Annotated in this window: 34 protein-coding genes and 1 pseudogene; 10 read left to right on the top strand and 25 right to left on the bottom strand. The window is 68.5% G+C overall.

Annotation, left to right across the window (positions count from 1 at the left end; genetic code table 11):
• Positions 1 to 333 (bottom strand): DUF4158 domain-containing protein (locus KY462_13780; GenBank protein ID MBW3578782.1); only part of this gene is annotated, 333 nt, incomplete at its 3' end.
• A gap of 434 nt (positions 334 to 767) precedes the next feature.
• Positions 768 to 3,977, bottom strand: a complete 3,210-nt coding sequence (locus KY462_13775) for an OmpA family protein (protein MBW3578781.1) — start codon at positions 3,975 to 3,977, stop codon at positions 768 to 770.
• A gap of 2,333 nt (positions 3,978 to 6,310) precedes the next feature.
• On the opposite strand from KY462_13775, the gene KY462_13770 reads away from it, so the two are divergent.
• The 4 genes from KY462_13770 (at position 6,311) to KY462_13755 (ending at position 12,317) form a co-directional block, all read left to right on the top strand.
• Complete coding sequence (locus KY462_13770; GenBank protein MBW3578780.1) at positions 6,311 to 8,347, top strand: pentapeptide repeat-containing protein; 2,037 nt, start codon at positions 6,311 to 6,313, stop codon at positions 8,345 to 8,347.
• Positions 8,348 to 8,547: 200 nt separating this feature from the next.
• Positions 8,548 to 9,036 (top strand): hypothetical protein, encoded by a 489-nt coding sequence (locus KY462_13765; protein MBW3578779.1) that lies wholly within the window; start codon positions 8,548 to 8,550, stop codon positions 9,034 to 9,036.
• 178 nt (positions 9,037 to 9,214) lie between these two features.
• Positions 9,215 to 11,119 carry a dCTP deaminase gene (gene dcd, locus KY462_13760; protein ID MBW3578778.1) on the top strand — a complete coding sequence of 635 codons (1,905 nt, stop codon included), beginning with the start codon at positions 9,215 to 9,217 and terminating at the stop codon, positions 11,117 to 11,119.
• A gap of 148 nt (positions 11,120 to 11,267) precedes the next feature.
• Positions 11,268 to 12,317, top strand: a complete 1,050-nt coding sequence (locus KY462_13755; GenBank protein MBW3578777.1) for a tyrosine-type recombinase/integrase — start codon at positions 11,268 to 11,270, stop codon at positions 12,315 to 12,317.
• Positions 12,318 to 12,581: 264 nt separating this feature from the next.
• Here KY462_13755 and KY462_13750 read toward each other — a convergent pair whose 3' ends face one another.
• Complete coding sequence (locus tag KY462_13750) at positions 12,582 to 12,839, bottom strand: hypothetical protein (GenBank protein ID MBW3578776.1); 258 nt, start codon at positions 12,837 to 12,839, stop codon at positions 12,582 to 12,584.
• Positions 12,840 to 13,168: 329 nt separating this feature from the next.
• Positions 13,169 to 13,804 (bottom strand): annotated as a pseudogene (locus KY462_13745) (hypothetical protein).
• Positions 13,805 to 14,811: 1,007 nt separating this feature from the next.
• On the opposite strand from KY462_13745, the gene KY462_13740 reads away from it, so the two are divergent.
• Positions 14,812 to 15,468, top strand: a complete 657-nt coding sequence (locus KY462_13740; protein ID MBW3578775.1) for a hypothetical protein — start codon at positions 14,812 to 14,814, stop codon at positions 15,466 to 15,468.
• Between the two features lie 78 nt (positions 15,469 to 15,546).
• Here the strand turns inward: KY462_13740 and brxL are convergent, their stop codons facing one another.
• The 8 genes from brxL to KY462_13700 all read right to left on the bottom strand — a co-directional run bounded on the left by brxL (position 15,547) and on the right by KY462_13700 (position 31,634).
• The gene (gene brxL, locus KY462_13735) at positions 15,547 to 17,997 is read right to left on the bottom strand and encodes a BREX system Lon protease-like protein BrxL (GenBank protein MBW3578774.1); all 2,451 of its coding nucleotides are present in this window, start codon (positions 17,995 to 17,997) and stop codon (positions 15,547 to 15,549) included.
• Positions 17,994 to 20,303, bottom strand: coding sequence for a BREX-1 system phosphatase PglZ type B (pglZ, locus tag KY462_13730; GenBank protein MBW3578773.1), 2,310 nt, complete (start codon positions 20,301 to 20,303; stop codon positions 17,994 to 17,996). Before pglZ ends, brxL begins: the two co-directional genes overlap by 4 nt.
• The gene (locus KY462_13725; GenBank protein ID MBW3578772.1) at positions 20,300 to 23,488 is read right to left on the bottom strand and encodes an SAM-dependent DNA methyltransferase; all 3,189 of its coding nucleotides are present in this window, start codon (positions 23,486 to 23,488) and stop codon (positions 20,300 to 20,302) included. Before KY462_13725 ends, pglZ begins: the two co-directional genes overlap by 4 nt.
• Positions 23,489 to 23,505: 17 nt before the next feature.
• Positions 23,506 to 26,943 carry a BREX system P-loop protein BrxC gene (brxC, locus tag KY462_13720; protein MBW3578771.1) on the bottom strand — a complete coding sequence of 1,146 codons (3,438 nt, stop codon included), beginning with the start codon at positions 26,941 to 26,943 and terminating at the stop codon, positions 23,506 to 23,508.
• 32 nt (positions 26,944 to 26,975) lie between these two features.
• Positions 26,976 to 27,446: a DUF1788 domain-containing protein gene (locus KY462_13715; GenBank protein MBW3578770.1), complete on the bottom strand. Its 471-nt coding sequence runs from the start codon at positions 27,444 to 27,446 to the stop codon at positions 26,976 to 26,978.
• An 86-nt stretch (positions 27,447 to 27,532) separates the two neighbouring features.
• On the bottom strand, positions 27,533 to 28,300 hold the full coding sequence (locus KY462_13710; protein ID MBW3578769.1) for a hypothetical protein: 768 nt from the start codon (positions 28,298 to 28,300) through the stop codon (positions 27,533 to 27,535).
• A 507-nt stretch (positions 28,301 to 28,807) separates the two neighbouring features.
• Positions 28,808 to 31,060, bottom strand: a complete 2,253-nt coding sequence (locus KY462_13705; protein ID MBW3578768.1) for a cell wall-binding repeat-containing protein — start codon at positions 31,058 to 31,060, stop codon at positions 28,808 to 28,810.
• Positions 31,061 to 31,235: 175 nt separating this feature from the next.
• Positions 31,236 to 31,634, bottom strand: a complete 399-nt coding sequence (locus tag KY462_13700; protein ID MBW3578767.1) for a hypothetical protein — start codon at positions 31,632 to 31,634, stop codon at positions 31,236 to 31,238.
• 55 nt (positions 31,635 to 31,689) lie between these two features.
• On the opposite strand from KY462_13700, the gene KY462_13695 reads away from it, so the two are divergent.
• A complete protein-coding gene (locus tag KY462_13695; protein MBW3578766.1) occupies positions 31,690 to 32,133 on the top strand; it encodes an XRE family transcriptional regulator in 444 nt (147 codons plus the stop codon).
• 165 nt (positions 32,134 to 32,298) lie between these two features.
• Positions 32,299 to 33,540 (top strand): hypothetical protein, encoded by a 1,242-nt coding sequence (locus KY462_13690; protein ID MBW3578765.1) that lies wholly within the window; start codon positions 32,299 to 32,301, stop codon positions 33,538 to 33,540.
• A gap of 199 nt (positions 33,541 to 33,739) precedes the next feature.
• Here the strand turns inward: KY462_13690 and KY462_13685 are convergent, their stop codons facing one another.
• The 13 genes from KY462_13685 to KY462_13625 form a co-directional block, all read right to left on the bottom strand.
• Entirely contained in the window at positions 33,740 to 36,853 is a 3,114-nt protein-coding gene (locus tag KY462_13685; GenBank protein ID MBW3578764.1) for a hypothetical protein, read from the bottom strand.
• Positions 36,854 to 36,866: 13 nt separating this feature from the next.
• Positions 36,867 to 37,547: a hypothetical protein gene (locus KY462_13680; GenBank protein ID MBW3578763.1), complete on the bottom strand. Its 681-nt coding sequence runs from the start codon at positions 37,545 to 37,547 to the stop codon at positions 36,867 to 36,869.
• 170 nt (positions 37,548 to 37,717) lie between these two features.
• Positions 37,718 to 38,719, bottom strand: coding sequence for a hypothetical protein (locus KY462_13675; GenBank protein MBW3578762.1), 1,002 nt, complete (start codon positions 38,717 to 38,719; stop codon positions 37,718 to 37,720).
• Complete coding sequence (locus tag KY462_13670) at positions 38,716 to 39,132, bottom strand: hypothetical protein (protein ID MBW3578761.1); 417 nt, start codon at positions 39,130 to 39,132, stop codon at positions 38,716 to 38,718. Before KY462_13670 ends, KY462_13675 begins: the two co-directional genes overlap by 4 nt.
• A 4-nt stretch (positions 39,133 to 39,136) precedes the next feature.
• Positions 39,137 to 39,538 carry a pilus assembly protein gene (locus KY462_13665; protein ID MBW3578760.1) on the bottom strand — a complete coding sequence of 134 codons (402 nt, stop codon included), beginning with the start codon at positions 39,536 to 39,538 and terminating at the stop codon, positions 39,137 to 39,139.
• Positions 39,535 to 39,915 (bottom strand): pilus assembly protein, encoded by a 381-nt coding sequence (locus KY462_13660; GenBank protein ID MBW3578759.1) that lies wholly within the window; start codon positions 39,913 to 39,915, stop codon positions 39,535 to 39,537. The genes KY462_13665 and KY462_13660 overlap by 4 nt, the downstream gene beginning before the upstream one ends.
• A 3-nt stretch (positions 39,916 to 39,918) precedes the next feature.
• Complete coding sequence (locus KY462_13655) at positions 39,919 to 40,188, bottom strand: hypothetical protein (protein MBW3578758.1); 270 nt, start codon at positions 40,186 to 40,188, stop codon at positions 39,919 to 39,921.
• Between the two features lie 11 nt (positions 40,189 to 40,199).
• Positions 40,200 to 41,048 carry a type II secretion system F family protein gene (locus KY462_13650; protein MBW3578757.1) on the bottom strand — a complete coding sequence of 283 codons (849 nt, stop codon included), beginning with the start codon at positions 41,046 to 41,048 and terminating at the stop codon, positions 40,200 to 40,202.
• On the bottom strand, positions 41,045 to 41,896 hold the full coding sequence (locus KY462_13645; GenBank protein MBW3578756.1) for a type II secretion system F family protein: 852 nt from the start codon (positions 41,894 to 41,896) through the stop codon (positions 41,045 to 41,047). The genes KY462_13650 and KY462_13645 overlap by 4 nt, the downstream gene beginning before the upstream one ends.
• 1 nt (position 41,897) lies before the next feature.
• Positions 41,898 to 43,226 (bottom strand): Flp pilus assembly complex ATPase component TadA, encoded by a 1,329-nt coding sequence (gene tadA / locus KY462_13640; GenBank protein MBW3578755.1) that lies wholly within the window; start codon positions 43,224 to 43,226, stop codon positions 41,898 to 41,900.
• Positions 43,223 to 43,888, bottom strand: a complete 666-nt coding sequence (locus KY462_13635) for a hypothetical protein (protein MBW3578754.1) — start codon at positions 43,886 to 43,888, stop codon at positions 43,223 to 43,225. Before KY462_13635 ends, tadA begins: the two co-directional genes overlap by 4 nt.
• 38 nt (positions 43,889 to 43,926) lie before the next feature.
• Positions 43,927 to 44,616, bottom strand: a complete 690-nt coding sequence (locus KY462_13630) for a hypothetical protein (protein ID MBW3578753.1) — start codon at positions 44,614 to 44,616, stop codon at positions 43,927 to 43,929.
• A gap of 132 nt (positions 44,617 to 44,748) precedes the next feature.
• Positions 44,749 to 45,117 carry a hypothetical protein gene (locus KY462_13625; GenBank protein ID MBW3578752.1) on the bottom strand — a complete coding sequence of 123 codons (369 nt, stop codon included), beginning with the start codon at positions 45,115 to 45,117 and terminating at the stop codon, positions 44,749 to 44,751.
• Positions 45,118 to 45,427: 310 nt separating this feature from the next.
• Between KY462_13625 and KY462_13620 the strand changes: the two genes are divergently transcribed.
• The 3 genes from KY462_13620 to KY462_13610 all read left to right on the top strand — a co-directional run bounded on the left by KY462_13620 (position 45,428) and on the right by KY462_13610 (position 48,094).
• A complete protein-coding gene (locus tag KY462_13620; GenBank protein MBW3578751.1) occupies positions 45,428 to 45,565 on the top strand; it encodes a hypothetical protein in 138 nt (45 codons plus the stop codon).
• A 33-nt stretch (positions 45,566 to 45,598) separates the two neighbouring features.
• Positions 45,599 to 47,443, top strand: coding sequence for a hypothetical protein (locus KY462_13615; GenBank protein ID MBW3578750.1), 1,845 nt, complete (start codon positions 45,599 to 45,601; stop codon positions 47,441 to 47,443).
• Between the two features lie 90 nt (positions 47,444 to 47,533).
• Positions 47,534 to 48,094, top strand: a complete 561-nt coding sequence (locus KY462_13610) for a TraM recognition domain-containing protein (GenBank protein MBW3578749.1) — start codon at positions 47,534 to 47,536, stop codon at positions 48,092 to 48,094.
• Positions 48,095 to 48,340: the final 246 nt, after the last annotated feature.

Below are 48,340 nucleotides of genomic sequence, written 5' to 3'. Positions count from 1 at the left end.
GTAGTCGGCAAGCGCCCTAGGATCGACACCAACCTGGGCGGCCACGAACCCCACCACGACCGCCGGCAAGGTGGCGACATCAGAGATCAGCCGACGCTCACCCCGCGCGCAGGTCAGCAACAGGGCCAGCGCCAGCCGATTGTGGTCGCCGCGTGCCTTGCTAATGAGTTCGAGGTCCTCGGGCACCAGCGTCCACAACTCCCGCAGTCGCTGCTCGTCCCAACCGTCGCCGGTGCGGACCGATGACCACTTCCGCCGCCGGAAAGCAGGACTCCCGGCAAGCACGACCTGCCGTCCGGCAACCCCGCCCCGATCTTGGGCCCCTCCGTCCACCCCGCCCCCCTCCTGGCACCCCATGCAGCAACCACGGCCGGGGAAGTCGGGGAAGGGCCTCTACCGTAAAACTCCGTCGGGTTCTTAACAAGACCCCCCTTCTTCACCGCGCCGCAGCCATCCACGCGCGCTGGTATCTGCTCCTACTAGGAGTGCAGCCCGACCAGGAGATTGACCACATCGCGAGAGCAGGCAATTGGAGGGCTGCGGGAACGCACGACCAGCGGCCCGCTCAGTCACGAAGGGTGATGGCGAACGGGCCGGGAGCATGGCGGCCTAACGGCGGTTGAGCCGTGGCGGCGAAACGGTTGGATTCTTGCCGTAGGGCCGCACTTGCGGCGTGCCCAGAGGGTTCAACCCTTTCGGCCAAGGTCCGCACCTGGAAGCACACTTCAGCGACGCGACACTAGCCAGGGAAGCGAGATTGACGGCCCTTACTGATTGTCCACCGAGTACACGCTCCCCGGATTATTGCGCTGCTCGACGATCCAGTCGTTGATCGCCTGCATCGGCTTCACCAGGCGGCCTTCGCGGCTCTCACGCTCTCGCTGGATCTTCTCCGGCACCGCTCGCATCGCATTCAGCACCGCGTGCACGGCGTCCACCTTCCGCTCCATCGCGGCGTCGGGCTGCGCGTGCGCGGCCACCGACTCGCGCATGCGGCTGAAGAACGAGAACCGGCCCCAGCGGCTCGGACGGTAGAACCAGCCCTTGACCGCCTGTTCCTCAGGCGTCATTGGCGACGTCCTGAAGTACCAGCGCATGTCGTGCAACAGGGCCTGGTAGCTGGAGACAAAGCCGTCGTCGACACCCGCGTCGGCCAGCTTGTAGATTAGGCGCTCCAGCGTGTCGCGCCGCGCCTCGTTCGGCTCGTTGTCCGTGATGTGCGCGCGCACCTCTCGCCAGTGCTCCGCCTTCCACGCGCGAGGAACGGCGCGGAACTCCACGCGTCGGTTCCACGCCCGCCACGCGCCCATCGGGTTATCCCGCATCTGCTGCTTGTGGAACACGTCATCGGGCGGCGCCGACCCCCGCTGGCCACCCCCGACGACCTCCACCTTGGCCGGGTGGAACCCGAAACGCTCGACAAGTAGCTTCTTCGAGTTCTCCGCCCGTTGCTGTGAGAGGGCCTGGTTGTAGGAGGGATCCCCGGAGAAGCTCGCCACTCCCACGACCTTCACGTCGTAACCGCGCTCACGCCAACTCGACATCGACGAAGGGAACGCGTAGTTCAGGCCGAGCACGTCGTCGAAGCGGGGGACGATCTCCGTCCCGCCGATCGCGAAGTTCCACAGTGTCCAGTCGAGCCAAGCGGTAGCTCCGTCCGGGGCCGCGTCCGTGTCGATCCGCGGCATCTGCCCCTGCAAACCGTATGGCACGTCACGGCTGAACCGGAGCTCGTCCACGTCCTCCTGTGGAAGCTGTGGCCGCTCGACGGTCGGCGCTCGCTCCGCCGTTCCGGTGCCGGACGAGGGCGGGCGGGCGTCGGTCGTGCTGCCAATGGCGCTCACGAACGCGTCGGACTCGTAGGAGCCGCTGCTCGAGCCGACCGGCCACGGCGCCCAGTCGTCCGGTGACCCGCCTCCACTCCCGCTGCCGCCGGCGCCTCCGACCATCCTGCCTCCTGTCGAGGAGCCCCCATGACCGTTCGCGATCGACACGCCGCCGTCACCGTCGCTCCGCGCCTTCGCGTCGAGCTTGGCGCCCTGGTTCATCAGGGCCCCGACCTTCGACGGGCTGGCGGAGCTCAGGGAGGGCCCGGGGCTGACCGGCACGCCGGTCGCGTAGGTCGCGGCGGCGGCCAGCGCAGCCTTTAGCACGTCCGCCCCGACCTTCAGGTTCTCCGTAGCTTGCTCCGCCGCGTGCCCCGCACCCGCACTCGATGCCTTGAGCGCGGCGTCGGTGAGTTGCGCGACGGCCGCGAGACCGCTCATATCCCTGAACATCGAGCCGTTTGCGACCGCGGCGAGCGTCGCGGCCAAGCCCTGCGGGTCGGGCAGGGACGTCGGGGCGACGATGTTGACGAGGGGGGCGCTGAACGGCGACGCTTGGAGATTCTCCGGCGTGGCGCGTGAGCCGGCCTGGAGCGGTGCGATCTCGGGGGCCTGCACGGGGATGGGTGAGTCCTGCCAGTTCCAGAACCTCGTGATGTCGAGCTTCTCGGCCGAGTTCGCCCGTCCTAACACCGCCTCAGCGAAGACCCCACCCGACGGCAGCGGCACGAGATCCTGATCCACGCGGCCGACGCTAACGCCGTGCTCGTCGAGCCACGACGCCCAGCCGCTGTCCTCACTCGGATCGGTATGCATCCGGAAGATGAGGTAGTTGCCGGCGATGGCCGCGGGCATCGGGTCGATGATCTCGGTCACGGGACGCCCGCCCAGCCGATACGGGGCGAGCACGGACGCCAGCTGTACGGAGTCGAGGCTCCGCCACACCGCCTGACTGTAGTGCAGTCGGTGCGCGTTCAGGTGTGCCGACACCTCGGCGGTCGACGCGGTCCCTCCGCGGAACTGCAAGCGCACGGTGCCGTAGTTCACCGGCACGTCCACGGTGAGCGGCAGCGCGGCAGTGCGTCCCCCGGTCTGGAAGCGGATCTCTACGGTGACGCGCTGCATGTCGCCTGACGAATCGTCCTCGTCCCCCCACAGCATGAACTCCAGCTCGCGCAGGTCGTTCAACAGGAGCGGCTCGGGCCGATTGCCCTTCACCGGCCAGCTCTGCGGCGCCTCGTCCGCGTAGCCCGGTTGCCATGCATAGCGCACGCCGCTCCGCGAGAACGCCCTGCACCACAGGCGCTGGTGCGTCGAATGGGCTGGGACCACGGTGATGTCTTCGGGGCGCAACGTCGCGTCCGCGGGGAGGTGAACCGTGTGCGCGGGGCGGGGGCCTACGGGGTGCGAGAGCGTGCGGGACAGGTCGGCTGCGGCGGCGGGCGACCACGGGGGCGCCTCATCGTTCAATGCCGGCGCCCGCACGGCGACGCTGTCCGGTCGATCCTGCATGACGGTGCGCACCTGTCCGTCGAGCGCGGCGGCGGCGATCACGTGCCGGAAGCGCTGCACCGTGACGGGATCGTGGAAGTCGATCAGACGGACAGGGATGAACAAGCAGCGCTCGGCGGCCTCCAGGCGCACCGCCACCCGGTAAAGCTGGACGACCTCGTAATACTGGATCGTCAAGGCGTGCATGTGGTTGTAGTTGACGAGCACTCGCGTCGACAGCTGCTCGCTCTCGCTCTGTGACACTTCCTTCACCACCGTCGCACGCCGGTTGCGCGCTGCGTTGGCGGCCTGCTGCGTGGAGTCGCGAATGTCCTGAGACATCGACGCGCCGATGCTGCGGAAGCCGCTCGAGCTCGACCATCCCATACCAACGGACGCCGTCGAGGCCATCCCGACGGAGCCGGCGACAAGGCCGGGCCCGGGAAGGAGGCCGACACCTGCGGCGCCCGCCTCTACGCTCGCGCTCGTGGCGGAGGTCGCCGATCGCCCCTGCTGCGATTCGCGGGCCACCGCGCTCGTCACCTCGCCGATCGAGCGGTTGTGCGCCGTCGTGTTCGCGAGCGCCTCTGTCTCCGACACGTCCTCCCGCTGGGCGCCGAAGGTACGGCGGGACCAGTCGATGACGGCGATGCGCGTCATCTCGCCAGGCGCGAGAGCGACGGCGTGGAGCAGCTGCCCCAACGTCAGCCCCTCTCGATACCACGACTGCGAGTAGCGGAGCATCGCGCCCACCGCCGGCCGGGCGAAGCCCACCTCGTCGTCGCCGTTCGCGACGTCCAGCGCCCCGGCGCTCACCAAGCTGTCGTCGTTCCTGCGCGACGGGATCAGCGCGTCCATAGGCAGGGGCGCGGACAGGCCCGGAGCGAGAGACAACCCCTCCCGCTTCTGCTGCGGACCGGCGTCCAGTTCGCGGTCCAGGACCAGCCGCTCGTAGAAGACGCGCTCGGTCGGGTACGTGCCAGAGCCGGGGACGAGATCCGCGGGAGGCGCGTCCGGAGCCATCGCGTCGGGCACCGCGGCCGTGTGCAAAAGCTGTCGAGCCACGGTGTACGGAGGCCAGTTGGCCAGGTCGTGGATCGTCTCCACTCCCAGGCCGTCGCGCAGTCGGGCGCCCGTCGCCGAGCCGATCCCGTCCAGCGCATCGACCTTCAGCGCCCCCACGTCGCCGTCCCCGTGCCGGTGGGCGCTGTCGATCAGCTGCTCTGGCCGCTCACCCAGCCGCGCCAGCGCGAGGGAATCCTCGCCGTCACCCGCGACGCTTCGCGCCGCGGCGAACACGCGGCTGACGGCGAGGTCGAGGACGGTGTGGACGCCGATGTGGGCGAGCACGTCGGACGCCGCCTTCGACACCCCCAGCAGCAGCCCGACATCCGCCTGCAAGGCCTCCTGCAGCGTGTCGATGACCGCTTGCGACCTGAACTTCCCATCCCAAGAACTCATCGACTTCTCCCGCCTACCGAGGGGAGCGCCCGCCGCGTCGTCGTTCGCAGGTCGCCGCCGTCTCCGCTGCCGTATGTTGAACCGCTGACACACTTGCGGATCCGTCGGCGCAGCGCGAGGAGGGAGGCCTGTGAACCCGCGTGGGTGGTAGCGTCCAACTGATGGTGATGACAGCACCACCGAGTACTCCAGGGGTGCGCTGAGCTCCCGGTGCCTGGGCCTCGCCCCCGGCGGTCGCTGCGGCACGCAGGCTGCGCGGCGGCGGGGCGAGCAGGAGGACCCGAAATGTCCCCGGCGAGGGACTAACCCAGCGTGTGCGGGGAACCATAGGCCCCCGCGAGGCGGTGTGGATCTCGCGGATGGTGGCAACCAGCGCCGCGTTGTCACGCGCACGCTGCGAGGGCTGTTGCTGGCGGGCCCGCCACTCGTAGAAGCCGGACGGTGACACGCCCAGCACACGACAGGCGAAGCGGACCGGGAAATCGGCCTTCTCTCGCTCGATGAACGCGTACGTCACGGCCGGGAAAGGACGTTCTCGCTAGCAAAGCAAAGAGCTGCTCTGTGTCAGCCGTTTCATTTCAGGGAGTCGGCCGGGGACCGTCCGCGGGCGGGGGAACACGTTGGACGTCTTCGACCACAGCTTACTCGGCGGCCACATACGCCCCCGGCTACGCTTCGCGATCATGCATCCGTAATAACCGGCATTATTTCGGCTAGGTTGGGGTGTGGACGGCGGCCTGGTCGGGCTGGTGGACGGCTGGGTGGACGAACAGGCGTGCGCGCTCGAGGCGTGGGCTGTCGCCCGCCTCGGAACGTGCGTACCGTTCGGATCTGGCCGGTCTGGCCCGCCGCGCCGCCGACGCCCACGGCCGGGCCAAACGCGGCCACCAACCGTCAGCTGGCGCGCGTCACCGTCGTCGACCTGACCGAGGACAACCTGGCAGCCGTTGCCTCGGCGCTCGCCACCAGGCCCGCGACCGGGCTCACGCCGATCGGGACGAGCCGGTGGCGGCCGCCGAAGAGGCTCGCCACCGTGCCGAACGTGCCGCGGACCGGGCGGCCGCCGCCGACCAGATGCGGCTCAGGCCGAGCAAACCGCGAACGCGCAGCGGGAACGCGCCGACGCGGCTGAGGCCGCCCGCGCAGACGCCGAGCAGGCCCGCCGCGACGCCGATCAGCGCGCCCAACGGCTCGAGACCCGGGTCACCGATCTCGAGCAGCAGCTTCGGGAAACGGGGGAGGGGCAGTGATGCGGACCGTGCCCACCACCGAGCAGCTGCATCGCCAGGCCGCGGCTGTCGCCGTGGCCGTGTTGGACGTCGTCGATCAGCTCACCGCAACCGACGGCGCCTGACTGTCCCAGAGGACCCGCCATCAGGTCGACCTCCACCTCCAGACCATCCAGCACCGGATCTGGACGCCGTGCACCGAGGCCGGATCTCCGAACACCCCTGGCGAACGCCGTCCTAGCGATCCCGTTGAACTGCGGGGTGCGCCGTGGGCATCATCGGGCACCCGACAAGCCGGAACCCATGCACCAGCAGCACGAACCCGACTGGACGACCTGCCAGGCCGAAGACGGTTGCAGCGGCGTTCACCTCGAGAACGCCCACGATCAGGGCTGCGTCTTCCACACGGAAGACGACGACGCGCGCAAACGCTGGTGGCACAAGCTCGGACGGGGTGAGCCGTTGGACGCCCGCGGCCTGACCTTCACCAGTGAGCAGCTCGACCAGCTCCTCAAGCGAGCTCCACAGGACGACCAGGACTCCCCACGGATCACAGAACCTGACTTCAGAGCGGCGACGTTCCAAGGGGAAGCGCGGTTCGTCCGGGCGACGTTCCAAGGCGGCGCGGGGTTCGCTGGAGCGACGTTCACAGGGTTCGCGGGGTTCAACTGGGCGACGTTCCAAGGCGACGCGGAGTTCGACGGGGCGACGTTCGAAGGCGGCGCGGGGTTCGTGGAAGCGACGTTCGAAGGCGGCGCGGAGTTCGCCGCGGCGACGTTCGAAGGCGGCGCGGAGTTCGACGGGGCGACGTTCACAGGCCGCGCGAAGTTCGGCGAGGCGACGTTCCAAGGTCACGCGGGGTTCGCCGGAGCGACGTTCACAGGCGACGCGGAGTTTGACTGGGCGACGTTCGAAGGCGCGGGGTTCGACTGGGCGACGTTCCAAGGCGACGCGGGGTTCGTCCGGGCGACGTTCCAAGGCGGCGCGGGGTTCGCCGGAGCGACGTTCACAGAGTTCGCGAGGTTCGACTGGGCGACGTTCCAGCGCGGCGCGGAGTTCGACGGGGCGACGTTCAAAGGCGACGCGGGGTTCAACTCGGCGACGTTCCAAGGCGACGCGGGGTTCGGCGAGGCGACGTTCCAAGGCGGCGCGGGGTTCGCCGCGGCGACGTTCGGACGGTCTGCTTACTTCGGACCGATGCTCGCGGCGGAAAGCGTCGACCTCACCGGGGCGACGTTCCCTGCGCGACTCGATCTGCAGGCCGCTACGCCTGTGCTCCAGCTACGCCGAGCCCGGATCCTCGGCGGGGGACACTTACGAGTGGGGTGGGCACACATCGACCTCACGGAGGCAGAGATCGTTGAACCGTGCATCCTCGAGGACGCAGCCCACCTACTCCGCGACCAGAACCACCTGTGGGAACGATTCGCGTGGCACCTCGAGCCAGAGCGCGACGACGAAGCAGAATCGCAGACGCCACCGTCGAACAACTCGCAGCCGCTGCCGCAAGCCCTCACCTGGACATCCTCGTTGGAATCGTTACAGCGTGCGACCGTCACGGGGCTCGTCCTCGGCGCCATCGACCTGACCGCCTGCCGGTTCGCCGGCGCCCACGACCTCGACCAGCTGAGAGTCCCGCACGCCGCCGAGCTTGAGCGACCCCCATCGCGGTTGTTCGCATCCCGACGGGTACTGGCCGAAGAGATCGTGTGGCGACAACGGGAGTGGAAGCGTCGTGACTGGCCAGTCAACCGGTCCTGGCAGCGACTGAAACTGGACCCCTTCAAAGTTCAAGGGGCGGCCATCGAGAACGGTGAGAGCCCTTCTCCGTCCGAGATCGCGGAGCTCTACCGGGCGCTGCGCACAGGCCGTGAGGCCCGTGGTGACGAACCTGGCGCAGCTGACTTCTACTACGGCGAGATGGAGATGCGCCGCCACTCGTCGTTGACCCCACGGTGGGAACGGGTCATTCTGTTCTTCTACTGGGCGCTGTCCGGCTACGCGCTACGCGCCAGCCGTGCCCTCTTCGCTCTTGCAATGGTTATCGTTGTCGGCTGGGCAACGCTAGGTCTCTTCGGCTACCAAGACCCGTCTCTCACCTCACGAGAAACCCTGAGCGGGAGAGCCGGCCCGTACGAGGTCGTCCTGGAGGCTGCTGAACCCACCAAGCCGGGATGGAATGACGCGTTCTGGGCCAGCCTCGAATCGGTCGTGTTCCGTGGACCACAACAGGGCGCGTTGACAACACCCGGCCGGATCACCGTGAACCTGCTCAGGTTCTTCGGGCCTGTCCTGCTCGCCTTCGCCGTCTTGTCTGTCCGCGGCCGCGTCAAACGCTAGCAAGGATTAGCAAGATACAAGGCCGAGCAACAACGTGGAATGACGCGCTAGTTTACGTAATGTTCCTTATCGGCGTGTACCAAGGGTCACGGCCGCCGCGCCACGGCGAGTGCCTGTGGTCACAGATCAACTGAGGTGAGACTTTAACCCTTGACGAACCACATGAGTGTGACTACGGTAGGATCGTTCGAGGAGGTCGGATGAGCTTTCACGCATCTGCGAAGACTTCGATTGCTGGACGAACCTGGGAAACACGATCCCATGGTGATGAGGCTGAACGACTTGAGGACGCCAAACAAGCTACTGAACTCGCCGATCTCAGTTCGAGCACCGCATTGCTATTGAGTCTTCTAACCGATGAGAACATAGACATCGTCCCTCCCATACGGAGCCTTCTCTCAAGTGGCCATGAGCTGACGGAGAGACTAAGGAAGATTGCCTCCGGAGTGGGCAAAGACGATCGCGACCTTCCGTACCGACAATTGATTCCCGTGCGTGTCTGGGAAGCATCCACCGCCCCGGAGTCGACGAACGCCTCGGAACTAGCGGAGTCGCTGTCTTCACTGCTTGAGGCCATCGAGCACAACAAGCGCCCAGCTAATCTACAGCAGATGTCCGAGATGTTGGAGTATCTCAGCTCTCGACTGCAGAGCTTCTCCTCGAAAAAGCTGAGGGGACTCCGGGCCTGAGCGCTGTAACAACCTGTTCGACATCCTCAATATGATGGACGGCCTCGCGGACCGGCTCCTCTTATTCGGGGTACGCGATGTACGCGACCGACATTTGCGTTTCCTCGGAGCTCTCGAGGAGCTAAGACGAGCGACGTTACCCGGTGAGGAGTCGTTCCTCGGCATTGCCAGGGCCCGCATGGCCCAGACGCTGCGGAGCTACCAGGCCAAGATTGACCAGCTGGTCGAGCTGCTCCTGGAAACCTCCGATCCATCTGCTCCGGAGTCCTGGCCGCCTGCGATCAGGCGATCGCTGGCGAACCTGACCCGAACAGGATTCGACAAGCTCGCAACAACTCAACTTGAGCTCTTCCCCTACCTCCCTCTCGGGCCGCGACCGTCAGCGGACCTGATGTTCTTCCTCGCCCGTGTAGTTGACATGTCTCCTACACGGCCTGCTCACCAGCGGCGCTTTACGGTCAGCTACAGCCCCTTCTCCGACTGGAACAGCCGGGTCTTCGAATCGTCGGCCCAATCTGTCGTCGCGCTGCCGATTCCCTTCGCGGAAACATTTACACCCCTGCGTTGGCCACTGCTCGTCCACGAGTTCGGTCACTGGCTCGGGCCAGGTGGCGAACCCCTGAAATCAAAGATCGATGATGCACTCCAGGAACGGTATGGGGACGCTGTCTCGGCGGAGAAGGAGCACGCCTTCGATGAGATTCTTGCCGACCTTATCGCCTACCGCGCATGTGGTCTCGCCTACCTCTACGCGCTTGCAGCGGAGGGCCACCTCGCGTTGCGGGGCGGCCACGCCGACAGACCACCGAGGATCCTCATTCGGCTGCAACAGTTGGGGGACGAAGGCAACGCCGTTGCTGCAGGGCTTCCTGACGAGTGGGATTATGAAGTAGAGGTTACTGATGAGCAGAGAGACTTCGCGGTGAGCTTGGCTGAGCTCGCAGCCGGATTGGTCGAGGGCTTCAGTCCTCAGTCACCTCGGAATAACGTCGTCGCGCGAGCGAGGCGGCTTCTCGGCGCCCACGAACCAGCGAGCAGCGTTCAAGTCATCGAGCCGGTTAGGGCGAATCTTGAGATGCTGCGCGCCCACGCCGCGCTTCGAGAACGGTTCTTCCAAGCTGCAATTGACACGCCCTGCACTGATGCGGAAATTCTGCGGGCCGCGTGGGAGGAGGAGCTCGCGGATCCGGCGACACAACTCGGATGGCTCGAACTACCCGGGCTCGGAGACGAGGATGGCGAAGCAGGAATCGAGAACGCGGTGGCGAAGCTGGCCAGCCGGGACATTGCGTTGTCCCGCTCGCTTCAGGCCGCCGCTGTCCATCGATGGCTTCTGCAATGGGATGATGATATCCGCGAGCGAGCACAGATCAGATCCGTCGACGTCGCGATCCCGTCGACGTCAGACGACCCGGAGGAGACCAGTCCCCTCACCGACTATCACCTGGTGAGGCGGTTGACGCATGCCGGCCGGGATCGACGTCTGGTGATCCGGCCCCTGATGGATTACGGTCAGGTCGGCGGGACTACCGTCGATCTGCGGCTAGGCACCGAATGGGAAGTGCTGCGAACCTCGCGGTTCGAGTCGCTAAACCCGGGCGCGGATCCCAACACCATCCGTTCACTCTTGGATGCTTCGGTTGAGGAGTTCCGTTTAACAACTGGCCAGAAGCAGGACGTAATCCTGCATCCAGGGGAACTGCTGCTTGCTCTGACGCTTGAATATCTCCACTTGCCCAACGACCTGTGGGGCAACCTCGAAGGACGGTCCACCTGGGCACGCCTGGGTCTGCAGGTGCATGCAACTGCCGGGATGATCGACGCAGGGTTCAAGGGGTACATCACCCTCGAACTGCAGAACACCGGGCGGCTTCCCCTCGTACTCTCTCCCGGGCTGAGGGTTGCCCAGATTGCATTCTTTCCCGTCAGAGACGTGGTACTGCCGTACGAAGATAAACCGACGGCTGCTTACAGCGCGCAGACGAAGGCGCGAACAGCATTTCCAAGACAGCACGAACATCGGGCGCTACACAAGTTCCTCGAAGCCGAAGAACAGGCGGAGAATGAAGGCTATGTGGAATAAGGGGCTGTTCGCCGGCGATGGTGACAGCACGCGTTCGTCCATCGTGGGAACGCAATCGCATTGGCACGGTTGCGGCGGGGGCGCGACCTGGCGATGCTCTTCCACCACGCTTCCGTAATAACCAGCGTTATTTCGGCTAGGTTGGGGTGTGGACGGCGGCCTGGTCGAGCTGGTGGACGCCTGGGTGGACGACAAGCGCGCCCGCTCTCGGCGTGGGCTGTCGCCCGCCTCGGAACGTGCGTACCGCTCGGATCTGGCCGGTCTGGCCCGCCGCGCCGCCGACGCCCACGGCCGAGCCGATCCCGACCCGCCCGACGGCGACGACGCGGCCGGGGCCAACGCGGCGACCAACCGTCAGCTGGCGCGCGTCACCGTCGCCGACCTGACCGAGGACAACCTGGCAGCCGTTGCCTCGGCGCTCGTGGCCGATTGCTACGCGGCCTCCACCCGGGCGCGCATGCTGTCGGCGTGGCGGGGCCTGTGCCGCTGGCTCGTCCGTCACGGCCACCTGACGTCCGACCCGACATTGGGCTTCGAGACGCCAGCTGCGCCCTCCCAGCTGCCGGTGGCGTTCTCCGACGCCGAGCTGGCCCGCATCCTGAAGGCTGCCGCCACCCCCGACCCCGACTCGACGGCGGCGTGGCCCACCCGTGACATCGCGCTGGTGGCGGTACTGGCCGGCGCGGGGCTGCGCGCCAGCGAGCTGACCGCCATGAAGATCGGCGACGTCGGACGCGACGACGCCTACCGGCTGCGGGTCACCGGCAAGGGCGGCAAGCAGCGGGTCGTGCCGGTTGCCGTCGAGGTCCTCGACGCGATCGACGCCTACCTCACCGACCGCCGTGCCCGCCAGCTTGGCGGGCAGGCCAGCGACCAGCACCTGTTCGTGCGCACCGACGGGCGCCGGTTCAACACCCAAGCGCTAGACCACCTGGTCGACCGGTGGCTGGCCGCCGCCGGGGTGAGTATCCGCCCCGGTGAGAAGGCCCACGCGTTCCGCCACAGCTACGCACTGGGTCAGCTCGACAACGGCACCACCATCGCCGAACTACAAGCCCTGCTGGGCCACGCCGACATCTCAACCACCTCGATCTACCTACGCCTGTCAGGAGCCGGGCTGCACGAAACCGCTCGCGCCGCACCCATCACCCACCTGCTACGCCAACACCAACCCCACCCCTCCCCCGACGGACGATAAGCGATGCTCCACCGACCCGACATGGATTTCGCCCTTACAGCCCCGCGCGGGCGGTCGCCGATGTGATCGTCAACGCAACATCCTCGATGGCGTTGGGGGAACTTCCGGAGGCTTCCCCAGTTGGGCCTGAACGTATGTCCCTATGCTTGTGCGCGACCGGGGCGACTTGACGATCGGAGGGCCGAGGGGGTCCTGTTGGAATTCGGGTCGGCCTCCCCCCAGGCCGGCGACACACCTGCGTGACGGGACGGAGGCCAGAGATGCTTAGCGATTCCAGTACTCCTCGAGCATCGCCAAGGCCTGTCGCGTTGTCGTAATCACGGGCTGACCTGCAAGGCGCGTGTGGTAGGCGGCGTGCTGGGCGAGGACGCTGTCCACGGCACGGCGCGGAGGGCCGAGATCCGTCCACACCCACACCCCGTAGATGTTCGTGTAGACGTCGATGTACACGTCGGCGGTACCGAACTCCCAGGCTTCAGACTCATGCGCCAGGACATTTCGCGGGTACCGGAGCCCTTGCATCAGTAGCCTCCGATCCTCGCTCTCCTCGTTGCGGTAGGCGGCATAGCCGGGGCGAGATCTCAACATGCTGTCGTCAGCCGCTACGACCCAGAAGAGGATTTCGCCGGTGGCGATCAGGGCGGTGTCTGGAGTCGTCGAAGCAGCGAGCCGTAGACCTGCCTGTCGGCAAGCCTCGCGAACTAGCTGATCCCGTCGCTCAACAGCGTCAGGGCCCGGATCCATTGGTAGTCAGCGGCGCGGTGCCCATGAGGGCCCGTTTCCGCTTTCCCCTTTCAATCCGTGCGTGCGGTTCTCCCGCACACGGCTTACCGATGGTCTTCTTGGCATGGTTACGCAGCTCCCGGATAGCGGACGGTGCCTCGGAGGCGGTGCAGCCCGTGTTCCTCGAACCCACTCGCGAGTCCAGGCGTCAGCCCGACCGGCGTGCAGGTTGCGACCGTAACGAGCCACCATGAGCCGTCGCAGCCGCCGCCAGACGTAGCCATCGAGCTGGTTGAACTTCTTCGAGGCGTTTCCGGTGCGGAAGTAGTTGCCCCACCCACGCAGGATCGGGTTGATCAGCGCGATCACGTCCCGGATGTCCTGGTGGGCTCGGTTGCGGCCGGTGAGGGCTCTGATCCTGGCGCGTGCGCGCTTCATCGACCGTTGTGAGGGCCACCGGTGCAGGTAGTAGCGGCGGATGCCGCGCTCCAGCAGCCGACCCGACACACGAGCATGGAAGTGGCAGCCCAGGAAGTTGAACCCGTCGGTGCCTTCCCGTAGGTCAACGACCTTCGTCTTCTCCGGATGAAGCTCCAGACCCTGCCCGGCCAGGATGGCCCGGGCCTTGCCAGCGCGGACTCGGCCTGCGCCTGGTTGCGGCACATCACGACGAAGTCGTCCGCGTAGCGGACCAGCACTCCGTCGCGTGGATGCCAGCGCCGGTCGGGAAACGCCGCTCCGGGGACTGCTTGGCCGCAGCCCATAGCTTGCGTTGCAGGCGTCGCACGTTGTCCACCGGCGCCAACTGATGAAGTTCGACCCGGTTATCCGAGCCGGGGTGGTTGGACCGGGCGGTCCCGGCCATGCCCTTGCGCGTACCCGCGTCGCTCACGTGACCAAAGTCAGGGCCCTTCCCTGACCGGGGGTTGTGTTGTCCCCCGGCTCGTAGCGGTACTACGACCCCGTCGGACTCCCGCTGCCCTCCGCTGCGTTTCACCATCGGCTTATCGCATCGGTCTTCGCCCGACGTAGGCCAGGCAGACGGGCCTCTCCTGTTCCGCGCCGTCCCTTGCACACGTGCCGCTCCCCGTACCCCGGAGGAATCCCACAGGCTGACCGCGGAACCGGGCCTGCGGGACATGGCCTTCGCCGTGACATGAGCGGCTCGGCTTCCCCATTGTTTCTCTGACGAGGCTGCAGGATTCGCTTCACGCTACGGCCCGCGTGCCCGCTCCCTCCAAAGAGGCTTTCGACACCCCGCTCGGCCTGCCGCCTCTCGACGACAAACTGGGGCCTGCTGCCGGGCACTCCGGTGTCTACCCGGTCGGGACTTCCACCCGCGGGTACGACGCAGCTTCCAGGACGCAACATGAGGTGAGTGTAAGAGGAACGAGGACCTCCGGGCTGCAGGCAGCAGCACGCGCACTTCCGCCTTGCTACTTCCGATTCCGTATCCTTGTCGGATCGGATGGCGCCGCCAGAGACAGCATGACGTCACGCAACCTTGTCTTTAACACCGCGGGCTCGGCCTCGGGCCACCAGCCAACCATGAGAGGTGATGTTTCAAGCCAAAATGGGGCCGGAATCGGTGTCAGCGCACCGCCAGAGCGGAAGTGCGGCTGGGCTCCTGGCCTCTTCATTCATCTAACGGCAAAGGTTCCCGGAAGTACCGCAGCGCGGGAGGCGCTGCGGTCGGCGCCGTCGTGCAGTCAACGACCCTGACGTCGGCCGCTCACCTAGCTACCGCTTCACAGGAGGGAATACTCCGAAAATGACGAAGCCGAGAGTGTTCGGACCCGTTGGGCCGGCTGGCAACTGGCGCCTGAACGCCGTAGTCGAACGGCACGATGACCATGCGATCGCCCTCGGCTTCGCTGACGCCGCTGATCTGATCGTCGAGCACTGGGTCCACCGTGGCCCAAACGACCTGCTATTCGAACCACTGGTGTTCAACCATAGGCACGCCCTTGAACTCGTCCTCAAGGCTGCAATACGAGAGTGCGGAGCCCGACTCCGTGCCGAGGGCCACCGCGATGCGAAGGTTGACCGCGCTGCCATCGACGACTGGTTGGCGCGGGAAGCCAGGCACAATCTTCATCGGCTTACGACCCGCTTGGATGGGCTCCTGACTCGGCTCGGCGAGGAGAAGCTGCCGCCGGAAACTCACAGTGCTCTCATATCGATTCACGAACTCGATCCCACTGGCGAAACATTTAGGTACGCCAAGGTGAGGGCTGCTAATGGGACATTCGTGGACGCACCCCGGCCGCTTCTCTCCAAGCCGGATGATCTCCAGGCTCACGTAGACATCGTCGCGATGCACGAGCACTTCCGGTCAGCGTTCAACCTTCTGTCCGGGGGTGTGATGTCGGCCCTGGAGAACATCGCTGAGTTCCAGGCCGCGATGGCTCGAGAGGCCGATTGGTAAGCACAGTCGACGCCGGGCTGGCGCGTCGCTGCCCTCGCCGCGTTGGAAATCACCGTCGCCGCATGCCCGCCCCTGCCTCTACATCTCGGTCCTGATGACCTCAAGCTCACTCTTCATTTGAGCTGCGGTGGCGAACCGGTCCTCCCGGTAGGGGGCGCAAGCGCGGACGAGGAACTCGGCGAGCTTGGCGTCGAGCTCGGGCCTGGTGCCCCGTGGGTCGCGTACCTGCTCACCTGTCATGGGCTGCCCGCCCGGATACGGGTGCTGGCCGTTGCAGAGCAGCTCGTACAGGGTGACGCCCACAGCGAAGAGGTCCGTGGAGACGTCCCAGCGGGTGTAGTCGACGTCGGGCGGCTGGTACGGGGGCGTGCCTGAGACGGTCCGGACCGGATCACCGACGCGCGACGCGATGTTGAAGTCGAGCAGTTTGGCGCCCGACCGCGTCAGCACGATGTTCTGGGGCTTGATGTCGCGGTGTACCAGTCCTTGGTCGTGCAGTTCCTGCTTCTCGTAGTACTCGTCCGGGGAGAGTTCGCCGTCGCGACGCTTCTCTTCCAGTTCCTCGAGTCTCGAGGAGTCCGGGTGGATCGCCACGAGCGCGTCGAGGATGTCGAGGGCAAGGTCGACGGCCTCACGGTCTCGGAGGTGCTTCTCGCCGGATGCGTACTCGGTGAGCAGGTCCCCCTCGACGAACTCCATGATGAGGTACCACTCGCCCTCCGGGGTCTTGTCGGCCCAGATCACCTCCACGACGTGAGGGTGGTTCACCCTCCTCAACGCGTTGATCTCGCGACGGACGGCGTCGTAACCGGCCGCGCTTTCGAACAGCTTGAGCGCTCGTGGGACGTCTTCCACCCGGTCGCGGACCTTGTAGACGCGCGAGAACCCGCCGCTGCCCAAGACCGCCTCAACTTCGAACCGGGCGGCGACCGCGTCCCCGACGTCGTAGGCACGTGAGACGGTGGCTGCGGATGTGGCAACCTCTTGGGGATCCGGCGCTGGGAGCGAGGGCTCTTCGTCTGCCTGCGACACCGAGTCGCGGGCCGCGCGCCGGTAACGGAGCGACTCGTCGCAGACGACGACGTTCTGTGGCCCGCCGTCGACGGAGTAGGAAAGGTCGACGTTGCCGAACTCGGCCTCTCCGATGAACGCCTGTTGTTCCTTGACGCGCCGGCGAAGCTCGACGGCGAGGCGGGCGGCCCAGTCCAGGAACTCGGCGGGGACCTCGGTCTCCGGATCCGGGTAGAGCAGCTTCAGGAGGCCGTTCATCGTATTCTCCGCAGCCTTGCGGTCGCGGCCCGAGAGGTGACTGCCCCATTCAACACGGCCCCGGATCGCGTCGAGCCGGCTCGTGTTGCGCAGGTGCGTCCAGCACTCAGCGAGGAAGTCACTGACGAAACCGAAGTGGTCGGTGAAGTACGCCGGGCCGAGCTTGGGGACGTCCCAACCGGGCAGGTAGGCGTGCAGGCGATCCATGAACGCGGTGTCGTCACGCATCTCCTTGGGCAACGACTCGAGGAGGTGACCCTTGCGCAGCTGGTCCTCCACGTCGACGTCGAAGTTCCCCACCATGACGATTCCGCCGGTGGCCTTGATCGACTCGCGACCACGGCTGAACTCCCCCGACTCCATGTAGCCCTTGAGGATGTTCACCCCTTCTTTGGAGTCGAACTGGACACCGGACACTTCGTCGAAGCAGACGACGTCGTACTGCGCGACGAGACCGCGCTTGCCGGTGCCGAGGTGGACGAACATGTTGGCGACACTCGCCCGACCCCCCGAGACGAGGTGCGAGTAGGGTGAGATCTGCTGGAAAAGATGGGACTTGCCGGACCCCCGCGGTCCGAGCTCCACCATGTTGTAGTTGTTAACGACGAACGGGACCATCCGGCACAGCAGGATGTCCTGTTGGCGGGCGGTCAGCTTTGCTGGCTCGAACCCCACGCTGCGCAACAGCAGATGGCGCCACTGCTCCAACGTGAACTCTCTGCGCCCCTCGATGAACGTCAGCAGCGCATCGCGAGTGGACATCTGGATCGGCCGGATGGAGTCGATGATGAACGGTGAGTCCCGATCCTCGCGCGCGAAGGCCGCCATGTAGTTGAGGGTGACCTCTGCGTAGAACCCGCCCGTCAGCATGCGATCGTGCTGGTTGACCAGGTCCGCGGAGATGTGGATGTTCTTCAGCTGCAGGCTTGGCAGCTCGGCCTTGTAACTGTCGGACGACGCGTGGAGGCGCGCGCGGAGGAGATCGATGATCTTGATCGCGCCCTTCTCCCGCGCCCGCGACTTGAACAGCTCCTCCTCGCCTGGCCGGACGGTGCGTTCGCTCATCGACCGCCGCACGATCTCCAGCCCCTCGGCGATCTCGTTCGGGTCGGTGGTGGCGCAGTAACGCCCGAGGAGGAACTCGCCGACGTAGGTCGGTACGGGGTACTGACCGCGGAACTGTTGGGCGAGGTCCTTCTTGACGAGGTAGCCCTCGAAGACACGTGCCGCAAGCTGGTCGAGGTCGTCGAGCGCCATCATCGGTTGGCTCCGATCACCACATCACGTTGGGCTAGGATGCTGCCGTCGTCCGCGACGACCACGACGTACGCCGGCTCGCCCTCGAGTTCCTCGTCTGGGATGTGGAGGGACTGGCGTCCGGACCCGATGGTCTCCTTGACGGTCTCGGCGACGCTCGTGCTGGGATCCGCGGGTCGGCCACGGATGTCGACCTTGGCGCCGGGGGCGATGTTCTCGTACTCGACGCGGCACATCAGGCCCAGCCACTTGACCTTCGTGATCGCCGCGCCGCCGGTCGTCGTCTGAACAGCTCCAGGCCGGACGGAGAGCCGCGGGACAACGCACTCCTGCAGGCTCACGCCCCCGTGCTCGTACCCCTTGCTCTCTTGAAAGCAGCTCGTACCCGGGGCAAGGGCGATGCGAACGTTGCTGTCCCAGTGCCATGGGACGGTCGGCACCGAGACATCTGCGCCGTCCTTCAAGCGGGCGCACCTGCCCTTCTTGACCTCCACCGTCGCCGCCGGCAGATCTACCCTCTCCGTCCCCCCAGGCAGGAGCAGCCAGCCGTGGTCGGTGACCACGTCGACCTGTTCCCACCCGGCATCGAGCAGCGTCTTGACGCGCTTGGCGATGTCATCGAGCTCTCGGTCGAGCTCGTCGACGAAGGTCACGCCGAAGTCGTGCCCGCGCTTGTCGATGTCCGCGGTTTCGGTCCAGGCGGTCCCGGATGGGTCGCCGGTCTCGGCACCTCGAAGGACATGGACGCCCGCCTCGGCCATGAAGCCACGAAGGACGTTGATGGTGGCCTTGGCCCCGCTACTCGCCCGAACCGGCCCGAGATCCTTGCCGGGCGCGAGACTTCCCGCCGGTACGGGTGTCAGGACGGGCTTCGCGGTCTCGGTCACGGTGGGAAGCGCCGCCAAGGCGATCTCGATCAGCACGTCCAGGCCGCCCAGACGTTCGCCTAACCGGTGAGCGAGGTCAAGCCGCAGACCGTCGACGAACACCGTCACGGTCCCCGGGTCGGTCGAAGCACTGGGTCCCGGGCTGTAGGTGCCCGAGTTCGCGAGTGGACCGATCGCGCGTTGGAGTGCACGCGCGCTCGCGTCGACCCAGGGCCGGTAGATCGCGTTGGCGGCCGCCACCACCGCCTCGCGGTCCGATGCGCCCGTCGCGGCCTGAAGGGCCGCTATAAGCGCATCGTCAGCCTTCCAGCCGTCGTCAGCGTAGGCGTTGGCGAGGACGTCGACGTCCCCGGTCACAGCGGAACTTGTGGCTTGCCCGAGTCGGTGCAGCTGTTCCAGCGCGAAAGCAAGCGGGGCCTGGTCGAGCTTGGCCCAGACCCAGTTGCGCCGGTCGCGGTGCTCGTTCCAGAGTTTGTCGATTGCTTCTCGCGCATCGCTGGCGGGGACCTCGGCAAGATCCTGGAGTGCAAGGCGGAGCCTGGTCTCCGCTTCCTCGTTGTCCTGTGGCCACGCACCCGGCTGGCCAGCGAACAGCTGGTCCGTGGGCTTTCCTTTGCGTAGACGCGCCTCGATACCGCTGTAGCGCTCAGGGCTCTGCTCGAAGCGGCTCCACACCTCCGACCATCGCCCTCGACGCTCACCAAGGAGGCGGCCGCCGGTAATCTCGCCTTCCGCCCCAGGGTCGAAGTCGAACTCGCTCTGGCCTAGGCCAACGAACGCCTTCCACTCCCTGGTGCCGAGCCGCTGTTGGAAACCTGTGGGGTCATCGAGCCACTCCAGGAGGCGCGCCACCGGGTCGGGGTTGAGCAGCCGGTGGAGGAACTCGGCATCGATGTACTGGGCTGCGAGCCGCCGACTCGGAAGTGCGAGGAGCTGTTCGAATGCATTGAGGAGTGCGTCACCGGTCGCGGCGTCGCCAGCCAGCTGGAGGCCGAGCCCACGTTCACGGTTCGAGAGCAAGCCTCGAACGGTCCAGTCCCTGCCGTTGGGATGCGCGAACCACTGCCCTCGGTACTGGAGCTCCGCAATCGGCGCGAGTTCTCGGGGGCAGTCCTCGATCGCACGCAGATCTTCTCTGCGGACGCCTGGCAAGTAGACGACGGGCACCCCTTCAGGGCGGTCGACCTCCACCGTCCCTGCCACTGCACACCTGAGCCAGTAGGAAGGCCCTCGCCGCATGTCTTCGTCGAGGTCGCCAAGCGTGAGCAACGGCAGACGATCGCGCAGCGCATCGACGGTCTCGACGAACTGCTCGTCCCCGTCGGGCCATAGCAGGGCCACGGGAGCCACCTCCGCGTTCTCGTTGTAGGTCAACGCCTGCTGGAGGTGGGTCTCGATCTGGTCGAGGAGGATTTCGGTCATGCCTTGCCGGCCTTCTGGCGTGCTTGTTGCTTCTCGGCGATGGTGTAGTGCAGGTCGTTGCGCCGGTCGGACCCGTCTGGGTTCTTGCCCCGATCCTTCCTCCAATGCACCCGCGGCACCGACGACGGGCCTGCCAACACATCGGCTTCGACGAACGGGCGGATGTTCAACCGCACCCCGTCATCGAGGTCCGGGTCCCAACCGATCGGCTGCTCGGGCAGCGGCTTCCACCGCACGTAGATGTCGAACGGCGGCTCACCCTCCAGGATCCGCTCGAGCTTGTCCTTCAACTTCCGCGCTGCCCCCAACCGAACGTCCGCTCCAGCCACATCCTCGGCCGCGTCAGCACGCTGGCGCTCCAGCCAATCACCCAGGTATGTGTAGGTAAGCTTCTCCAGACCGGACCGATTCAACCCGTGGTAGTTCACCAGCGCCGAGAACCCATCCTTACGCCCATCCGCGATTTGCCAGACGAACGGCCGGTTGTCGAACACCTTGCAGTGATGCTTGAAGAAGTCGTCCCGGAGCCAACCCGCCAATCTCTTCTTTTTCGAGCCCGCTTGCTCCAACAGCTTCCGTAGTAGCGCCGGTGACCACTGATCGCCGTATGCCCCGGCCAGCAACGCGGTGAGCCGATCCGCGGCCGGGAGCTCCCCACCCACCGGAGGCAGGCACACAATCCCGTCGGCATCCGAGAACTCGTCGAGGTCGTCCTCGCCGGGCTGCTCCGGCCACCGGTACCCCACCAGCCTGCCGACAGCGACCTGCAACGGTTCCGTCGCCACCTCCGGACGCCCTTCGAACAACCACTGGGTCGGGTCATCCGACCACGGTTCGGGCAGACCGTCCGGGAACTCCTCCGTCGCAACCGCACGCCACCGCTCCACGTCGAACGGCACCGCGGTGAGGTAACCAGGTCGAACAACTATCGATTGGTTGATTGACCGGATGGCTTCCGCATATTCATCCGAAGAACAGTACGCCCAGAGCGCTGGCAAGTCGTCATCAGACTTTGGGATGAGAGGACACGAGGCATCATTGAAGGGTTCCCCATCGTAGATTGTGGAAGACAAGCTTCCGCTCTGAGCAATCAACACGCCTCGGCGGTCCAGCACCCGTTCAGGGTTGAAATTGTGAGCCTTCCCTGACTTCACCAGCGCCCCCCTCCCACGTTCCCACCTCAGGAGGGACGTACGGCCCCGGTAAGGAGCGGTGAAGTCGGGGGCGATCACATACTTCTGCCAAACATCTGGATCCGTAGTTACCTCCCAGAAGTTGAGGACGTAGCGGTTTGTATCCCCCGTCACAAGTCCCTGCCAGGCCCTACCAAAGTCTGAGAGCTGGCTGAGACCGGCCCGCTGTATAGGAGAAAATGGCATTTCCTTGTCAGGTTGCTGAAGCTGTACGCGGACGGGGTTCCCAGTGGCGAGCCGCCGCGCCTTGCGTGGCGGTGACGGTTCCTCTCTTGCTTCGATCCAAGCGATTCGGGAGCCACTTTCAGGAATGAGCAGCGAGGCGATTACGAGAGCGACTTGGACGACCTGCCCACTGATCGAGCCAAAGGCGCCCGCGCCGAGCCGCGCAATCATGGAAAGATCGAGATCGCGAAGGCGCGAACGCAAAGATGAGTGGGCCTTGAGATACAAGAGATTCTGGGGGAGGACTGCCGATGCGGAACCGTTTAGCGTCAGAAGGTCGAGCGAACGCAGGAAGAACGCAGCTCCGAGTTCATCGGCACCTGCCGGATAGTTGCGGTCTAGATGCTGCTGAAGCAGCTCGCCATGTGACCCTCGCCCTAGGTATGGGGGGTTGGTGGCAATCAACGTGTATGAGCGTGACAAAAGGCTCGCGGCGCGGGCGATTCCGGCCGCATCCGCTCCGAGGACGGCGGTGGCGGGATCGTCGGTTTCTCGGGCGGCGGCCTTCTCCAGCAGCGGAGCGACCTCGTCGAAGTCCACGTCCTGGAACGATCGCTGCAGGCCGGCGGCATTGGCCATCTCGGCGACGCGCCGGGGGTCGATCAGGCTCCCCAGGGTGTCAGCATCTTTGAACAGAGCGTGAAGCCGCTCCAACGCCCGTTGGAGCCGCTCGTCACCGTCCGCTAGCGCTGTCCACTCCTCTAGGGGCGCCTTGGCAGGGATACCCGAGCAGGCGATGTTCGGGGTCGGCAGCCGCCGCCAGCCGCCACCTTGCTTCCACGCCGCCAACGCGACCGCGAACATCGCGATCTGTACACACCGCGGGTCCAGCTCCAACCCGAACAAGTTGTCAGCCAGCACCGCATCCTGCGCCGCGACCGGACCTAGCTCTTCTTCCTCGGCGCGCATGCGCCGCAGCATCCCGAACGCTTCGACCAAGAAATGTCCCGAGCCGCAACACGGGTCCATCACTGTCACTTCGGCGACCGTGTCCGGCCACCCGTCGAAGCTGCCGGCTGCTGGCTGGCCGTCGTCGTCGAACCGGAGGAACTCGAACTCCTTGACCAGTGGAGAGTCCGGATGCCGGGCCGCCCACCACGCTCCCAGAGAGTTCTCTAATAGGCACCGCACCATGTAGTTCTCGGTGAACAACTGCGTCAGCGGCCCAAGGTCCGCCCCCCCGATCTTCACTTCGGACGTGTTGACCTGGTCCTTCCGCTCCGACTGCCAGTACTGGTAGACCCACCCCAGACTATCGTCCGCCGCGAACACCTCGACCGGCACTCCCTCAACAATCCTCTCCAACCCCACCCGATGCTCCGGTGCTAACCGCAGCTGCACACACGGGTCCTCCAGCCGGAAGATCCCCGGCAGGATCTCCGCCGCGAACCGCGCCGCCACCGACCAGCCGTCCGGCTCGGCCAGCTCCTCGGCCAGCTCCTCACACTCCGCCAGCGTCACCGGCGCGTCGAACTCCGGGTGCCGCAACAACCCATTCTCGGCCAAGAACCGTGCGAACAGCAGCCGGTGCCACTGCTCGTAGGCGGCCTCCCACACCAGCACCTCGAAGTCGCCACCCAGCTGACGGCGCTTCGCAAGTAGCGCCTTACGCAGACGCGCCTCGCGCTCATCCAGGTACGACGGCTTGGGCTGGTCAGGCAGTCCGAGCCGCTGCATCGCGGCCCGCACCCCGACCTCAGCAGCACCACGCCCGGCCAACACCGCCGACTCGAGTTGCCGTCGAAGGTCGCTGGAGAGTGCTCGCATCGGACTGTCCCCGGTACTCAGATGATGACGGTGTGGCCGTCGTCGATGTGTTGCATGATCCGCTGACGGACGTCGGCGATGTAGGAGTTGGCGTCGTCCTTGCTCTTCAGCGTTGCGGAGTCCAGTGTGACGCGAACCGCCTCCGGTTCGAGCTTCTTGGCGGCCAGCTCGCGGGCGCGCTTGGCGCGTGCGCGAACGACCTCGGTGCGGTCCTTCCAGCTACTCAATGGTGCGTCGTTGAGAACGGCCAGCAGCTTGTCCTGCGTGGAGACGTCGATGTCGCCGGGCCGCTGGAGTCCCACTTCGGCGATGATTTCCGCCCAGTCGTCGTCTCCCAGGTGCCGCCACTCGTCGGACGCCTCAAGGTCGGCGATCACCTCGTCGTGATGCGAGCGAAGTTGTTCCGCCGCTGCGGTGACGGCCTCGCGAAGTGGATCCGTGATCGCATCTAGGAGGGGTCGGACGGGGTCGGGATCGTCGAGCAGCTGGCGGTCGTCTCTGATCGCGTCCTGCTGGGCGGCGATCTCGGCCGTGACGTCGAGCTCTCTTCCGTGATGGAGGAGGGCTTCGAGCGCGGCCCACTCCTTCTGGCGTTCCTCACGGCGACGGGCCGCGGCGCGCCAGTCGTTGAGGTTCTTCTTCAGCTGTTCGTGGTCGTCGGCCACTTCGCGGAACTGCTGGTTGCCAGCCAACGACTGCAGCGCCTCGATGTGGGAGGTGTCCGGCGGCTCGGGAAGTGGAGGAGCTCCTCCGGCGTCGGACGCCAGGTCGAGCAGCTTCTGCAGAAGGGCTGGGATCTGGGTCTGCTCCTGGCTGTTCTCGTACGGGATATCGGCCGTAGCGAGCAGTCCCCGGACGGCCATCCGCTGGGACGTCGTCGGCGGTTCCTCTTCCTTGTAGAAGGTCGTCTTGCCGATCTGGCGTGGTTCGAGCTGTTTCGGTCCGCTCAGGGCGACGCCGTCCTGCGCGGCGCGGATGTGGCGTGTTGCGAGCAGCACCATGAGCGCGCCGCGGACGGCGTTCTCGTCCCAGCCGTACGGTGGACTTGAGAACCGTGCCCGGATCTCGGTGCCCTTGGTTCCTGCGGCGCTGATGGCTGCCAGGACCTCCTTGCAGACGGGATGGGCCGGGACCTCACCGGCGTAGCCGACGGCCTGGAGTGCGTCGGGCGCGCCGTCGCGCGCCTTGTTAACGACCTTGCCCCAGTTCGCGTCGTCGGCTACGTCGAACTTCGGAAAGAGCCGCACCAGCGATCGCTGCGCGGCGATCTCGACGGCTTCTCGGAGGGTCGGCGCGTTCACCTCGTTGCCGCCCCCCTGGTAGACGCGAGCGTTGGCGACGACCTCCTGGAAGAGGCTGGTCAGCCTGTCCTCTTCGGCGGCGACACGGCCCTTCATCGCCCGTTGCGCCTGCTTGCCCTCATCCGTCTGCGGGGTCGGCTTCGAGTGCAGCGTCTCCTGGGCGGCGGCGTACGACGCCAGTGCGTCCTTGATCGTCTCGGCATCGCGTTTGGGGAGCAGGACGTGGACCACCGGGTCGGCGTCGCCGGCTTGTGCGGCCGCGTTCTTGACGGCCGACTCCGTGACCGTCCATTCGTCGCGGACCCACACGGGGATGTCGCCCTCGTCCGCGGTCGGCTCATCGGTGCCGTAGTGGGGGACCACCTTCCGGTGCGTCTTGCTCTGCCCATGGGTCAGGCGAAGTCCCACAAGTGCCTCGTCGACGGCGCGGAGCAGGCGCTCGTTGCGGAGCGTGGCGAGCTTGCCCGGCTCGTCGCGGGTTGCGGTCAGCCGGGTCCGGTAGTCCTTCTCCCACTCCGCTCCTTCTTCGGTCTGCAGCCGGTACTCGTCGTCGATCCGCATGAGCCGACCCGCTTCGGTCAGCTCATCGAGCAGCTCGGGGACGCGCTTGCGGATCTGCGCCCCCCCGTGCGGCAGGTCCTCCACCAGTAGGTCGGCGATGTACGGCGCGGTAGCTCGCAGCCCGGTGTCACCCGTGCCGATCATCTGGGCCGGGATCTCGGTGATGAGGAACACCAGTGCGCAGATCCGGGACTTCAGCTCGCCGGCGGGCCCACCCTCGTCCTTCAGCGCGAGGATGGATTCGCTGATCTCTTTGAGCAGCTCACCGCTCTGCTGCAACGTGGGTGCCTGCTGGTGGTAGAGGAAGTCGGCGCCCACGACGTAGCCGGCGGGTTCCTCCGCCACCTCCCTCGTAGCTTCGTGGACGATCCGTAGCTGGGTTCGCAGGACCCCGGCCTTGCCGGCCTTGTCGAGCGCACGCAGTGCGAGTTCCCAGAAGCGACGCCTCGTAGGCAGGAGCGGGTAGTCAGCGACGAGGTCCTGCTTGTCGGCGGTGACGGGGGCGATCTTGGTTCCGCCGAGGTGCCGGTCGATCTCCCCGGACACGTCCTCAAGGACGCTCTCGAGCTCGGCGCGACGATCGGGCTTCTTGCGGAGAATGACCTGGCGGACGACGGTTTCGACGTCCTTGTCGGAGAGGTGAACGTGGACGGGGAACCGGTCCGTGAGCTTCTGGAGCGTCGGGGTGCCTCCCATCGCCGACTGACCGGTCCCGACGAAGATCACGGCATTGTCGAACCGTGCCGTGACCCCCTCGACGATGTTCTGCACCGCGAGCGTCTTGGTGTTGTCGTCGCCCAGGTACTGCTGCATCTCGTCCAGGACGATCAACGTCAGCGGGTAGCGACCTTCGGTGTCGGACTGCAGCCGCAGTACGTCCTCGATGGCCTCGAACATCTCCTCGTCGCTGATGTCCTCGATGCGCGCTGGGAACTGTGCCTGGAGGAGCCCGCGGACGTCCTTGACGGACTCCCCCAGTGTGGGGTCCTCCTCCAGGAGCGCCTTGGCGATGATCGGTGAGACGTAGAGGTTGTGGACCTCGTGCTCGAACGACTTGCCCTCGGCCTCGACCGCCGCCACCACCCTGTCGAGGTAGCCGTTGTCCTTGGCCCAGATGGCGAATCGCGCGTGCGGGTACTGCTGGGGAAGGCCGGCACCGTCGAACAGAACGGACAGGAAGGCGAGCCGAACGGCCTGCGACTTCCCGGCCCCGAGCGTTCCCGCCGCGGACCACAGCCCGCCTTGGCGCTTCCCTTCGGTGGACAGCTCCCGGAAGTGCGCGTCGATCTCGTGGGGCAGGTTGACCACACTACGTGCGGACTCCCCTGAAGGGAGTGTCACATCCCGCCACAAGTACTCCAGCACGCGGCAGAGGTGCGACTTGCCGCTGCCATAGAAGCCGCTGACCCAAACGGCGGGCTGCTGCGCCTGCCCGAGGTTCCGCAGGAAGCTGTCCAGGATCCGCTCGAGACCGCGTGCGTACTCGCCCTCACAGACGAAGCTGCGGAGCTCCCATTCGAGGACCTCCCACTGCTGCTGTGTCTCAGGTCGCACCACCTTGGAGACCCCATCGTTGGGGATCTTCGTCTGCATGGGATCCTGAACGAAGAGTTCCTTGTTCTTCGTCACCGCGTCGCCCCCTCGGTGGTGATCGGTACTGCGAGGTAGTTCCAGCCGTCCTTCGCGTCGAGCAACCGGTAGTTGTTGTGCTCGTACTGGCCTGGGAAGAAAACCAGCAGCCGACCGGCGATCGAGGCGTTGATCTCGTTGACGAGCGCCGACACCCGAACGCTGTCCCCGAGCCCGAACATCGTCCCGGCCCCGAGCAGCGCGACGACACCGTTCGGGTCGTCATGCTCCTCGAGCTGTTCTCGGACCTCGTTGACGAGGGCCGAGAAGAACGCCGGCAGAGCGGTCCCGAGCAGGTCGGGCTCTTCGAAGTAGGACTCGGCGTACTCGTGACCGGCCATCCACCGCTCGAACGACGTGGTGATGTCGATGCAGCCCCAGGAGTGGCCCGCCTTGATCGTGGCGTTGGCGAACTCCTGGAGGTTGAGCCGGACCCGACGCTCGTACAGCGGCGGGTAAATGGCCATCCACACCCGTTGAGGAGGCGCGACGCTGTCCGGCCACGGAAGGTCCACGAACTTCCGGTAGGACTCGATGAGATCGTCGACGTAGCTCACAGCAGCTGGCCCTCCATCGGCCGCAGGAGCTGTCGGAACCCAACTTCCACAACGCCACCGGCGTTGCGGAACTCGATCATCCCCCGCTGGGATGCCATGAACGCCAGGTCGAAGAGATGTGATCGTGGGTGATCGAGGATGTCGGTCCACAGCGTCTCGAACAGCGCCTCGCCGCGGGCCCCTTCCAGGTGGCCGATCAGCAGCGCGTAGGCGACGTTCTCGGGGCAGCACGTCGTTCGCTTGCGGATACGCACGCCTGCGCTCGGCTCCCCGAAGTGTCCTGTCTGTGCCCACGAGGCGTAGGCCTTCTTCGCGATGGTCGCGATCGTGGACTCCTGGTACGCCCCTGGGAACTGCTTCTCGATGGGTTCGATGAAGTCGGTGGAGGAGGCCTCCTCTCCGATCGGCATGTCACGCACTAACGCGGCGGTCGCTCGGAAGACCGTGTCCTGAGTCATGGCGCACGAGCACGCCAGCAGGGGGTGAGCTTCTGGGTCCCCGGCCCACAAGTCGCGTAGAGCGCGGAACAAGACGGACTCGGGGGTGAGGAGGTAAAGGCGCCGCAGGGTCTTGAACCGCCACTCGCGCGACGTGGCGGTCTTCAACCCGAGGACGTTGTCGTCGACGATCGCGGACCCGTAGGCGACTTCATCCGCATCCGCGGGAACGACGTCGAGGAGCGTCTCGAGCTCAGGCACGCCGATGGACTGGCTGGTGATCGCGCTGTGCCGCTCGTGCTCCGGCACGATCTCATCGTCTAGCACAGCTTCTCCACGACGGGTGTTGGATGGTGGGCACGGAATATGGATTGCCTGTGACGGCAGAAGCCGCTTCACGGTGCCACCTGCTCCGGCGCCTTGTGGTTCTCGAGATACTCCTCCAAGGCCTGTGTCACCAGGTCCTGGACGGAACGGCCTTCTAGAGCAGCACGCGCCTTGACGGCACGTCGGAGAGGATCGGTGACCCGAGTAGCAAGGGGAACGAGCTCTAAGGCTTCGTGACCTGCCATCCCAGTCTCCTCGCTCGGGTGAACCGTACTGTCTCGCTCGCTTGCCAACCATACGTCTATACGGAATGCGTCATTGCTAGCATGCGAGAAAGCTGTAACGCCAGCTCGTGTCGAACTTCGGCGTAAGCCTGTTGTCGCGCCGGCGCTACCTGGCGGCTGCGACTCGGCTGGGGCGGCAACAACGTCGGGCGGCGGTAAGAGCTGGGCAGGCGTCAGCGTCCAGTGGTCCGGGCACGCGCCGTCGTGCTCTCCCGGCAGGGGTTCAGTAAGAAAAGGTGTCCACGATGGTGCCGTCGGGAGCGATGAGCTGGGCGGTGTCGCCGGTGTTGTTCCATACGGCGGTGCCGCGCCCGGCGTGGCAATGGTCGGCCCCGTCGTTGCCGGGCCCGGTGTACAGCCGCGCGGTCTGGCCGGGGTTGACGGTGATCGGGCACCAGGCCAGGACGTGGCCGGCTTGGTCACGGACGGTCCAACCGTCCATCGAGACAGCAGAAGTGCCGTCGTTTCGCACGGCGATGTACTCGCCGCCGTCGAAGGCGACGTCGTCACCGTCGGGGTCGGCCACGATCTGGGTGATCGCCAGCGGCGCGGCCCGGGCGCCGTTGTCGGCTGCGGGCGGGTCGCAGGTGCCGTCGCGGGATCGGTCGGCCTGAGCCTGCACGTTGTCCGTGAGCGCGGCGGGGCCCCCGACCAGCGACACCGACCGGATCCGGCACCCGAGGGTTTCGAGCAGCCCGGCGGCGTCGCGGGTGGTGCCATCGATGTCCATGCTGTCGGTGGGGCTAAGCGCCAGGATCCCGCCGGTTGCGGCCACGGCCGGCCCGGCAGACAGCGCGTCGGGGAACGCCCCGCCGGTGGCGATCCACACGTGATCGGGTGATCCCCCCGCGGCGATCGACGCTTGACCGACGGCGTGGGACGTTTCGAACCGGTTGGCGCCGGCCAGCCGGCCGGCGACCGCCACGCCGGCGGCGCGCAGCTCATCCAGCGCCGCCTCGCCGATAGCCGCCGGCCCCCCGACGGGGATGACCGTGTTGACCTTCAGGTCGGCAACGGCGCGCATGGTGGCGTCGGGCACGTCGTGGGGGCCGGTGAGCAGAATCGGACGGTGCTGCATGGCTGCCAGACCCGACACCGACACCGCGTCGGGGAAGTTGTCGCCGGCGGCAAGGTAGGCCACGTCGGTCGTACCCCCAGAGGTCTGCTTGGCGATCAGCGCGGCGGTCTCCCACCGGTTGGCCCCCCCGATGCGGGCCACGGTGGGCGCCAGCTGTCGGGCACGGTCTTCGACCGCGGGTGACAGCGCGGCGGTGCCGCCCAGCAGCACGATGGTGTGGGGGTTGAGGCGGCGGATCTCGCCGGCGATCTCGTCGACCAGCGCCGACTGGGCGGTGAGCAGGACCGGTGCGGCCAGCGACGCGGCCAGCGGCGCGCCCGACAGCGCGTCGGGGAAGTCCCCCGCCCGGGCCAACACCACCGTGTCGGCTCTCGGGAACGCAGCCTGGGACACCGCGATTGCGGTGGCGATCCGGTCGGCTCCGGCGTGGCGGGCGACCCCGTCGTGCCCGGCGTGACCGCCGGCCTCGTCCACACGGAACCGCAGATGGTGGGGCCGCCCGGACGTCGAGATCGCCACCAGGTCGCCCTGGACGGTGACGGTCACGTCCCCATCCACCACGGCGCCGTTGGGTGACTGGGTCTGGAACAGGGCCGTGCCGGCCAGGTTGAGTCGGCTGATCGCCTCGCCGGTGGGATGCCCGTGACTGTTGGCGCCCACCGAGATGATGGCGGCCTGGGCCGACAGGGTCGAGGTGTAGGTGGTGTTGGACGAGAAGCGTGACCCGTGGTGGTTGACCTTGGCGACCTCGACGTCGCCGATGTCGTCGGCCACCGCCGACTCCACGTCGGTGCGGGCCCCTTCGTTGCTGCCGTTGATGTCGCCGCAGGTGGCCATGTCGAACTGGCCGTACTCGACGTGCAGGCACAGGCCCCGGTCGTTTTCCTCCGATACCGCCACCCCGTCGGCGGCGGTGCCGTCGGTGCCTGCCGACACCACCGTGAACGTCACCTGCTGGGCGCCCGCACACAGGGCGAACACCGCACCGATGTCCACGGGCCGGCGAATCCCGGCAGCGGTCACCCAGTCGTAGTAGCTGCGGTAGGTGTCCGAGTCCTTGACCGTCCGGTCGCCGCCGCGGTCGTACACCGCCTCCAACCCCACCCCAGCAGCCCCGCCGACATGCTCCATGTCACGGACGTGGTCTTGGTCGTAGTGAGAGACCGCTCCCCATTTCAGCCTGCCGCGCGCGTTGCGGGCGTCCAGCCAGCCCAGCACCTCATCGCGGGCACCGGCACCGGCATCCACCATCCCGACCTCACCGCACGGGCCGACGAACAACGCCGCGTCGTTCTGCCCCACCGCCAACTGAACGATCTGCAACGTGTCCGCCGCCACCGCCGGGACGGCCGGCAGCAACGCAGCCACAGCGACCAACACGAGCACGAGCCGACCCACCAAGCCCTCCACAGTCGCAGATCTCGCTTTGGTCAGCCCGGACCGTAGACGCCGTGGCCCTGCGTGCACGCCAGGTCACGTCCAGCCGTGACGTGGACGCCTACGAACCGTCCTGGAGCTTCCAGGTAGAGCGCGGCGTTCTCAGTCGGCCGGTTCGCCGTAGGATTGTCCCGCTTCACCGAAGGTGGTACTGCACCGCCGCGACGTTACCGACCGCGGCTGCGTGGGCCGCGCCGGTGAACGCCTCGAGGGTGGCCACATGCAGCTGTAGCCATCGGGCGGTGTGATCTTCCCGCCATGGCATCAACCCGTGAGCGATCTCGTGGGTGAGCGTTTCCAGCAGCTGCTCGCGGCTGGGGTGGTCTGCAACCCAGATATGCCGTGTGCCAGCGTCGCTGCCGCGGGCACAGCTCCCACGCGTCTGGCTACTCAACGGGCGCAAGTCTCGGGCGTGAATTTCGAACTGGCTCCAGTGGCGGTGGTAGCGCAGCCGGGTGCGGGGGCGCAGCCCCAACCGGTCCACCCATGCTCGGGCCACCGTCTCGACCTGGTCGGCGTCGACGTCATCGAGCATCCACACGCCAGAGCCCGCTTTCGCCTGGGTCCGACACGTATGCTATCCGGCAATGGTGAGGAAGGGCGTCCGCGGGTTCCACCCGGGCCGGTTGCGCTCCGCACGTGAGGAACGTCGAGCCCGCACAGGTCACGCCACGGGCCGGTGGACCCAGGAACACGTTGCCGAGCTGCTCGGTGTGGAGCGCACCAACTACCTGGCCTGGGAGCACGGCGGTCGGACACCGTCGCCAGCGACGTTGGTTCGACTGGCCGCACTGCTCGGGGTCGCACCGCACGAGCTGACGGATGTCGACCCTGACCAGGCGACCCTCGTCGACCTGCGCCAATGGGCCGGTCTGACCCAAGGTCAGGTTGCCGACAAGCTCGACGTCTCCCGCTCGCTGTATGCGGCGATCGAGCGTGGTGAGCGCGCCCTCGACGAACGTCACCGGGCGGCGTTGTCAGAGATTTTCGGAGTGACTTCCGATCGTGTTCGCGCAGCTGCGGAGCGCGGCTAGCGGGAGTCCCCCACCGCGTCTGTGCTCGGGCTTCTGTTGCGCCGGCCATGGGGTACTTCCCTATCGTTATATCTTTCGTCACTACTTCCATTACTTTCGTCGCATAGTTGACTTCCACGTCTCGCGATGAAACAATCCGGCAGAACTCGTCTAGGAGAGCCGCCTATGAGCGATCAGCCCGGACGCGACCCCGAGGCGCATGCTCAGACGCTGTCTGCCGCGCGGTGTGCTTGGCCGGGCGGCCACTGGAACAGCGAGTGTCCCCACTCCCCCGCTGAGAGCCGTCCCGGGGGCCGCCCGCGGATCTACTGCGAGCGGGACGTCGACGGTGTGCGCCACGATGCCCTGCGCGCCCACCGCGAACGCATCCGGCGTGAGGCCGAGGCTGCGGGCGTCACACTCGACGAGGACGACCCGCGGCTGTCCCAGCCCTTCACGGGCCCGTCGGTGCGGCTGCGCGACGTGGTAGGCGCCACCGTCGACGAGCTACGCCGCAGCCGCGTCAGTGTCGACGCCGCCGTCACCACGATCGCCGAGATCGTCGACGATGAGCTGCTCGACCGCGCCGAGGTGGAACTGGACATCGCCCGCTCAGAGGCCGAGGCCGCCAAGGCCGACCGTGACGCCAAGGTCAACGCCGCCGAAGCCGCCCGCCGCGCCACCGAGGCCGCCGCCGACGCCGAGCGTGAGGCGGCTGCGATCGCCGATCGTCAGCGCCGCGAGGCGGAGGACCAGCTGGAGGTGGCGTTGACCGAGCGTGACGACGCCCGCGAGGAGGCCCGCGCTTCCGAAGAGCATCGCGCGGAGGCGGCCGCGGCCGCCGAAGCCGCACAGGCCGCCCAGCAGTCGGCGGAGCAGCGGGCACAGGCCGCCGAGGCCGCGCGCGACCAAGCGCTCGCCGACGCCGACGCAGCGCGTCGAGACGCCACCCGCGCCGGCGAGGAGCGTGACACCGCTCGGCGCGACGCAACGGAGGCGGAGCGCGAGCGACGCGACGCCGAGCTGGCCCGCGCTCGGGCCGATGAGGCCCGTCAGACGGCTGAGGAGCAGGCGCGGACCTCAGCTGCTGCGGCCAGCCGCCTCGAGGTCGACAACGTCCGGCTCGACGGCGAGCTCGCCACCGCTCGCGGGCGACTCGAGGAGGCGGGAGCCCGGATCGACGACTTGCGCGGCGCGCTGGAGGAGGAGCGTCGCCAGCTGGCCGAGGCGCGCCAGGACCTCGAACGCGAACGGTCACGCACCGCCGACCTCGAAGCCCGCCTCGACAGCGTCCGTACAACCCTCGATGAGGAACGCACCGCCCACGCCAAAGCTCGCGAGCAGCTAGCCGAACTGCGTGCCACGCGGCAGCGCGAAGGCGATCGCGACCACGCCAGCGACCCCGGGGCTGGCGAGACCGGCGAGTAGCCCGGCCAGTCTCCGGGGTTTGGTGCTGGGAGGCCGGCCCCGGTCGTAGCCGGATGCATCCCCGGGGCCTGCCACTCCCCCGCCGCCTCACCGGGAAGTTCGACGATCTCCGCGCAGACCCTTGCGGGGCGACTTCGTGTTTGCTGTGTGCAACGCCGCAAGCCTGGCGCAGGGATTCCCGGCTGCTGCGTGGCCAGGACTATATGGCGATGCGGTCGGTTTGGATCTGGTTGTACAGGTCGGTGAGGTCGTCGATGAGGATGTCGGTGAACTCGGGGCCGTCGTCTTCGGCGAGCTTGGCGCGGGCTTCGGCCATGACCGCTTCGGCTTCGAGAAGGTTGCCGGTGGCGCCGGCGACCCGGAGACGGATCTTGTACAGATTGATGGAGCCGGGGTTGCCGGCCAGTCCGCGGGTGGCGGCCCAGCGCGCCCCCTCGTAGTCGTCCACGGCCAGGCATAGTTCTGCGAGGGTGCGGGCGGCCTCGTCGATCGCCACGCACGCGGCGGTGACGTGTCCTTCTGCGTGCGCCCAGCTGTAGGTCCCGGGCCGCGTGCCGGAGAAGGGCTCCCCGTCGACCAGCTCGAGGGCGGCCTTCAGCGTTGCCCGCTTGTGGTCGTCGCACTGGTGTTTGGCGGCCTCGACCAGCTGGTGGAAGCGGTGGAGGTCGCAGCCGACGCTGTTGGCCACCCGGTACAGCCCGGCTTCGATGCGGGGCAGGTGCCGGCGGCCGTCGGGTCCAGCGTCCAGGGTCGTGCGCGCGTCGGACGTGACCCGGTTGAGCCGGTCGTTGTCGGGCGGCTCGCCCGGCCACAGGGCCTCCATGAGGGTGTCGGCGGCGACCCCGCGCGGGTGCAGCGCCAGGTAGGCCACCAGCTCAGCCGACCGGGAGCGGCGGAAGGGCTCAGTGCCGTCGATGCGGACGGTCCCGAGCACGTGGACCTCGACCGGTCCCTGTTCGATCTGGGCGGCAGCCGGTGGCTGGTCTGAGAGGACGCTGCCGTTGGGCTCGTGGCTGATGGTCAGGTCCGGGTAGGCGACCTCGTCGCTGTTTCGAGCGTGGTCGATGAGCCGGCCGATGTCGGCGACCTGCGCGGCTGTGAGGCTGGTGCGCTGACGTGTCAGATCCGCCAGCTGGTCGGGCCGGCGGATACGGATGCGGTCAGCGTCGACCTCAAGTTGCCAGTCGGCGTCCAGCGTGACGTTGCCGGCCACCGCCGCCAGTCCCGCGTGGGGAATGCGCCGGGCCAGTTCGGCGACCTCCGCGGCAACCGCGCCGACAGGGTCAAGCACCACGGTCGGAATCCAGCTGTCGGCGACCCCGTCGATGCGGCCGGCCAGAGCTGGTGCGGTGGCCGGCCGGGCCGCGGCCAGCGGCAGCGTCTCGTCGACCAGATCCGCCAGGTCGTCCAGCAGCCGGCTCGAGTCGTCGACGTCGACGACGTCGATGCGATCTAGGCTGGCCAGCTCGCTACCGAACCCGACGCACACGACCCGCACGTCGGTGGCCAGCGGTGAGGTCGCCAGCTCAACGGCGATGGTGGCCAGGATGTCAGCCACCTGATCGGGCGGGCCGTGCAGCTCGGTGACCGTCAGCTGCTCGAGGTGCAGCAGCAGGATTGCTTCGCGAATGTGGCCGATGGTAACCAGGGTGGGTAGCGGCCCCGGATAGTGAGCGGCGTCCGCCAGGGTGGCCTGGTCGACTTCGTCGAGCCGGCGGATCCACTCCAGGTCGCTGGGGGCCTGCCAGCCGTCGGGCGGGGGGGCCGGCTGTTCGAGCATTACGGTCAGCTGCTGGCCGGTGTAGTGCACCCCGACGATCTGCGGTGGCGCCTCAGGGTCGAGCTTGGACGCCAGGTCGCGCAGCACCCGGTCGATGGCGTAGACGGTGTCGGGATCCGCGGCCGCGTGCAGCTGCCGTTCGGTGCCGGTGGGCGGCGGTGGGGAAGGAGCCGTTCCGGGAGGACGCCGCCGCAGCCGAACCGTACGCAGCCGGCGAAGCACCGCGATCACCCCGGCGGCCGCGATTCCCAACCCCGCGAAGACCACCACCCTGGCCGCAGTGCCGTATCCGTGCGCCTTGTCGGCCGACCGGACCGCCGCCGCGGTTGAGGCCACCGTCGGGCGGGGGTGGGCGCCGGCGTGCGGGGCGGCCTGGCCGGGTTGGGGCAAAGGACGCCCCGGCGGCGGGCCGGCCAGATCCGGTGTGCCATTCAGGTGAGGCACATCTTGGGCCGCACAGGTGGGGTCTTCGACGCGCCCCTCGTCCTGCTGGTCGGTGGGGCCGGAAAGCCCCATGGTGTCGGCGGCCGCACGCGCACCGTCGGTCCCGGCGGCGGCAGGCAGGTCGGGAGGCGGGTCGCTCGGCTCGGCTGCGGCGGCGTCGGTGGTCTCGGCGTCGGCGGGCGGGAGCACGTAATGCTCGCCGGGGTAGATCAGATCCGGGTCGTGCGGCGGTGCGAGCCGGTGACGGTTGGCGTCGACCAGGCCGCGCCAGTAGTCGGCGGTCTCGGCATCGGTGGGGGTCCGACCGCGCTCGCCGGCCAGGGTGTCCTCGGCAATGGACCAGAAGTGATCGCCCGGCTGCACCTCGACCACGTCTCCGGCCTGGTGCCGGCTGGTCTCGCCGGCAGCGGGTGAGGGTGCCGGCGGATCGACGGACTGGACGTCCAATGCGGCCGGCACCAGCAGCTGCCAGCCGGGCTCCACGAAGGCGGTGTCGTCGGCGATCGTGTGCCCGTGGCCGACTTGACGGCCGATGTTGGCGTTGCGCAGTGCGCCTCCCAGCGACGGGTCGCCGAGCACGTCGGCGGCCAGCCCGGCCCACGAGTCGCCCTCCCCCACCGTCACCAGCCGGCCGTCGGCCGGCGACGCCGGCGACGTGGGCCCTGGCACGGTCGGCTTCGCCGTGGCCACCGGAACCCCCGTCCCGGCCGTCGCGGCAGCCAGCACGGGTTGGGGCGGCCCGGCCACGGTTAGCACGCCCGACACCAGCAGTTGCGCGAGCCACCGCACCCAGCTGGGCACACCGGCCGGCGACGGCCGATCACGCACGACCGCTACGACCTCCAGGGCCAGCATCGCGAGCAAGACCGCCCACACCGTCCAGGCCACAAACGCCAGGACATCGACCCACACCGACGACGCCACCATCCCGGCCCGCACCGCCGCCACGGCCGCCGCCCAGTCGACCGGCCACGCCGGCAACGGGTCGCCGATCACTGTGGCCAGCAACACCGGTGGCGTCGCCAGCCCGGCCAGGATCCCGACCAGCCGCGCCGCCCCGCCGACCCGGGTCCGCAGTGTCGAGCTCATCTCGCCGCCTTCGTCAGTAGACGATCACCGACTGGATCTCGCGCACAGGGAACGACACCTGCTGGCGTCGCACCATCGGCGCCAGCGTCCCACCGACGCTGCCCTGCGACGGCGAGTAGCCCTCCCACGTGACCGTCCAAGTCACGGCCATCGTCGCCGTGACCTCATTGAACGTCTGCCCGTAGACGTGCACGCACGCCCCGCGCCGCTCACCGGGGATCTGGTCGTAGTAGGACGCGTGGCGGTTATACGCCACCCCCGGGGCCGGGCACACCAGCGGCTGCGAGCCGTCCCCCGGGTCAATCGTCATCGACCCCGGTGTTGCGGTCACTTGTACCCACAACGGGCCGTCCTCGGCCCGCACCACGACCGGATCGTACGACCCCTCCGACCACCACCAGGTCTCCGCCAGCACGATGGCCCTGATCTGCCCGTTGGCGGCAGGCCGGTCAAAGCTGTGCCGCATACCCGGCAGGGGCGGGTCGATCTTCGCCAGAGCCTCCAGCCGCAGCCCCGGGACCGTCGTGCCTGTCCTGGCAGCGCCGACTGGGCAGTTGTCGACGCAGGTTCGGCGCCTCTGGGTGGTGCCGTCCGAGCAGTTGTGTGGCACCGAGAGCCACACCGACCCGTCCGCATGCTCCGTGATCCGCGACGGGCTGAACTCGGACCCGCCACCCCGGGGGGTGCACGTCACGACCGGCCCCTTCCGGGGGGCGACAGGGCTGGTCTGCTTCGGGGTGTGCGGGTCACAGGTCTCAACTAGACCGGCGCTGTCTTTACCCTGGCGCTGCGTGTTACGGCAGTGCCCGTCGGCCGACGCGGGCGTTGCGAGTGCGGCGAGGGCGACCGTGAGGGCCAGGATGGTCAGCCGGCGAAGCATCGGTGGTTCTCCGGGGCGTCGGGCTCATCGGGGTGGGTGGTCTCGGTGCTGGCCAGCAGCCATTCGCCGTCGACCTGCTGCCAGATGTTCGTTTCGAAGGCGGGAGGCTGCTCGGGGGCGACGAAGCAGTTCTCGCTGGTCACATGTGCGGGTGTGGCCGAGACGATCTCGTGGCCGCGGATGGCCTGGGCGAGGTCGAAGCTGTACACGTAGTCGCCGGGCGACTCGCGTAGCTCAGCCAGCAGCTGGCCGGTGGTGAGTTCGGCGAGCCGGCCCAGGTCGTTGCCGGGACGGCCGCGGCGGGCCCAATCGTCGAAAGCTTGGACGAGGGCCTGCCAGTTGATCTCGATCTGGTCGGCAACGTCGGGCGGCACGCATTTGGCGTAGGCCGCTTCGGGGTCGTCGGGCGGGGTGTACTCGTCGAGCAGCCAGCCGCCGCCGTCGAGGTCGGGGACGGCGCGCAGGGCCACCTTGGTGTAGGTGGTGGTGAAGGGGTCGAGTTCGCCGGGACGGCCGGTGGCCACGTCGGTGAGCTGCCCGTCGACGGCGACACAGCCGGTGGTCACCCAGCTGTCACCGTCGCGGACCGGGTCGCTGAGCAGGGCGGTGTGCGGGGTGCCGCGCAGCACAGGAACAAAGGACAGGCCGGCGTTCTGGCTGATCTCGTTGGCCTGGGCGAGCATGTGGTGGCGCGCATCGCCGTCTGGGGTGGTGAGCTCGGCGAGGCGGTCGGTGACGTGCCCGGGCACCTGCTCGGGGGGCATGGGGGGCAGGTTGAGCAGGATCTTGCGGTAGTCGTTGACCAGCGCGTCGACTTCGGCCTCGGTGGGGCCGGCCGGGGTGGGGCTGGCCGCGGCGGTGGGCGTGTCGGCCGGCGTCTTCGGTGTGGCCGGGTCGGCTTGGCCGGAGCCGTTGCAGGCAGCGGCAAGCAGGACGGCGGTCGCGGTCAGCGTGACCAGCCGTAGGTTGCGGGTGGGGTGGGTCATTGGGTCGCCGTCGGGTCAAGGGCTTGGGCCGTGCGGGTGGAGGTGACCGTGTGCCGGTCGACGCCAACCAGGCTGAGCAGGGGCAGGGCGAGGTTACGGCGGGCGGTGACGGTGACGGTGGCGGCGTCGGCAGAAACCTCGCCGGTCATGCCGGCGGCGGCCAACTCTGCGTGGGCGGCGGCCTGGGCCCGGACCCCGTCGAGCAGTCCGGTGTCGGGGTCGACCGCCCGGGCGCCCGCCCGGGCGGCGACCTGGGCGACGTCGGAGGTCTCGTTGAGCGTGGCCAGTACGCGCGAGCCGTCGGCGACCAGCGCGAACATCAGCATGCCGACGCCGGCCAAGGCGATCAGCCACCAGATCACGAACCCGCCGGCCTGGTCGGCGATGGCACGATGCCAGAGGCTGGGGCCCATGTGGCTAGTCCTGGACGAAGAAACGATCGATGGTCGACCGGCCGGTCGCGGTGACGGTGCGGGTGGGCACGTCCAGCCCCGCCATCTGCGGGGTGTCGAGCACACAGTCGACGGTGACGGCAACGACCTCGTCGGTCGAGGTTGTGGCGGTCGACCAGCTGCTGCAGGCGCCGTTGGCCAGCCGGCCGTCGACCAGCGTCGCGGCGGCTGCTGGCCGGTCGGCGGCGGTGCGGATGCGGGAGGCCACCCGGGCAGCATCCTGGGCGGCCAGCGCGACGTCGCTGGGGGTCTGGGCGCCGGCGCCGGCCCAGATCACCAGCCAGAGGATCGCCAGGATCAGCGGTGCGCCCAGTGCGAGCTCGACCACCGGGGCTGAGCCGTCCTGGTCGTGCAGACGCCAGCTCACGGGGCGACCCACCGTTCTTTGGCGGCACTCTGCGCGACGGTGACGGTCCGGGTCAGGCCGGGCACGACCGCGGGGGTGCGCACGGTGGCAGTCAGGGTCACGGTGCTGGAGGCCGCGGTGGCGGTCAGCTCCAGGATTTCGGCGGCCGAGTGGGCGGCGATCAGCTGGCTGGCGATGGCCTTGCCCTGGGCGGTGGTGCCGTCGGCGGCGGTGGCGGCGGTTAGGCCCTGCTGCACGGCAGTGACCACGACCTGGCGGGACAGCAGGTACAGGCCCAGGTGCAGCACCGCGCCAAGGGCCAACGCGAGCAGCGGCATGATCAGGGCCGCTTGGACCAGGACTGCGCCGTCCTCACCGTGTCGTGCCGCCGAAGCCATGCGTTAGCCGCTGGACGTGGGCAGGTTGTTGGCCTCGGTGGTGACCTTGCCCGAGATGATGTTCATGTAGGCGACGGTGATCAGCGCCGCCAGGCCGGTGAGCAGGGCCACCACGGCCAGCTCAGAGACGCCGGTCTGGTCGCGGTGTGCCTCGCGGAGCCGGCCGGCCAGCCATGGAAGAAGCATGGTGGGGGCGGCCAGGACCGTCAGCAGCGTGGTGGCGGCCGTGACAGCCGGTAGCAGCGCGGCGGCGGTGCGGGAGTGGGTGGTCATCGGGTCTCCTTTCAGGGGCTGAGGAACGATTGGACGGCCGGGTACACGACGAACGCGGTGAGGCAGATCCCGAGCAGTGCGAGCGGGACGGCCTGTTTGACCTCGGCGGCTTTGATCGCGGCCAGCTGGTCGGCCAGTTCCTGTTCGCGCAGTGTCTGGGCGCGGGTGAGCAGCGCCTCGGTGGGGCTGCCGCCGACGGTGTCGATCAGCCGTAGCTCGGCGGCCAGCTGCCGCAGCTCCGACACGTCGGTCTCGTCACCCAGGGCGGCCAGCGTGTGCCAGGTCGGGCGGCGGTCCTCGACCGCCCGGACCAGGGAGGAGTGCAGCATTCGGAAGGTCCAGTGGGTGCCGGCCGTGGCGGCCTGGCGCATGGCCTGTTCGACGCCGAGCCCGGCACGGATCATCATCGCGGCCATCTGAGTCCAGGCGGCGATGGCCAGTGCCATGGTGCGCCGCCGTTTGGCGGCCGCGTCGCGCAGCTCGTGCAGCCCCAGGTACCAGCCGGCGACGGTCCCGGCGGCGGCGAACAGCGGCAGCATCTGCAACGGCACGCCGAGCAGACCGGCCAGCAGCACCACGGCCACCAGCCCACCCGCGGCCCAGGCCAGCCGGCCGGTGACGAACTCGGCTGGGGTGCGGCCCAGCAGGGCCAGGTCGGGCAGCACCGCGGTGGGAGTGCGAGCCACAAGCTTGTCGCGCCAGCGCCGCCACGGTCCGGATCGGTGGGCGGCGTAGCGTCCGGACAGGACCGCCTCGACCCGCTGGTCCAGCGGCGCCAGCGGCGGGCGGATCCCCCAGACCGCCGCCACCGTGCCGGCACCCACCAGCAGTCCGGCGGCTACCGCGACGAACAAGGTCATGGGCGTACCGCCCGCTGGCGGAAGAACCGCTCGGGTCGGGGGACGGCGGACCACCAGGTCAGCAGCCACAGCGCCAGCCCGGCCAGGCCCAGCAGCACCAGCAGGGTTGCCTGGCCCTCGAGTGTGGCGTAGGGGGCCATCAGGTCCGGCGAGGACGCCACTAGGTAGAGGGCCATGGTGGCCCACACGGCCAGCACCAGCCGTTTGGCTAGCCGCAGCCCGCGGGCTTCGGATTCGACGTGGCGAAGGTGGCGGAGGTCCTCGTCGGCCCAGGCCCCCAGCGCCTGCAGCGCCGCGGTCACCCCCTGGCTGGAGTGGGTCAGCGCCGAGCGCAGCACGGTGGCGGCACCATCGGCGACGTGGTTGTCGAGCTCGTCGGCCAGCGCCTGGAGCGCCGCTGTGGGACCCATCCAGTCGAGCCGCTCGACCATTCGCCGCAGCGGTGCGGCCAGCGGCGAGTCCGGTCTGGCCAGGCGTGCCGTTTCGCGCAGCGCCGACTCGAGGCCGACGCCGGCCTGGAGGCTGGTGCGCAGCTGCAGCAGCCACATCCGGGTGGCGTCCAGCATCTGACGTTCGCGGCGTTGGGCGGCCGCGGCGCGCGCGGCATGGGGTGCCAACCACACGAGCGCGATGGCGAGCATCCCTGCGACCGGCCAGCCGGTCGCAAGCCACGCGGCAACCGCGATTAGCCCGACCCCGGCGGCGGTGCCGTAGCGGCGTGTTGCCCGCCGCCAGTCGATGGTGCGCTCGGCCGCCGGCTGGGGTGTGCCGGCCAGCCCGACGCCGACCGCGACGGTGGCGGCTGCGACCAGCAGCCCGGACAGCAGCGCCACGACGGTGGTGCCCACGTCAGCCCACCTGCCTGACCGGGGTGATCCAGCCGTGTTCGACCAGCCGCTGGTGCAGCCGCAGGGTCGGGCCGTCCGCGACCACAAGCCGACCGGCCGTGTCGGTGCGGTAGGCCTCGTGCAGGGCGAGCACGCCGTCGTCGACCCCGTCGATCTCGATGACCTCGGCGACGTACCGGCGGCCGGTTGCCGGATCTCGACGTTGCCAGACGACCAGGTCGACAGCGTCGGCGACCATCTTGCGGGCGGTGGACTCGGTCAGCTGTGAGCTGTTGGCGGCCAGGTACACCAGCCGGTCCAGCGCAGCGCGGGCCGATGCGGCGTGCACGGTGCACAGCGACCCGCCCGCCTCGCCCAGCATCGCGTCGATCATGTCCGAGGCCTCGACCGAGCGGACCTCGCCCACGATCAGCCGGTCGGGGTTCATGCGCTTGGAGGCGCGCAGCCCGTCCGCCAGGCTGAACCCGCCGGCTCCTTCCGCGTTGGGGCGGCGGGTTAGGATCTCCACGGCGTCGGGGTGCAGCCGGTTGCCGTCGCGGTCGACAGTCCTGGGATCGGTGACGGCCAGCTCGCGGACGTCCTCGATGGTGATCACCCGCTCGGCCGGGGGAATCTCGTTGATCAGGCACCGCGTGGTGACGGTCTTGCCGGCGCCAGTGCCGCCGGCGACCAACAGATTGCAGCCATAGCGCACCGCCGCTGACAGGAAGTCGGCTACTGCTTCGTGCAGCGTCCCCAACCCGACCAGCTGGGAGACACGGAAGATCGACAGGTCCAGGCGGCGGATGGTGATCGAGGGCCGCAGCGTGACGTCGCGGACCAGCTCGACGCGGTGCCCCGACGTCAGTGTCACCTCGGCGGTCGGGCTGGTCTCGGACCATTCCTGCTCGCCCTCTTGGCCGTAGCGGCGCGAAATCGTCCGGCCGAGCTCGAGCAGGTCGGCGTCGCTGTCCGCGACGGGGTCGGCGCGATGCTTGCTGCCGTCGGCGCGCACAACCCACACCTGGTCGCAGCCGTTGATGTGGGCGTCGGTGAGGTCGTCGTCGAGCAGCGGCTGCAGCCGGCCCAGCCCGACCAGCTCCGCCAGCGCCGCGTGCAGGGCGGTGGCCCAAACCGCGTTCCGCCCGTCGGGCGTCATCGTTGCCGGCAGCAACCCGCTGTCGTCGGTGCGCAGCCTGCGGACCTCGTCGGCGATCAGCTCGGCGACCTGGTCGCGGTTGAGCTGCTCGGCCACCTGACGGTCGAACCGGGCGCCCATCTGCCGACGAACGCCGTCGACCACCGCACGGACCACCGGCCGCACGGTCGGATGCGACCAGCTCAAGGTCACACCGCCACCTCCGCCGTCAGCCGGCCGGCCAGCTCCCGGCCGGTGCGCACCAGCGGCGCCCGGCGAAACTCGCGGCGAGCCGGCGCCAGCCCGCACAGCGCGGCGGCGGACGGCCGGTCCACCGGGACCGTAGCCACCAGCGGCCAGCCCAAGGTGGCGGCGGCTTCGGCGGCGGGGTACCGGCCGGGCCCGGTCGTCTGCTCGCGTACCAGCAACGCCAGCGGCCCGGCGCGGTGCAGCCAGCTGGCGACGGCCTTGGCGGCTGTCACCTGCGCGACCGTCGGGTCGATCAGCACCCACACGTGCTCCGCGGCGGAAAGCAGCTCGAGCTGATCGGCCGACCCGTCGACCCGGCCGGCGTCAATCAGCACCGGGTGGGCGATCGCCGCCAGCTGGGACGCCAGCCAAGAACCCACCTGCGCCTGACGCATCACCGTCGCCGCCGGATCGCCTGGCAACACCCGGGAGCCTGCCAGCCACGGGCGGGCCCGCCCCCACAGGTCCACCCCGCCGGCGACGTCCATTGCCAGCTCGGCGATCGTCTCCTCGCGCGGCCAGCCCCACCGGGCCGCCACCACCCCGCCCGACGGGGCCGCCTCCACCACCAGCAGCGGATCGTCGACGGTCGACGCCGCCGCGGCGGCGGCCACCAGCGTTGACACCCCCGGCGCTCCCGCCACGGACACCACCGCCGCCGAAGTCACGGCACGACCGCCAGCGAGACGCGTCCGGCCGTGCCGGCTGCCGCCACCGCTGCGGCCCGCGCCGCCGGCACGGACAGGGTCACCAGCCGCGGGGCTGCGGCCCCCTGGTCGGACAGCACCACGACCGCCTCAACCAGGCCACGCTCGACCAGAACCTGGCTGTCGTCGCCGCCCTGCGGTCCGGCGCTCGCAACGACCTGGACCGCGTCGCCTGGCCGCAGCCCGGCCGAGGGGAACCCGCCCGGATCCAGCCGCACCCCGACCAGCGCCATCCCGTCGGCCACCGTCAGCTGCTGCACGGTCAGAGCCGACGACACCAGCTGTCCGGCGGGCAGATCCGCGGCCCACACCCGGCCGGTTAGCTCATCGCGCGACGTCACCGTGGCGGGCACCAGCCCCGCGGCGGCGTCGGCAGCCACCTCCACCGGTTGGAGGCCGTCGGGTTCGACCGGTTGGCCGCGGGCTACGGCGGTGGCGGTGGCCCACACCAGCGTGCGGGCCGACGCGGCGTTGAGCGCGGCCGCGACCAGAGTGGCGGCCAGCGCCGCCAGCACCAGCCCCACGATCACCAGCACCGGCCGACGGCGCCGCGCCGGGGACGGCATGCCCGCCACGCCACCGTCCGGCGGCGTGTGGCTGGCCGCCCGGGAGCGAAACGGCGCGATTGTTGGTCCGGTGCTGGTCACGTCGGCCCCCCGCTCCCCCGCCTACAGGACGCACGGCCCGTCTCGTCGGGTTCGTACGGTAACCGTGGTCCGTGCCGGTGGGAAGAAGGTTCGGCGCACCGCGTCGAGCGACTCATTCCCCGGGCAGGCGAGTCACCGGCGTGGACGGTTGATCCGGTCGATCCACACCTGTTCGGCGTCCCCCCACCGCCACCGCCGACCCTCGCGGGTGCGCCTAGCGGCGACGTGCTCATCGTCGGTGAGGTCGTCGGGGTCGACATCCAGGCGCTCGACCAGCAGCCCGGCCGGCACCCAGTCGTCGGGCGACACCGCCTCACGGCCCGCCAGCCGCGCCCAGGCGGCCACCTCCGACCACAGCCACAGGTGGATGCGCGGGCCGGTGTAGACCGGCGGCGGCATCGGCGCCGTGCTGTGTCGCAGCAGCTCATGGACGCGCTGCACCCGCGTCAGACCCATCCGCACCACGATCACACCCGCGGTCACCAGGTCGTCGACATCCACGGTCCGCCCCACACGGGCGGACCCTATTCATCACGGCGTCGACGGCCACACCGCCAGCATACTGCAATATGACGAAGCTGTCGGCGCGTGCCTGTCACGTTCGCCGTCCGCGCCCGCCCTTCTTACAGATGGGGAGACAGGACGGGGTGCGGCGTTGCGTGACGACAGGAGCCCACACGCCTGCGGAACGCCCCGTGTGACGTTGAAGAACGGGCGTAGATACGAGACGACCCCGGCGGCAACCGGGGTCTGGTCTCTGGATCTGGCCAGAGCTCCGGGCGCAGAAGGAGCTCACGATACCGATGTGGTCGTGAGTATACCCGGAGTCCTGGTGCAGGTCGAGTACGCCCTCACACCCGAGGAGTACCGACCCGATGATCGACCCACCAGGGTCGGCGGCCGCCTGCGACGGGCCGCGCGGCCGACGACCGCCGCGAACGTGTCCTAGCGCCGCGCAACACGGCCGGCAGGCACCCCGCCGGTGACCGCCAACCGCTACACGCGCGGGCAAGAGCGGCGGACCCAGATCGCCCAGGCCCGCCAGCTCGTGGCCAGTGGCGAGCCCGCCCTGATCGCGGCCGGGCTGGCCGAACTCGTGCGCCGGCCGGGCAACACCCACGGGCGCCGCTACGCCGCCGGCGGCGCCAACGTCCTGGCCGGCTCGGTCCCGCCCGACCGCGTCGCCATGGTCGCGATCAACCACCCTCTGACCGTGACCCCGTCGTACGCCTACATGGTGCTCGACGTCGACTACGACCGGGCGCTCACCGACGCGGCCCGCGACCGCATGCGCGGGCAGGTGCACGACCTGATCGCGCTCGTGCGGCCCTGCGGCGTGGCGGTCGTGAGGGTCCCGTCGGGAGGCGGCCACGGCCGCTGGGCCAACGAGCACGTGTGGCTGGTCACAGGCCATCACACGTTGCGGCTGGAGCACCGGCAGCGGCTCGCCGAGTTGCTGCGCGTCCGGTACCCGGACCTGAGCGCAATCGGCGGGCTGGTGGACGGCCCACCGGCGGCGCAGCAGGTTCGACCGCCCGGGTCACGTCACCGCTCTGGATGGTGGCCCACCCTCGAGCGTCCCGACGAGATCCTCGAAGCGCTTGCCGGGCCGGGCCCGACCGCAGCCGGCTGGGCGCTGCTGTTGGACCGGCTCGCGCCCACTAGCGCTGTCCAAGCCGCCGGGCGCCCCAGACCCACCGCCGGCGCCGCTGCCCCGGCTGCGTGGGCTCGCCACCTGCTCGAGTGCGGCCCGGGCCCGGCGGCGAACCGGTCGGTGGAGGGCTGTCGCCTCATCGGCCATCTGCTCTCGCGCGGCTGGGACCCCGCGCGGATCACCGACCGGCTGGTCGACTCCCCAGCGGTCGACTACCTCCGAGACCGGCTCGGCCGGGCCGACCTCCACACCCGTGTGCGCAACGACGTGGCCAGAATCGCCGGCAAGCACCGGCGCGCCCCGCGTCCACCGATACCGGCCGCCGTCACGGCCGTCGCCGCGCACTGGGACCTCATCGAGCTGCCCGACGGGTCACGGCCCCGCTGGCTGACCCAGTCCGGCCGGGCGGTGCTCGGCGCTCTAGCCGCCGAAGCCGCCCGCACTGGCCACCTGACCATCGGCGCCGACCAACGCACCATCGCCGTCGCCGCTGGCGTGTCTGCCCGCACGGTCGGGCGCAGCTACCGGCGCTGGGCCGACCACGGCGTGCTCCGCCTGGACCTCGACGTCGACGGGAACATCGCCGCGGTCACGATCGAGCCGACCCCGCTCGGGCGGCTTCTGCCCAGGGACCTAACTGCCACACCAGATGTACACACCCCTGAGGGGCTACGAGCGCACGATGCGTGGGCGCACCGCCCTTCAGGGAGCCCGAGCGTCGGTGCGTTGCTGGGATCGGCGGCACGACGGATGTGGCTGCAGCTGGAGCGGATGGGGACGGTGACGGCGGCAGAGCTGGCCCAGGCATTGCAATGGGCGCGGGTGTACGCGCGGCGGATACTGCGCCGTCTGGAGTGCTACGGGCTGGTCTACGAGGAGCGCGGGGCGTGGGTGGCGGCAAGCGGGCCGCTGGTCGCGGAGCTGCTGGACGCCGCAGCCGTACGGCTGGGTACTGGCGGGGTGCTGGCTGAGCGGCAACGCCGCTACATCGACGAGCGAGCGCAGTGGGCGACGATGCGTGACGATGGGCCCGCTCCCCCGGCAGTGGCTGATGTGGCCCATGGTCGTGCGTCCCGGCGGCAGGGATCATCGGTGTCACAGTTGCTGCTGTGGCGTCGCAGCCGGCCGCCGGACGAGGGGTCGGTGGGCATCCGTGGACCGAGCGTCGCATAGACGCGAGCGTCGGTCAGTTGATGGCTTGGTCGCCGACGCCGGCCAGATCGGCGCTCGCAGCATGAGGCAAACGACGAGGACAACCAGCGGATCCTCCGGCCACTGTTCGTCGGTCTGGTGGACGCGGTGATGCGCCACGCCGCCAACCGAGTGAACCGCGGTGTCCGTGCCGGGCGGCCGCTGATGGTGCTGCTGGACGAGGCCGCGAACTCGGCGCCGTTGCAGGATCTCGACCGCTACGCCTTCGTTAGCCGCGACCGCGGCGTGCAACTCGTCACGGTCTGGCAGGACCTCGCCCAGATCGAGGACCGCTACGGCCGTGACCGGGCCCGCACCATCCTCAACAACCACCAGGCCAAGGTCGTGCTGTCCGGCGTCACCGACCGAGGGCTACTCGAGTACCTGTCGGGCCTGCTCGGCGACGAACGGATTCTCCAGCGATCCACCACCGGACGGGCCTCGAACCTGTCCGAGTCCGAAACGTGGCGGCCGTTGGCCACCGTCGACGAGCTCCGGCGGCTCCCGACCGACCGCGCCGTGCTCGTACACACCTCGACGCGGCCCGCTCGGATCCGTCTGCGGCCCTACTACCGACAGCGTCAGTGGCGAAAGCTGGCCGACCGGTGGCAACCCATCGGATCGGCCGAGTGAGGCGCCGGCAAGAGGTGACGGGCAAGGCTCGCGTCGAGTGGGCGATGAACGACGCCATTCCCCGCACAGGTCACCGCCCACTAGGAGTGCATTCCGAGACGGAGGTGCCGCGCGCAGCCCGGAACCTGTCAAGCTTCTTGAGACAAGATCTTCAAGGAACTACTGAGTCGGCTGCTCCTTGTCGGCGGTGTCGTTGGGTCGGTTGATCCAGACGGTGCCCGGCAGCGTCGGCGGTGACGGTGGCTT

The sequence above is a fragment of the Actinomycetota bacterium genome, from assembly GCA_019347675.1.
Classification (GTDB): Bacteria; Actinomycetota; Nitriliruptoria; order Nitriliruptorales; family JAHWKO01; genus JAHWKW01.
This window is presented reverse-complemented; position numbering and strand designations above follow the sequence as displayed.

Excerpts from the sequence above, each read along its gene's own strand:
- brxC (MBW3578771.1), bottom strand. The coding sequence starts at position 26,943 with ATGCAGACGAAGATCCCCAACGATGGGGTCTCCAAGGTGGTGCGACCT.
- KY462_13655 (MBW3578758.1), bottom strand. The coding sequence starts at position 40,188 with ATGACCACCCACTCCCGCACCGCCGCCGCGCTGCTACCGGCTGTCACG.
- KY462_13690 (MBW3578765.1), top strand. The coding sequence starts at position 32,299 with ATGAGCGATCAGCCCGGACGCGACCCCGAGGCGCATGCTCAGACGCTG.
- KY462_13740 (MBW3578775.1), top strand. The coding sequence starts at position 14,812 with ATGACGAAGCCGAGAGTGTTCGGACCCGTTGGGCCGGCTGGCAACTGG.
- brxL (MBW3578774.1), bottom strand. The coding sequence starts at position 17,997 with ATGATGGCGCTCGACGACCTCGACCAGCTTGCGGCACGTGTCTTCGAG.
- KY462_13650 (MBW3578757.1), bottom strand. The coding sequence starts at position 41,048 with ATGACCTTGTTCGTCGCGGTAGCCGCCGGACTGCTGGTGGGTGCCGGC.
- KY462_13685 (MBW3578764.1), bottom strand. The coding sequence starts at position 36,853 with ATGAGCTCGACACTGCGGACCCGGGTCGGCGGGGCGGCGCGGCTGGTC.
- KY462_13770 (MBW3578780.1), top strand. The coding sequence starts at position 6,311 with ATGCACCAGCAGCACGAACCCGACTGGACGACCTGCCAGGCCGAAGAC.
- dcd (MBW3578778.1), top strand. The coding sequence starts at position 9,215 with ATGGCCCAGACGCTGCGGAGCTACCAGGCCAAGATTGACCAGCTGGTC.
- KY462_13675 (MBW3578762.1), bottom strand. The coding sequence starts at position 38,719 with ATGACCCACCCCACCCGCAACCTACGGCTGGTCACGCTGACCGCGACC.
- KY462_13670 (MBW3578761.1), bottom strand. The coding sequence starts at position 39,132 with ATGGGCCCCAGCCTCTGGCATCGTGCCATCGCCGACCAGGCCGGCGGG.
- KY462_13700 (MBW3578767.1), bottom strand. The coding sequence starts at position 31,634 with ATGCTCGATGACGTCGACGCCGACCAGGTCGAGACGGTGGCCCGAGCA.
- KY462_13660 (MBW3578759.1), bottom strand. The coding sequence starts at position 39,915 with ATGGCTTCGGCGGCACGACACGGTGAGGACGGCGCAGTCCTGGTCCAA.
- KY462_13765 (MBW3578779.1), top strand. The coding sequence starts at position 8,548 with ATGAGCTTTCACGCATCTGCGAAGACTTCGATTGCTGGACGAACCTGG.
- KY462_13725 (MBW3578772.1), bottom strand. The coding sequence starts at position 23,488 with ATGCGAGCACTCTCCAGCGACCTTCGACGGCAACTCGAGTCGGCGGTG.
- KY462_13775 (MBW3578781.1), bottom strand. The coding sequence starts at position 3,977 with ATGACGCGCATCGCCGTCATCGACTGGTCCCGCCGTACCTTCGGCGCC.
- KY462_13715 (MBW3578770.1), bottom strand. The coding sequence starts at position 27,446 with ATGGCCATTTACCCGCCGCTGTACGAGCGTCGGGTCCGGCTCAACCTC.
- pglZ (MBW3578773.1), bottom strand. The coding sequence starts at position 20,303 with ATGACCGAAATCCTCCTCGACCAGATCGAGACCCACCTCCAGCAGGCG.
- KY462_13750 (MBW3578776.1), bottom strand. The coding sequence starts at position 12,839 with ATGCAAGGGCTCCGGTACCCGCGAAATGTCCTGGCGCATGAGTCTGAA.